The organism is Rhodococcus sp. IEGM 1379 (assembly GCF_030056815.1).
Taxonomy (GTDB): domain Bacteria; phylum Actinomycetota; class Actinomycetes; order Mycobacteriales; family Mycobacteriaceae; genus Rhodococcus_F.
Genome location: NZ_JASHKR010000042.1, coordinates 1 through 42,562 on the forward strand (window position 1 = coordinate 1; position 42,562 = coordinate 42,562).

32 protein-coding genes, 1 tRNA gene and 1 pseudogene are annotated in these 42,562 nt (G+C 62.6%); 15 read left to right on the forward strand and 19 right to left on the reverse strand.

What is annotated here, in order from left to right:
* On the reverse strand, positions 1 to 1,185 hold a 1,185-nt coding region (locus QM600_RS19725; protein WP_283263243.1), incomplete at its 3' end, for a dipeptidase.
* Positions 1,186 to 1,420: 235 nt separating this feature from the next.
* On the opposite strand from QM600_RS19725, the gene QM600_RS19730 reads away from it, so the two are divergent.
* Positions 1,421 to 2,137, forward strand: coding sequence for a TetR/AcrR family transcriptional regulator (locus QM600_RS19730; protein WP_283263286.1), 717 nt, complete (start codon positions 1,421 to 1,423; stop codon positions 2,135 to 2,137).
* A gap of 8 nt (positions 2,138 to 2,145) precedes the next feature.
* On the opposite strand, the gene acpS is transcribed toward QM600_RS19730, so the two are convergent.
* Entirely contained in the window at positions 2,146 to 2,538 is a 393-nt protein-coding gene (gene acpS / locus QM600_RS19735; protein WP_283263244.1) for a holo-ACP synthase AcpS, read from the reverse strand.
* 11 nt (positions 2,539 to 2,549) lie between these two features.
* Positions 2,550 to 11,855 (reverse strand): type I polyketide synthase, encoded by a 9,306-nt coding sequence (locus QM600_RS19740; protein WP_283263245.1) that lies wholly within the window; start codon positions 11,853 to 11,855, stop codon positions 2,550 to 2,552.
* 420 nt (positions 11,856 to 12,275) lie between these two features.
* Between QM600_RS19740 and QM600_RS19745 the strand changes: the two genes are divergently transcribed.
* The gene (locus QM600_RS19745) at positions 12,276 to 12,977 is read left to right on the forward strand and encodes a DUF8548 family protein (protein WP_283263246.1); all 702 of its coding nucleotides are present in this window, start codon (positions 12,276 to 12,278) and stop codon (positions 12,975 to 12,977) included.
* A 92-nt stretch (positions 12,978 to 13,069) separates the two neighbouring features.
* Positions 13,070 to 13,151 (forward strand) — tRNA-Leu (locus QM600_RS19750).
* Positions 13,152 to 13,207: 56 nt separating this feature from the next.
* Here QM600_RS19750 and ctaD read toward each other — a convergent pair.
* Positions 13,208 to 14,911, reverse strand: a complete 1,704-nt coding sequence (gene ctaD, locus QM600_RS19755) for an aa3-type cytochrome oxidase subunit I (protein WP_283263248.1) — start codon at positions 14,909 to 14,911, stop codon at positions 13,208 to 13,210.
* 163 nt (positions 14,912 to 15,074) lie between these two features.
* Here ctaD and QM600_RS19760 point away from each other — a divergent pair, with 163 nt between their 5' ends.
* On the forward strand, positions 15,075 to 15,482 hold the full coding sequence (locus QM600_RS19760; protein ID WP_283263249.1) for a transcriptional regulator: 408 nt from the start codon (positions 15,075 to 15,077) through the stop codon (positions 15,480 to 15,482).
* Positions 15,479 to 15,844, forward strand: coding sequence for a DUF3817 domain-containing protein (locus tag QM600_RS19765; protein ID WP_283263251.1), 366 nt, complete (start codon positions 15,479 to 15,481; stop codon positions 15,842 to 15,844). Before QM600_RS19760 ends, QM600_RS19765 begins: the two co-directional genes overlap by 4 nt.
* A 52-nt stretch (positions 15,845 to 15,896) precedes the next feature.
* On the opposite strand, the gene rdgB is transcribed toward QM600_RS19765, so the two are convergent.
* The 7 genes from rdgB to clpS all read right to left on the reverse strand — a co-directional run bounded on the left by rdgB (position 15,897) and on the right by clpS (position 20,939).
* Positions 15,897 to 16,511, reverse strand: coding sequence for an RdgB/HAM1 family non-canonical purine NTP pyrophosphatase (gene rdgB / locus QM600_RS19770; RefSeq protein WP_283263252.1), 615 nt, complete (start codon positions 16,509 to 16,511; stop codon positions 15,897 to 15,899).
* Positions 16,512 to 16,514: 3 nt separating this feature from the next.
* Positions 16,515 to 17,300, reverse strand: a complete 786-nt coding sequence (gene rph / locus QM600_RS19775) for a ribonuclease PH (RefSeq protein WP_283263253.1) — start codon at positions 17,298 to 17,300, stop codon at positions 16,515 to 16,517.
* 34 nt (positions 17,301 to 17,334) lie between these two features.
* A complete protein-coding gene (locus QM600_RS19780; protein ID WP_283263287.1) occupies positions 17,335 to 18,093 on the reverse strand; it encodes a cyclic nucleotide-degrading phosphodiesterase in 759 nt (252 codons plus the stop codon).
* A gap of 112 nt (positions 18,094 to 18,205) precedes the next feature.
* A complete protein-coding gene (locus tag QM600_RS19785) occupies positions 18,206 to 18,850 on the reverse strand; it encodes a rhomboid family intramembrane serine protease (RefSeq protein ID WP_283263254.1) in 645 nt (214 codons plus the stop codon).
* Between the two features lie 69 nt (positions 18,851 to 18,919).
* A complete protein-coding gene (locus QM600_RS19790; RefSeq protein ID WP_283263255.1) occupies positions 18,920 to 19,987 on the reverse strand; it encodes a P1 family peptidase in 1,068 nt (355 codons plus the stop codon).
* Positions 19,984 to 20,574: an oxidative stress transcriptional regulator AosR gene (gene aosR, locus QM600_RS19795; RefSeq protein ID WP_283263256.1), complete on the reverse strand. Its 591-nt coding sequence runs from the start codon at positions 20,572 to 20,574 to the stop codon at positions 19,984 to 19,986. Before aosR ends, QM600_RS19790 begins: the two co-directional genes overlap by 4 nt.
* 53 nt (positions 20,575 to 20,627) lie before the next feature.
* Entirely contained in the window at positions 20,628 to 20,939 is a 312-nt protein-coding gene (gene clpS / locus QM600_RS19800; protein ID WP_243619220.1) for an ATP-dependent Clp protease adapter ClpS, read from the reverse strand.
* Positions 20,940 to 21,060: 121 nt separating this feature from the next.
* Here clpS and QM600_RS19805 point away from each other — a divergent pair, with 121 nt between their 5' ends.
* From QM600_RS19805 to QM600_RS19815, 3 genes are read left to right on the forward strand one after another with little or no spacing between them, the layout of a single operon-like run.
* A complete protein-coding gene (locus tag QM600_RS19805; protein ID WP_283263258.1) occupies positions 21,061 to 22,395 on the forward strand; it encodes a nicotinate phosphoribosyltransferase in 1,335 nt (444 codons plus the stop codon).
* Positions 22,395 to 23,009 carry an isochorismatase family protein gene (locus tag QM600_RS19810; RefSeq protein WP_283263260.1) on the forward strand — a complete coding sequence of 205 codons (615 nt, stop codon included), beginning with the start codon at positions 22,395 to 22,397 and terminating at the stop codon, positions 23,007 to 23,009. The genes QM600_RS19805 and QM600_RS19810 overlap by 1 nt, the downstream gene beginning before the upstream one ends.
* A gap of 9 nt (positions 23,010 to 23,018) precedes the next feature.
* Entirely contained in the window at positions 23,019 to 25,067 is a 2,049-nt protein-coding gene (locus QM600_RS19815) for an ATP-dependent DNA helicase (protein ID WP_283263262.1), read from the forward strand.
* Positions 25,068 to 25,086: 19 nt separating this feature from the next.
* Here the strand turns inward: QM600_RS19815 and QM600_RS19820 are convergent, their stop codons facing one another.
* From QM600_RS19820 to glgP, 3 genes are all read right to left on the reverse strand, one after another.
* Positions 25,087 to 25,428, reverse strand: a complete 342-nt coding sequence (locus QM600_RS19820; protein ID WP_283263264.1) for a GNAT family N-acetyltransferase — start codon at positions 25,426 to 25,428, stop codon at positions 25,087 to 25,089.
* On the reverse strand, positions 25,425 to 25,553 hold the full coding sequence (locus tag QM600_RS19825; RefSeq protein WP_283263266.1) for a hypothetical protein: 129 nt from the start codon (positions 25,551 to 25,553) through the stop codon (positions 25,425 to 25,427). Before QM600_RS19825 ends, QM600_RS19820 begins: the two co-directional genes overlap by 4 nt.
* A 111-nt stretch (positions 25,554 to 25,664) precedes the next feature.
* On the reverse strand, positions 25,665 to 28,265 hold the full coding sequence (gene glgP / locus QM600_RS19830) for an alpha-glucan family phosphorylase (protein ID WP_283263267.1): 2,601 nt from the start codon (positions 28,263 to 28,265) through the stop codon (positions 25,665 to 25,667).
* Positions 28,266 to 28,404: 139 nt separating this feature from the next.
* On the opposite strand from glgP, the gene QM600_RS19835 reads away from it, so the two are divergent.
* Genes QM600_RS19835 through QM600_RS19845 form a run of 3 tightly spaced genes read left to right on the forward strand, consistent with a single transcriptional unit; the run spans position 28,405 to position 34,054 of the window.
* Complete coding sequence (locus QM600_RS19835) at positions 28,405 to 30,405, forward strand: alpha-1,4-glucan--maltose-1-phosphate maltosyltransferase (protein WP_283263269.1); 2,001 nt, start codon at positions 28,405 to 28,407, stop codon at positions 30,403 to 30,405.
* Entirely contained in the window at positions 30,405 to 32,606 is a 2,202-nt protein-coding gene (glgB, locus tag QM600_RS19840; protein WP_283263271.1) for a 1,4-alpha-glucan branching protein GlgB, read from the forward strand. Before QM600_RS19835 ends, glgB begins: the two co-directional genes overlap by 1 nt.
* Entirely contained in the window at positions 32,606 to 34,054 is a 1,449-nt protein-coding gene (locus tag QM600_RS19845) for a neutral zinc metallopeptidase (protein ID WP_283263273.1), read from the forward strand. The genes glgB and QM600_RS19845 overlap by 1 nt, the downstream gene beginning before the upstream one ends.
* Positions 34,055 to 34,122: 68 nt before the next feature.
* Here the strand turns inward: QM600_RS19845 and QM600_RS19850 are convergent, their stop codons facing one another.
* From QM600_RS19850 to QM600_RS19860, 3 genes are all read right to left on the reverse strand, one after another.
* Positions 34,123 to 35,019: a tetratricopeptide repeat protein gene (locus QM600_RS19850; RefSeq protein WP_283263275.1), complete on the reverse strand. Its 897-nt coding sequence runs from the start codon at positions 35,017 to 35,019 to the stop codon at positions 34,123 to 34,125.
* Between the two features lie 84 nt (positions 35,020 to 35,103).
* A complete protein-coding gene (locus QM600_RS19855; protein ID WP_283263277.1) occupies positions 35,104 to 35,487 on the reverse strand; it encodes a DUF3817 domain-containing protein in 384 nt (127 codons plus the stop codon).
* 93 nt (positions 35,488 to 35,580) lie between these two features.
* Positions 35,581 to 36,774, reverse strand: coding sequence for an acetyl-CoA C-acetyltransferase (locus tag QM600_RS19860; RefSeq protein ID WP_283263279.1), 1,194 nt, complete (start codon positions 36,772 to 36,774; stop codon positions 35,581 to 35,583).
* Positions 36,775 to 36,881: 107 nt separating this feature from the next.
* On the opposite strand from QM600_RS19860, the gene mce reads away from it, so the two are divergent.
* Positions 36,882 to 37,355: a methylmalonyl-CoA epimerase gene (gene mce / locus QM600_RS19865; RefSeq protein ID WP_243618989.1), complete on the forward strand. Its 474-nt coding sequence runs from the start codon at positions 36,882 to 36,884 to the stop codon at positions 37,353 to 37,355.
* Between the two features lie 40 nt (positions 37,356 to 37,395).
* Positions 37,396 to 38,418, forward strand: a complete 1,023-nt coding sequence (locus tag QM600_RS19870) for a hypothetical protein (protein ID WP_283263280.1) — start codon at positions 37,396 to 37,398, stop codon at positions 38,416 to 38,418.
* Between the two features lie 3 nt (positions 38,419 to 38,421).
* Here the strand turns inward: QM600_RS19870 and QM600_RS19875 are convergent, their stop codons facing one another.
* Entirely contained in the window at positions 38,422 to 38,754 is a 333-nt protein-coding gene (locus tag QM600_RS19875; protein WP_283263282.1) for an Rv1322 family protein, read from the reverse strand.
* A 19-nt stretch (positions 38,755 to 38,773) separates the two neighbouring features.
* Positions 38,774 to 39,448, reverse strand: a complete 675-nt coding sequence (gene nucS, locus QM600_RS19880; protein WP_283263284.1) for an endonuclease NucS — start codon at positions 39,446 to 39,448, stop codon at positions 38,774 to 38,776.
* Between the two features lie 42 nt (positions 39,449 to 39,490).
* Here nucS and QM600_RS19885 point away from each other — a divergent pair, with 42 nt between their 5' ends.
* Positions 39,491 to 41,062, forward strand: coding sequence for an adenylate/guanylate cyclase domain-containing protein (locus QM600_RS19885; protein ID WP_283263285.1), 1,572 nt, complete (start codon positions 39,491 to 39,493; stop codon positions 41,060 to 41,062).
* A 242-nt stretch (positions 41,063 to 41,304) separates the two neighbouring features.
* Positions 41,305 to 42,297: pseudogene (locus tag QM600_RS19890) on the forward strand (alpha/beta hydrolase).
* Positions 42,298 to 42,562: the final 265 nt, after the last annotated feature.

The following is a 42,562-nucleotide window of genomic DNA, read 5'->3' on the forward strand; positions in this document are numbered from 1 at the left end:
GGGAATCGATCCTCCCTGTCCGGCAAACCCGACTTCAGCCCGGTACGCCTCGCTCAGCGCCGTGCTGAGCTGCTTGTATCCCGGCCCGCCCGTCGACGCACTGAACGGCATACCCGTCGACTCGGGTTCGACCGAAACACGGACATCCCACGGCGCCGCAGCCAGCAGATGTCCGATCAGTAGGTCCTGCGCGCCGACGGGATCGATGCCGGGCGGGACGCGCAGGTTGAGTCGCGCAGACGCCCGGGGCGCGATCGCTGCGGCCGAACCGACTACCGGCGGGCAGTCGATCCCCAGAATCGTGAGTGCTGGGCGAGCCCACACTTGTTCGGCCACGGAACCTGAACCGCTCAGGCCGACACCGTCGAGCACGCCGGCATCAGCACGAAACCGACCCTCGGCATATTCGACGCCATCCCAGCGCTGATCGTTCGTCAATCCGTCGACGGTGGTGTTGCCGTACTCGTCGTGGAGGGTCGAGAGCATCTGCACCAACGCGGTAAGGGCATCAGGCGCGGCGCCCCCGTACGCACCGGAATGGACCTCACCCTCCAGCGTCGACACGTGCACCACGACGTTGGCCATGCCGCGCAGGGATGTCGTGATTGTCGGCGCCCCGACCTCGATGTTGCCCGTATCCCCGATCAACATCACGTCTGCAGCAAAAAGTTCCGGCCGATCCCGGAGTAAATCCTCGAGACCGCCGGTGCCCATCTCTTCCGAGCCTTCGGCGACGATTCTCACACCGACAGTTGGTTCGAGACCGGTTGCGGCCAGTGCGCGCAGGGCCGTCAGATGCATCACGACATTGCCTTTGCAGTCCGCTGCCCCTCGCCCATACCAGCGCCCTGCTTTCTCGGTAAGGCTGAAAGGTGGCGATTCCCAAAGTTCTTCGCTTCCCGGCGGCTGAACGTCGTAGTGGCAGTAGAGGAGCACCATCGGGGCATCTGTCGGGCCTGGTCGAAAGCCGATGATCGCAGCGGAACCGTCCGAGGTCTCGACCGATTCGACGTCGTCAAATCCTTGCTCTCGGAAAGCTTCCAGAATCCACTGCGCCGCACTCGCACATTCTTCCGGCGGGAACTGTCGCGCATCAGCGACGGATCGCAAAGCCACCAAAGTTGTGAGGTCCTCTCGGGCACGAGGCATGAGCGTGGACACCGTAGCGCGTAGTTGATCGGTCATTTTCATCCTCTCCGTCATCGCACTTCTAAGTGTGCCCGAATCACCGATCAGCAACCCTCTCATCAGTTGGACACTTGGTCACCTAGAATCGGAGTGTGGCAACGTCGTGGGATTTCGAGCACTCGCAGCGACGCAGCGCAATTCTCGCGTCTGCCGTCGGACAGGTGATCACTCGATGACCTCGGATATTCCTCAAGTACCAAATTCTGCGGCCAATGCCGATAGCCTCGAAGCCGTGCAGTCATCCACCCGCAATCGCGTACGTCGACGGCCGGACCCTGCTCTCGAGAATTCACACCATGAGGAACCGCAGGAACTGCTTCCGCGTAAGCGTCCGACGCAGGAACGAAGCCAACGCAAATTCGACGCACTTCTTGCCGCGTCGCGGGATCTGCTCACCGATGTCGGTTTCGAATCGTTCACGTGCGAAGAGGTCGCGGCGCGCGCCGACGTCCCCATCGGAACGCTGTATCAGTTCTTTGCCAACAAGTACGTCATCGTGTGCGAATTGAACCGTCAGGACCTTGTCGGAGTCCAACACGAACTAGCTCAGTTCGGCGGCGAAGTACCGTCACTGGATTGGCTGCGTTTCCTCAACAGCTTCGTCGATCACATGGCCGGTCTCTGGACGTCGGATCCCTCGCGCCGTGAGGTGTGGCTGGCAATGCAGTCGACGCCGTCTACCCGGGCAACGGGAGTCATCCACGAGAAGCAGTTCGCGGAGACCGTCGCAAAAATGCTCGGGCCGCTGACACCGCGCTCCCCTCGCGACCGCCGCATGATGATGGCGGAAGTTCTTGTGCACGTGGTGTATTCGATGCTGAACTTCTCGGTCCAGGACGGCCAGAGCCATGCGGACGCGGTAGTGGAACTCAAGCGACTGATGGGCGCTTACCTTCTGGTGGCGGAGAAAGAATCCCGTTCGAAGGGCCTCGGAACCTACGAAGGCTAGTCCGCTCGTCAGAGCGATTCTATGACGGCGAATGCGCCGGCCATGTCTCCATCGTGAGTCAGCGAGATGTGAATCTTCACGTCGGTGAGGTGCTTCGCGACGTCGCCGCGCAACCTGATGGCGGGGCGCCCCCACGCATCCGAGATCACTTCGATCTGATTGTGGATCATCTCCCCCAGCACCGGTGGGCTGGCAAAGAGAGCAGTGGACCACGCTTTGATCACTGCTTCCTTCGCCGCCCACCGGGCCGCGAAATGTCTTGCGGGATCGGAACTCCGAGTATTGGCATCCCGACGCTCACCCGGTGTGAAGTTGTCGAGCATAGCCGTTCCCGGCCGTTTCAGTTGCTCGGCGAACTCCGACACCGTGACGAGGTCGAAACCGATACCCAGAACTCCCATCCTGCGATTATCTACTTGCAGCCAGGCAGATTCGAGCGGTACACCTGATCTGCACCGAGTCGGGCATCCTCGCTCAGGAGCATGTCTACTTCGAGCTGACGCGAGACCTTCGCGGGCGTTCCGTCGGCGCCGAGGCGACGATCTGCGGGACGCTCGTACAGGCTGTCGCCACCGCACATCGCCTTCGCGAGGCGACGCTGACCGTCGACGGTGCGCTGCTGTGCGGCTGCGATGTACGCCTCACGCTTGGCTGCGGGGACCGACTCGACAAATGCCTGCGGGTGGACAACCGCAATCAGTCCGGTGACGTGACCGAAGCCGAGGCTGGTCAGCAGGCCGGCGCGCAGCGGGAGCTGCTCACCGAACTTGAGCGGCTGACGTGCCCACACGAGGTGTTCGAACTCGGCCATCTTGTCGTCGACGCAGTCGAGGCTACGGTTCGGCGGGATGACGCCCTGGCTGAGCACCTGGCAGAGACCGATCAGCTGGAAGGCTGCGGCACCACCCTTCGCGTGGCCGGTCAGGCTCTTCTGCGAGACCACGAACAGCGGTGCACCGTCGCTGCGTCCCAGTGCCCCGGCGAGGCGCTCGTGCAGCTCGGCCTCGTTGGGGTCGTTGGCCGCAGTCGAGGTGTCGTGCTTGGAGATCACCGTGATGTCGTCGGCACTCACCCCGAGTGCATTGAGCGAAAGTGCAAGCTGCGAATCCGGTCCCCCACGTCCGGCGCCCAGCGCCCCGATACCCGGAGCCGGGATGGAGGTGTTGACGCCGTCGGAGAACGATCCAGCCCAGGCAACCACACCGAGAACGGGCAAGCCCATTTCCAGTGCCAGGTCACCGCGAGCGAGCAGGATCGTGCCACCACCGGCGGACCCGACGAAGCCGCCGCGACGACGATCGTTGGCCCGCGAGAAGCGGCGATCCTCGATGCCCTTGGCACGCATGTCGTCCGTCTTGGCCGTGGCAGACATGTCACCGAAACCGATGATTTCTTCCGCACTCAAGTCGTCGTAGCCACCGGCAACCACCAGCGTGGCCTTACCCAACCGGATCTTGTCGACGCCTTCTTCGACCGACACTGCCACGGTTGCGCACGCTGCGACGGGGTGAACCATCGCGCCGTAACCGCCAACGTACGACTGAACGACGTGCGCCGCAATAACATTCGGCAGAGCTTCCTGCAGGATGTCGTTGGGACGGTTCTCGCCGAGCAGCGTATCGATGTACAGGCTCCGCATGGAGGACATGCCGCCCATGCCGGTGCCCTGCGTGTTCGCAACCAGGCTCGGGTGAACCCAACGCAGCAGTTCGCTCGGTGTGAACCCGCCGGTGAGGAACGCATCCACGGTAGCGACGATGTTCCACAATCCGACGCGGTCGACCGAATCAGCCATGTCGGCGGGGATTCCCCACTTGGTGACGTCGAAGTTGGTCGGAATCTGGCCGCCAACACTGCGGGTCAGCTTCATCTTGCGCGGGACGCGGATCTCGGTACCAGCGCGGCGTGTGACCGTCCAGTCGCCGGACTCTGCCGATACCGACGCCACGGTGTTCTCGGGATCGGATTCGACGAAGGCCTGCGCCTCTGCCTCACTGCCGACGACGAAGCTCAGATCCTTGTCCAGGAACACCGAGGTGAGCAGCGGCGCGGTGTTGTCGATCATCGGGCCTTCGTCGACGAATCGACGGATGCCGCAACGCTCGACGACTGCATCGTTGTACTTGTCGGCGATTTCCGCCTCGGGCACCAGATCGCCTGATTCGACGTCGTACCACCCCGGCTTGGGGTCGTTCTCCCAGACGATCAGTCCGGTGTTCCACGCGAGCTCCAGAACGCCGGCGGCAGACAGTTGCTCGTCGACCTCCATCTCGAAGCGAGTACGCGAGGAACCGTAGGGGCCAAGCTCGCCCGCGCCCACGATGACCACGAGGTCCGAAGGATTGGTGTCGAGTTCGGGCCAGCTCGGAGCCTTGATCGTGCCATCGATTCGAGCCGGCGCCGGCAGTGCCAGGATGCTGCTCTCATCGATGGCTTCGTCCACTGCCTCCGCCAGTTCTGCAACCTCGGCGGCTTCGCGAGCCAGTGCACCCAGATCGAGGTTCGCCTCGGAAAGTCCACCGGTCAAGTCGATTTCGAGCGGTGCCTTCGCAGCGCTACGACGCGACTCGGCGGTAGCCGTCTTCAGCAGTTCGGTCGCCATTTCCTGGGTGGACCAGGTACGGACACCGGCAGCTTCGACAGCGTCGACGATCGGGTCGTTGTGGCCCATCAGGCCGGTTCCGCGAACCCAGCCGATGATGGCGTGCGCCAACGTGACTCGCTCGGCCCAGTTGCGCTCGGCCTTCCAACGGTTGACCACAGCGATCAGCGAAGCCTTGGCCTCACCGTAAGCGCCGTCGCCACCGAACGTTCCGCGGTTCGGTGAACCGGGCAGAACTACGTGCAGGTGCGTGTCGACATCGCTGTCGTAACCGATCTTCGACAGACCACCGATCAGGCGCTCCACCGACCATAGGAGTACACGCATTTCCATTTCGGCGCGAGCACCGGCGTCGGAAAGCTCGCCGCCGACGCGAGGAGCCGCGAACGGGAACAGCATCGTCGGCGTCATAGCCGGCTTGATCAGCTTCTTTGCGCCACTGGCATTTTCGGTGGCCTCGTTACCGATCCAGTCGATCAGTGCGTCGACGTCCGTGTACGACGCCATGTTCGCAGGAACCACCCAGAGAGCGGCACCGGCGCGAGCATTTTCGCGGTACAGGTCGCGGTAGAAGCCGAGACGCTTGCCGTCCAAACGCGAGGTCGTGACGAATACCGTTGCGCCGCCGGCCAAGAGCTTGCCCGTGACACTTGCGGCGATGGAACCCTGGCTGGCGCCGGTCACGACTGCGACCTCGCCGGCCCACTCCGGCGCGTCCGATTCAGCAGTGACAGCTGCGCCGGCGATGCGGGTGTAGACCTCGGCCAGCGTTGTGCGGCCTTCGTCGGAAGCGCGGGTGGACCACCACTTTGCCTGCGCGGCAACGGTGGAACCGGCTCCAATGAAGTTCTCAACCGACAACGTTTCGGATCCGAGCCAAATACGTGCGAGATCCTCACGCGCACTTGCCCAACGGTCGTCGAGCAAGACTGCCTTCTGGGCGTCGAATGCCGGAGCAACCAGACGCGGCCAGTCGGAGCCCAGCTCAGCCGAAACAAGATCGACCAGTTCGGTGTCTTCGACCGTCGCGACCGGAGCGTCTTCGCTCAGGCCGAGCTGCTCGAGCACGAGACGAGCGGCCGAAGCCAGAACGCCGTTGCGACCGGTGATGTTCTCGGTGAACTCGCCCAGAGCTGCAGCGTCGACGGTTCCGCCGCTGCCACCGCCGGTGGCAGGCAGAGCAACACTGACACCGCGAGCAGAACCGACCGAAGCCACAGCACTGTCGATGACAGCGTCAACAGCTGCTGCGTCGGCGAGTGCGCCGGAGCTCAGTCCACCAAGTTCGCCGCCGCGGATGCTGGCGCCGTCACGGGTACCGAGAGCAACCGCTGCGGTGACGTGATGTGCCCAGCCGTCGCCCAGCTCCCAGACCTTCTTGACACGGTCGGCGATGTAGCCGGGGCGCTTGCCCGAAGGTCCGAAGACCTTGCGGAGGTGATCGTTGATCGAATCGGAAAGAACCGGCCCGAAAGGCCTGTACGTACGAGCCAACTTGTCGACGGTGGCGCCGAGCGAGCCCATGTCTGCATCTGCCGCACCGTCGATGGCGCCGAGAGAAAGCTCGGAACCGAGGTCGACGAGGAGCTGGTTACGACGTGAGGAGACGCCGTCGCACAGTGCCTCGATCGTGTCGGCGGGGCCGACCTGATCGGGACGCAGCTTGGTCCACAGGCTGATCAGAACCTTGGTGGCGTCGGGTGCCTTGAAGGTGAGATCGTCCGGACGCGGTCCACTGGACGTGGCGACCGGTGCAGCAGCGGCCGCAGGGGCAGCAGCAACCGGAGCGGCCTGCGGCGCAGCGGTTTCGACGTCGTCATCGTCGTCGGCAGCCGGATCGATGTCCGTGCCGTAGACGATTCCGGCTTCGCGTTCGATGTTCAGAACCTCGACGGGGTAACCGAAGCGACCCGGCAGCTTGAGCGTCTGCGACGCGAGGTTCGCGACTGTCGGGGCAGACCCGAGGCCGACCTCGACGAAACGCTCCACACCGAGTCCACCGTCGGACTCGTCGGCGAAGAGCAGGTCCTGGGTCTCGATCCAGCGAACCGGGCTGGCGAACTGCCAGGCCAGAAGCTCGATCAGGATGATCCGGGACAGTTCGTGAGTACGGGTTGCGTAGCTGTCGAAGTCTGCGAGAACTGCATCCAGTGGCTCCGACGGAACCAGATCGGCGATTTCCTGAACGAAGCTGCGATCCAACGTGAACAGCTTCGGAACGAGGTTCGGGATGTAGCGACCGATGAGGATGTCCGGATCGATGTCGTGCGGGAGCAAGTCCTGCAGGCAACGGCGGAAGTCCGCGACGCCGCCGCGAAGAACGGTGGAGTGGAACGGCACATCGATGCCGGGAACCTGGATGTAGGCGCGCTTGCCGCCGAATTCTGCTCGGAGACGATCGATTTCGATCTCGAGTGCGTCGAGACCGGCAACCGAGCCGGCAATGGCGTACTGGCTGCCACGCAGGTTCAGGTTCACGATTTCGAGGAACTCACCGGAAGCCTCGGCAACACCGGCGACAAAGCCCTGCACGTCGTCGTCGGACACACCGATCTGCGACGGGCGAATAGCTGCCATGCGGTAGTCGGAGCGGCCCGATGCGTCACGAGGAACGAGCTGGTGCATCGCGGAACCGCGCTGGAAGACAACCTCGAGGAGCGCTTCGAGCGGGAAGACCTCGGCAACAGCGGCGAGGGCGTTGTACTCGCCGACCGAGTGACCAGCCAGGTAGGAGCCCTCGATGAAGGTGCCCGACTCACGGAGTTCGGCAACCTGGGCGACACCGAGAACGGCCATCGCAACCTGCGTGAACTGCGTCAGGTGCAGGACACCGTCCGGGTGCTTGTGCTCGACTCCGCGAGCCTTGACGGTGACCGGGTTGTCGCGCACCACAGCGAGAATCGAGAATCCGAGCGCCTTCCGGGTGTGCTTGTCGGCACGCTCCCAGACGTCGCGCGCAGCCTTCGAGCGAGCGCGGGCGTCGAGGCCCATGCCCGGACGCTGGATGCCCTGGCCGGGGAACGCGTAGACGGTCGTCGGCGCGGCGGTGCGTCCGGTGGCGACCATGACCAGTTCACCATCGATACGGCAACCGACCTCGACGATTTCGGCGCCCTGATCGATGCCGACACGATCGACACGAACATCGATCTCGGCACCGGGGCGAACCATGCCGAGGAAACGAGCGGTCCATGCGGTCAGACGACGCGGCGGTGTGCGGGTTTCGCTGGGATCGACTGCGGTGACAACCTGCTGGGCTGCAGCGGACAGCCACATGCCGTGCACGATCGGGCTTCCGAGACCGGCCAACAGTGCGGCGTTGTCGGACGTGTGGATCGGGTTGTGGTCACCGGAGACCTGGGCGAAAGCGCCCATGCTGACCGGAGCCAGGATCTTGGCGTCACGGCGACGGCGACGCGGGGTGTCGATGGCAGCGTCGGTGATCGATCCGCCGGCGCGTGCCGGGTCGGCGAGTTCGCCGGCGCCGGTGCGTCCACGGATGGCGAAACGCTCGGTCATGGTGACCACGGCGGGGGCGTCGAGGCCCTCACCGAGCATGGCACCGACCTCGACCTTGACCTCGACAACACGACCGAGGTCGGTATCGAGAACCGAGGCAACCTCGGCGTTGATCACGAGAATGCTTGTCTCGGAGGGCAGCTCACCGACGAAATCGACCGTGTGATCCAGGTGGACCAGGTCGAGCATGCCTTCGATAACCGAAAGACTGTCCAGCTTGGCTGCGCCGAGGACGGCAAAGACAGCAGGCCAGCAAGCTCCGACGACGACGTCCGGGACAGCCTTACCGCTCACACTCAGCGTGGTGGGCAGACCGGAACCGGTGACACCGGCGTGATCGGCGATACGATCGGGAACCCACGCGACGTTGACGCGCGCCTTGCCGTTCTTGACGGTCGGAAGTTCCTGTCCTGCAGCAACTGCCAGGAGAGCGGACATCGCAGCTTCGGCGTCGGCCTCGGTGACAACCGGAGCGCCACCGTCGACGACGGATACCGGGATGGTGATGGTGATGTCAACGGACTTGTCTGCCACCAACGGAACAGAAAGCAGAACGTGCGACTCGTCGACGACGGTCAGGCTCGCACCCGTAGTGCCGTGAACAGCCTTTTCTGCCGACTGAGCGGACCACTGATCGAGGTCGCCGAGGCGACGGACGGGGTTCTGGGTCAGACGACCGGCCCACTGGAGATCCGGTGCCGAGAGAACAGCGTCGAGCAATCCGGGAGCGGCATCCTGATGACGACGGCTTGCGAGGGTCACCGGAGTTGTTCCGGCAGCGACCAACTCGTCGTACGTGGCCTTCTCGAAGCGATCGAGCAGGGCACCGACGGGCTCGTCGACCTCGGTGATGCCGGCAACGGCAACGGTGCCGGGGATGACGCAGACTTGATCGGCGGTGTACCGCGGATCGTGCGCCTGCCAGAGGGAATCGCTACGCCACCAACGACGTACGTCGCCGTCGACAACCGGTACGAAGTTGACGGGCTTACCCGGCGTCTTGCACAGGGAGATGAAGAACGAGATGTCGGCCGGGTGCAGAACCGTGGTGTCGTAGTCCGGGTACGACGCCTGCAGAGCGCAGATCGCAGCCTCGGGACGCTCGAGAGTTGCAGCGTCGGCAAACAGGGTCGGGATGGGACCACGGTCGACCGGGTGCAGACGAGCCTCGGCGCGCTGCAGCATTTCGCCGAAGCGTGCGCGCCAGCTGATATCGAGCCACGTGCTCGACGTTGCCTCGGTAATTGCGTCCTGCAGGTCTGCGCCGCAGTCGAATTCCTTGGCAGCGTCGATACCGACGGTCAGCTCGAGGTAACGACGCAACCACTGTGCGTACGTAATCGTCTCGACGTCACCGAAGTACGGCTTGGCCGTGACGTTGAGCGCGGCGATGATTTCGTCACGACGCTCGGCAACGGCGTCGGAATCACCGGCGACCTCGTCGAGGAGGCGTCCGGTGCGCGAAGCGGCATTGTCTATCTCGTGGATGTCGGCACCGAGTTGGCTACGCCCCGAAGCCATTCCGCCTTCGGCAGTGCCGGCGCCGACCCAGTCCGGAGTACCCGGTGTGTCGACGAGAAGCTGCTTGACCTCGGGTGAGGTGGTGGCCTCGAGCGTTGCCATGGCAGCGGTTCCGACGAGGATGCCGTCGACGGGCATTGCCGGGAAGCCGGCTGCAACCGACCAACGGCCAGTCAGGTAATCAGCTGCGCGCTCGGGTGTTCCGATGCCGCCGCCGACGCAGATGACCAGGTTCGGACGCGCACGCAGTTCGGCGTAGGTGTCGATAAGCAGGTCGTCGAGGTCTTCCCACGAGTGGTGTCCGCCGGCACGGCCGCCTTCGATGTGGACGATGACCGGGAAGTTCGGAACCTCGTTGGCAATGCGGATCACGGAGCGGATCTGCGCCACGGTGCCGGGCTTGAACGCGATGTTGGTGATGCCGATCTCGGAGAGCTCGTCGATAAGGGCAACGGCCTCTTCGAGTTCCGGGATACCGGCGGTGACGATGACACCGTCGATGGGCGCACCGGCGGTGCGGGCGCGCTGCACGAGGCGCTTGCCACCGAGCTGGAGCTTCCACAGGTACGGGTCGAGGAAGAGAGAGTTGAACTGGATCGCGCGGCCCGGTTCGAGCAGCATCTTCAGTTCTGCGACACGGTCTTCGAAGATTTCTTCGGTGACCTGGCCACCACCGGCGAGCTCGGCCCAGTGGCCGGCGTTTGCCGCGGCGGCAACGATCTTGGCGTCGACCGTCGTCGGCGTCATGCCGGCGAGGAGGATCGGCGAGCGGCCGGTCAGCTTCGTGAAAGCCGTCTCGACGCCGATGCGTCCGCCGGGCAACGTAACCGGCTTGGGCGCGAATTCGGTCCACGAACGTGAGACCTCAGGCGTAGCACCGGGAGTCAGAAGGTTGCGGTGTCCGCCGCGAGTGGCAGCAGCGATGATGCCGATGCCCTGTCCGCGCAGCGACGACGCCGTCATGCGGGTCAGCTGGTCACTCGGTCCGAGATCGAGGATCCACTGTGCGCCGGCCTTGATGGCGCCATCAACTTCCTGTACCCAGTCGACCGGATCGACGAGCACTGCCTGCGCGAGTGCGCGGGCGCGATCTGCGTCCAGGCCGCAGCGGATTGCCCAGCTAGCGACCAGGTCCACGGCGTCGGCAAGCGCCGGGTGATGGAAGCCGATCTCGGTGTCGAGCGGGTCGAAGGACGGCGCGAATACCGAACCGCCACGCTTCTTGCCTTCGCGTTCACGTGCTTCTTCAGCTTCGATCTGCTCGCAGCGTTCCTGAACTCGCGCAAGCTGAGCGGGAGGTCCGGCGAGGACAACGCGGCGGCGGCCGTTGCGGATAGCGAGAACAGCGGCGCACTCGGGCGTCGTGGTCTCGGCCAGTTCGGCGACAACGGCGGCCAGTCGTTCGGGATCGACGTTGGATACGGCAACCATCGGCTTGCCGGCAGCGCTCGCGATGATTCCGCGGCGACGTCCGACCAGGCTGGCTGCAGCACCGACGAGCTGTGCGACTGCCAGAAGTTCCCCGTCGTCGTTGCCGCGGGCGGCAACGGCAGCGGTCGCCAGAACGCCCTGCGAATGGCCGATGACAGAAACGGGCGCATGAGCGGCGGTATCGAGACCCTGCGCAGAGAGCGCACGCAGCGCCGCAAGCTGCGTGAGAAACACACCGGGAAGTGAAACTGGTGCTGCGGTGAGTGCTGCAGCAGACGGTCCTGCCGGCTTCTCACCTTCTTCTTCGTCCACGATCTCGGCTTCGAGCATCCACGCGATCGGGTCGAAACCGATCGGGCGCACAACCACGAGATCCTGAGCAACGGGAGCGAGGCGTGCAGCGGCATCGTTGACCAGATCAGTCAGAACCGGCTCGAGGCCGTTGTCGCGGCTGAGTTCTTCGAGCGTGCTGAGCCACGGAGCACCCTGCCCACCGAACGCAACCGCGTACGGGAGTCCGTTGTTCAGTGAATCGACGAGGGCACCTTTGCTGGTCGTGCGAGAAACTCCCCCGTCGACGCCAACGCGGCGTCCGTCCTTCGAGTCGCGTCCGTTTCCTGTAGGTGTCGTGTCATCGATCGTCACGCGTACGTCCTCTCCTGGTCACCTCTGCGGCGAGGTGGGATTTGCAGTGTCCTGCCCGGCTGAATTGCTCGCGTATCCACCGAAAAAATCGGCATGATCAAGGCCTCCGTGCACAACAAGGTTTGCACAGGATCATGAGGATTTCCTCACGTTTGCGGGCGGCGTCGAGTACATGACTTCCCTGGCGGTGATCTTCCTCACCGAACATCAAGAAAGTGACTCGCGAGTAGGTCGCAAAGCCGCTGCCAGGGACTGTTACTTGCATTTCCACAAACCTGAGGAACCCCTCATATTTATTGTTACCAATTCGTGACCCTCTTGACGGTTGGCGCGTCCCATGCGTACTACGGCAAAACCTGTCGGACCCACTCGCTACGTTGAGCGCGTCCATTCGGACCACATTCTCTGGGGGGAGAAATCATGGGTATCACCAACGCACAAACGGCCGTCGGCTTCATCGAAGGCGAGCTACCACTCGCCGCCTGGCCACATTGGAACGACGGTTGGCAGCAGGAAGCGGAAGCCGCAATTCTCGACGCCATCTTCTCGGCTCGCGCCGCGTACGGAACGCCGTCCACTGGCGTCCGGGCCGTCATTGCCAAGTGGCGCGACTACCGCCAGTCGAGTGAACCGCTCGACGATCTGGCCGCGCTCGCGGCCTTCGCTGATCGCGGAGACGAACTGGCGATCATCCTCGGCAACCGTCAGCGAGTGCCGGGCAATTACTCCACCAAAGCCGAGGCCGCCGCACTGGCCGCTGCCGCACTGATCGCAACCGGATGCACCGGCAGTCATGACATCAGCGACACCGACGCACATCGTGACGCCGTCATTTCCGTTCCCGGACTGGGAGCGCGCACCTTCGAACTGCTGCTGTTCCTTTCCGGCACACTCACAGCGGGCTCTGCGGATTTACTGACGCGCTTCGCCGCCGAGGCCGTCGGGAATGAGGAACCACTGAGCACCGTTGACGCGACGGCGATTCTGACGGCCGCAGCCCAAGAACTGGGCGTATCCATCGCAACCCTGACCCACGCGGCCTGGCGGTATCAACGCACCGCCGAGCGACCTCGACGGCAATCGAAACCTGTCGTGGCGGACAGCCTCGCCGACTCGGCTTGATCTGGGGTTTCGAGTGCCAACTGAGCGCTGAGTCCGCTCTGCAAGGGCGGTGCCGACAAGGGGTATGCCGTCGCGTATCCTTTGAATTCCGCGCGCGAGTGGCGGAATTGGCAGACGCGCTGGATTTAGGTTCCAGTGTCTCAGGACGTGGGGGTTCAAGTCCCCCCTCGCGCACAAGTAAGAGTTCGATTCAAGAACTCATAGCAGGTGGGCCCGCCGAAAGGTTGGGCTCACCTGCTTTTTGTTGCGCCCTGCCTTCTACCGGCGTGCTCTTCCGCTCTCATCCGTTCGACCATATGTGGATAGTGCAGTTCGAACGCCGGTCGTTCGCTGCGAATTCGGGGTAGTTCGATGAAGTTGTGCCGCGGCGGCGGGCAGGTAGTTGCCCATTCGAGTGAGTTTCCGAACCCCCACGGGTCGTCGACCGTCACGACTTCCCCGTATCGATAGGACGTGAAAACGTTCCAGACGAACGGCAACAGTGACACGCCGAGGACAAACGAACCGATCGTGGAGATCGAGTTCAGGGTGGTAAATCCGTCCGACGGCAGGTAATCCGCATACCGGCGCGGCATACCTTCGGCGCCGAGCCAATGTTGGACCAGAAACGTCATATGGAAACCGACGAAGGTCGTCCAGAAATGCCATCTGCCGAGACGTTCGTTCATGAATCGTCCGGTCATTTTCGGGAACCAGAAGTAGATCCCGGCGTAGCTCGCGAAGACGATGGTTCCGAAGAGCACGTAGTGGAAGTGCGCGACGAGAAAATATGAATCGGTGACATGGAAGTCGAGTGGTGGACTCGCCAGAATCACCCCGGACAGACCTCCGAAAAGGAAGGTGATCAGAAAGCCGATCGAGAACAACATCGGCGATTCGAAGGTCAACTGTCCCTTCCACATCGTGCCGATCCAGTTGAAGAATTTCACCCCGGTCGGCACCGCGATGAGGAAACTCATCATCGAAAAGAACGGCAGCAAAACAGCTCCCGTGGCAAACATGTGATGGGCCCAGACCGCCGCCGAGAGAGCGGTAATCGCGATGGTCGCGTAGACCAGCCCGAGGTATCCGAAGATCGGTTTGCGGGAGAAGACCGGAAATATCTCTGACACGATGCCGAAGAACGGTATCGCCACGATGTATACCTCGGGATGACCGAAGAACCAGAACAAGTGCTGCCACAAGATCGCGCCACCGTTTGCGGGATCGAAGATATGACCGCCGAGATGGCGATCCACCAACAAACCCATCAGCGCTGCGGTCAGAATCGGGAACGCGAGCAATACCAGGATCATGGTCATGAACACATTCCAGGTGAAGATCGGCATCCGGAACATCGTCATTCCCGGCGCGCGCAGGCAAACGACCGTAGTGATCATGTTGACCCCACCGAGGATGGTCCCGACGCCGGCCAACACCAACCCCATAATCCACAGATCGGCACCGACACCCGGTGAATGCAGCGCGTCGGTCAGTGGGGAATATCCGGTCCAGCCGAAATCGGCGGCCCCGCCCGGCGTGAGAAAACCCGAGACGGTGATGAGCGCACCGAACAGATAGAGCCAGTAACTCAACGCGTTCAGTCGCGGAAACGCCACGTCCGGCGCACCGATTTGCAACGGCAGAATGTAGTTCGCGAAACCGAAGACGATCGGCGTCGCGTACAGCAGCAGCATGATCGTGCCGTGCATGGTGAAGAGCTGGTTGTACTGCTCATTCGAGAGAAACTGGAGCCCGGGAACGGCGAGTTCGGTCCGGATCAACAGGGCCATCAATCCGCCCAACATGAAGAAGGCGAACGACGTGACCAGGTACATCACGCCCAACTGCTTGGGGTCGGTGGTGGTGGCAGCGGAATAGAGGAACGAACCCTTGATCCCGTGCCGCTTCGGATACGGCCGCGAGGGAACAAGCTCTGTAACAACTGGGGTCACTGCGCACCATCACTGTGTAGGGGTGATGTGGGGCTTCCCGTTGCTCCGAAGCCGGAAACCTGCGCCCCGCGGCACGCCTCTACGACACGGCGTGGCACGCCTCTACGACACAGTGTCGGAGATCGCAGAGCGAGGCACTATAGCTCTCAGGTACCGTCTTAGTGTGTCCAAGAAAGCTACGAAACGCCGACCTGCGCTTATTCTGCTGGTCCTTGTCTCAGCCGCGGGCTGCTTGGCGCTCGGTTGGTGGCAGTGGGAGCGTTTCGAGGCTGTGGGCGGTACAGGCCAGAACCTCGGTTACGCGTTCCAGTGGCCACTCTTTGCAGCGTTTGTGGTGTACGCATACCGCAAGTTCGTGCAGCTCGAGGATGCCGACCCCGAAGTTGTAGCTGCCGAGCACGCTACCTCCGCACCCCGCGAGATTCCTGCGGACCTGCTTCCGCAGCGCCCGAAGGCTGAGCTCGACGACGTCGAACGTGACGTCGATGATACTGAGGCTCGCCAAATGCTCGAATACAACGACTACCTTGCGCAGCTCGCCGCTCGCGAGCCCGATAGGAGCACTACGTGAGTACCGGTCAGGAAGCGAACATCGCTGTCCCTGCAGTCGATGAAGCCAAGCGGACGAAGGTTCGTTCCGCACTCTTGCGGTACCGCGTCCTCGCATACGCGACAGGCATCTGGTTGTTGGTGCTTACCGCTGAGGTTGTCGCGAAGTACATCTTCAGCGTCGACAACCTTCCGACGTGGATCGCAGTTGTCCACGGCTGGGTGTACTTCGTCTATCTGATCGTCACGCTCGATCTTGCAGTCAAGGTTCGGTGGCCTGCGGCGCGCACGGTTGGCACACTACTTGCCGGCACGATTCCGTTCCTCTCGTTCTACGTCGAGCACAAGCGGACGGTTCAGGTCAAGAACGACTACAAGCTCTGACCTAGCGAAAAACGAAGGCCCTGAACGCAATTGCGTTCAGGGCCTTCGTTTTTCACTCTTGGACCGCGAGCGCCGCCAGCGCCGGGACCAACTGAACGAGGGCCCTCCCCCGGTGTGAAGCCGCGTCCTTCTCGGCCGGCGTCAATTCCGCAGCGGCACGGGTATCTCCGTCGGGCCGGAAGATCGGGTCGTAGCCGAACCCGCCGTCGCCGGCCGGTTCGCGACCGATAACTCCGCGCCATTCGCCGCGAACCACCGTCTCGTCGCCACCGGGAATCACGAGCGCACAGGCGGAAACGAATGCCGCTCCCCGACGCTCATCCGGTACGTCGCCCAATTGCGCGAGGACGAGCGCCGTGTTGGCGCCGTCGTTGCCGTGGGTTCCCGACCATCGGGCCGACAACACTCCCGGCATAGCGTTGAGCGCGTCGATCTCGACACCGGAATCATCTGCAATGCAAGGCATTCCGGTAGCGGCAGCACCATCGCGAGCCTTCGCGAGTGCGTTCACTTCGAACGTCGCACCTGTCTCCGGGGCTTCCGGGAACGGCGGCACTTCGTCGAGTCCGACGAGGTCGATGCCGCTTACTCCAGCGGCATCGAGCACGCGGTGGAGTTCCTTCAATTTCTTTGCGTTTCGGCTGGCAACCAGCACTCGGACAGTCACAGCTCAGGCACCGAATTTCTTCTTGGGTTCCGGGTTCTTGGGTTCGGGCAGTACACCCGGGTAGGGCTCGGCCAACGCGAGCTTCTGAATTTCGAATATCTGCTCGCATCCGGCCAGTGCAGAGTCCAGCAGTTTGTCGAGAGTCGAGCGCGGGAAGGTCGCACCCTCACCGGTGCCCTGGATCTCGACCAGAGTTCCGGTGTCGGTCGCGACGACATTCATATCGACCTCGGCACGCGAATCCTCCTCGTAGGGCAGATCCAACCGCACGCGCCCGTCGACAACACCGACGCTGACAGCCGCGATGCCGCACGAGATCGGCTGCGGATCGCTCAACAGGTCGGCGGCACGCAGGTAGGTGACCGCGTCGACCAATGCGACGTACGCGCCCGTGATTGCGGCGGTACGTGTTCCGCCGTCTGCCTGCAGAACGTCGCAGTCCAAAGCGATGGTGTTCTCACCGATTGCCGCAAGGTCGATGCACGCGCGCAGTGATCGACCGATGAGTCGGCTGATCTCCTGGGTGCGGCCGCCGACCTTGCCTTTGACGGATTCACGTCCACTGCGTGTATGTGTCGCAGCGGGGAGCATTGCATATTCCGCGGTGAGCCAGCCGAGCCCAGACCCCTTGCGCCACCCCGGAACATCTTCTTCAACGCTGGCGGTACACATCACACGGGTGTTCCCGAACTCGACCAATACCGAGCCTGCCGGATGGCTGGTGAACCCGCGGGTGATCTTGATCGTGCGGAGTTCGTCGTCCGCCCTGCCGTCTTCTCGTGTAGTCACCTTCGTGAGCCTAGCGTCCCGCTCAGGTGAGCTGTCAGATGTCGTACACACTTCCCGCGGAGACCGCGTGTACCGGTCCCGAGAATTCGGATTTCGCTTCGGCGATGACGTCCTCGCGGGACGTCCACGGCGGGATGTGTGTCAGGAGCAGTTCCTTCACGCCGGCCAGGGCGGCGACACGGCCGGCTTCCTTGCCCGACAGATGAATGCCCTCGGGTCGATCAGGACTGTCCGTCCACGACGCCTCGGACAGCAACACGTCGGCACCTCGGGCAAGCTCGACGACGTTGTCGCACATACCGGTGTCTCCGGTGTAGACGAGTACCTTCCCGGCAACGTCTGTGACTCGGAATCCGTAGGCCTCGGGCGGATGGTTCATCCGACTCGGAACTACGGTCAGTTCGCCGAAGGTGACGGGCTCGTTGTCGGTCCACAATTTCAAGTCGATGGTGTCGGAGATGTCATCGATTTCTCCGGCACATTCTGCGGACGACGTCCCGATCCGGCAGGCGGTGTCACTCGGGCCGTAAACCAGTGCGCGACCTTCGGGGCGATTGGGATGGTAGCGACGCCACACGAGCAGGCTCGGCATGTCGAGACAATGATCGGCGTGCAGATGCGAGAGCAGGATCGTCGCCTCGCCGGGGTCTGCGTAACGCTGCAGAGCACCCAGTACTCCGGGGCCGAAATCTATGACGAGCGGCGGGGTACCCGGCGCCGTGAGCAAGTAGCCCGAAGCCGGTGAATCCGGCCCCGAGACGCTGCCGGAACACCCCAGGACGGTCATGCGCATACGGGTCATGCTGCCACGTCTACCCACGAACAAAAAAGCTCCCGTCCGTTTTTGCGAGTCGAAGTCACACCCGCCGACGGGTGTGACCCACGTCCGTATCGAAAGTGCCTGGTCAGGCCGAAGTTACAGCGCCTGCCCGCTTGGTCCGATCACCCGACGCAAGTGCCCAGGCAGCCACCACGCCGCCGATCGCGCCGAATAGGTGCCCCTGCCACGAAACCTGCGGATCGCTGGGGAGCACGCCCCACAGGACTCCGCCATAGATCACGAAGACAACAACCCCGATCAGAATCTGAGTGAAACTTCGTGTGAAGAATCCTCGAACCAAGAGATACGTGACCCAACCGAAGATGAGTACGGATGCCCCGACGTGATTCGAATTTGCCCCGGCAAAGAGCCACGTTCCGACGCCACCGACAACCCAGATGATCCCGGTTGCCTCCAGCCCCCGGGAAATCCCCGAGACGAGTACGAGATAGCCGAGAATCAGCACCGGAATTGTGTTCGCAATCAGATGCGCCCAGTCGTCGTGAAGCACCGGCGCAAAGAGAATGCCCCACAGTCCGTCCAACGTGCGAGGTGTGACTCCGGCATTTTGGATGTGCTGCCCGGAAATGGCGTCCGCAACTTCGATGACATACAACGCCAGGACAAATCCGCCGATCAGCACTGCCGACTGCTTCCACACCGACGGTGGTTTCGGTGCCGGAACCGGCACTGGTGAACCGAAACCAGAACCGTTGAAATCCATCGTCATCTCGGGCGTCCTCACGGTAGTTGTGTCTACCTCGAGATTACCGTCGCGGGCGTGGAGCGTACGGAGGAACTAGACGAACGCGGACGGGAACAAGTCTCGATAGCTGGGAATGCCCGCAACCGAGGTCGCGTCCAGAATTGCCTTGACGATCGCCCGTTCCACAACCTGAGCGGCAGCCGCGCACACCGCGTCGAGGACGGGCAGATCCGCCGGAAAAGCTGCCGGTACCGCGATCTCGAATTCCGGGACGTGTGTTCCGGTCGCGAGGGCAAAAATCGTGTCACCGTCGAGTGGTGAGTGGGCCGGCCGGATTGCCCGTGCCAAACCATCGTGTCCGGCGACTGCGACGCGTCGGCAACCGGCTTTTGTCAGCGCCGCGTCCGTTGCCACAACCCCGATGGTGGTGTTGAGAACTGTCCCCTTGGCCGCGACGGCATTCGCGGCATCAAGTTCGGACGGCACCGGCAGACGCAGTCCGAAAGACTCGGCACCGTCGGATCCCACGCCCCACGGCAAGCCGGTTCGCGGATCGAACACCGACCCCACCGGGTTCGCGACGATCAGCGCCGAGACCGTTGTCCCCTGAGCTGGTCCGTCGGCAATCATTACGCTGGCAGTGCCGACTCCACCTTTGATCGCGCCGGCGCGAGCCCCGACACCGGCGCCCACCGTGCCGGTCGCACATTCCTTCGACGCCCTATCCGCGGCCAGGAAGCCGAAATCGGAGTCGGGCCGAATCGTCCAGTCCCCCACCGGAAGATCGAAGATCACAGCACCCGGGACGATGGGAACCACTTGACCCGGTGCACCCATCGCGATTCCGTGGCCGTGTTCTTCGAGCCACCGCATCACGCCGTCGGCGGCCGCCAAACCGTAGGCACTTCCGCCGGTCAGCAACACCGCGTTGACTTGCTGAACCGAATGGCTCGGATCCAGCAGATCCGTTTCCCGGGTTCCGGGTCCGCCGCCGCGAACATCAACTCCCGCAACCACTCCCGCCGGCGCAAGGATCACCGTGCAGCCCGTCGCGGAACCGGTTCCCAGAGTTGCATTGTCATCGAGCCGGTGATGATGACCAACCGAGATCCCGACGACGTCGGTCAATGAATCCGTGGGGCCGATGGTCGTCGCGGTCACGGCATGAGCGCCTGAACGAGCGAGTCCTGCATCCACGTCAACCAGTGATACACGTCCAGATGAGGCGCCCGGGGGTCGTCCGGATCCAAGCTTTCCGGCGTATCCGCGTCGATCCCCAGATTGGTTCCGAGAGCCAGGCGTACATCGTTGAGCGCCGACAACCACGCATCAGCTTGTTCCTGCGTCAACAAGATCTTGCCGCCGCTTTCAGGGAGCGAAGCCAACAACACCCGACCCGACGCTTTCTTGGCGTCGATGATCTCGGGCTCGTGCAAACTCCGCAACGCGCCGTTGACGTTGGCGCCGGCGTCGTCGAGATCATCGGGATCGGGCGAGACCTTGTCGGGGTCTGTCCGATGAAAATCGGGGAGCAACCTTGCCAGCACCGGATTATCCGGAGTCTCCGAATTACCGGTTCGCAGTCCGGTGAGCGCGGCAAGCTCGTCCTGCGGAGCCGACGATTCGCGTTCGTCCAACAGTCCGATCACCGACTCGACCAGCGAACGAAGGACCGCTGCTTCGTGAGCGTCCATCTCGGATCTGAACTTCACTCCGGAAAGTGAATTCTTCCTGCTCCACGTCCGCACGCGTCGGACTCCCCTCTGTCATCGGGTCGAGATTTATTGAAGGTAAACGAGATTTACGTGTCTTCGCGTTGCATCGTGGCCCAGAGACCAGCCGCGTGCAGGCGCCTAACATCGGCTTCCATCTTGTCGCGTGAACCACTGGAAACGACGGCCTTGCCCTCCGAATGGACCTTCATCATCAGATCGTTGGCCTTGGCCTTGCTGTATCCGAACAGCTTCTGAAAAATATAAGCGACGTAGTGCATCAGATTGACCGGATCGTCCCAGACAATGGTCACCCAGGGGCGATCGACGGCTTCGATAGTCGCGACAGCCTCCGACTGCTCGGGCACCGCACGCGGTGAAGACACCGTCGCACCCTTCATCGAGACGCGCGCCGAGGCGGTCGTGGGAACTGTTGCGCCGCCGGAAACCATGTCTCCAGGGTACGACGCGATACCGGGTGACAACACCCACCCATGCACTCTCCCGCTTAGAGTTGTGTGCGTGCCTACGCAAAATTCCGACATCCGTGACACTGATGCGAGTACCGCATTGCTCACCGACCAGTACGAGCTCACCATGCTCTCGGCCGCGCTTGCCGACGGATCTGCATTCCGTACCTCCAGCTTCGAGGTTTTTGCCCGCAGACTCCCCGACGGTCGCCGCTACGGTGTCGTTGCCGGTACCGAGCGTGTCCTCGACGCGCTGGAGCATTTCCGCTTCGGTGAACCCGAACTGGCGATCGTCTCGAAGTTCCTGGACGACGCGACGGTCGAGTGGCTGCGCAACTACCGATTCTCGGGAGACATCGACGGCTACCGCGAAGGCGACTTCTACTTCCCCGGCTCGCCTATTCTCTCGGTCCGCGGAACGTTTGCGGAATGCGTATTGCTCGAAACACTGATCCTCTCGATCCTCAACCACGACAGCGCCATCGCGTCGGCAGCGGCACGCATGGTCAGTGCCGCCGACAATCGCCGGATGATAGAGATGGGTTCACGGCGCACCCATGAGCAGGCTGCCGTCGCAGCGTCCCGCGCCGCCTACCTGGCCGGGTTCGACGCCACCTCCAACCTCGAGGCCGTCCGCCGCCATGGCGTTCCCGGCGCCGGCACCAGCGCGCACGCGTTCACCCTCCTGCACACCACCGAGAACGGAACCGACGAGGCCGCGGCCTTCCGTGCTCAGGTCAATGCGCTCGGTGTCTCGACCACCCTGCTGGTCGATACCTACGACATCACCGAAGGCGTGAAGACCGCTATCGCCGTTGCCGGCACCGAACTCGGCGGAGTGCGCATCGACTCCGGCGACCTCGGAGTGATCACCCGTCAAGTACGTCGCCAACTCGACGACCTCGGTGCTACCACAACCCGCATCGTCGTCTCGGGTGATCTCGACGAGTACGCCATCGCTGCCCTGCGCGCCGAACCCGTCGACGTCTACGGCGTCGGCACCTCCCTCGTTGTCGGCTCGGGCGCTCCCACTGCGGGCATGGTCTACAAGCTCGTCGAGGTCGAGGGAATCCCCGTCGAGAAGCGCAGCACCAACAAGGCGTCGCGTGGCGGAGCAAAGAAGGCCCTGCGCGTCGCCCGTCCGACCGGAACGATCATCGAAGAAGTCATCTACCCCGCCGACGCTCCGCCTCCCGTGTCCGCTGCCGAGGGCGCTACGGAACTGATGATTCCGCTTGTCCGCGGTGGCAAGACCGTCGACGGAGTTCCGACCCTCGAAGACAGTCGAGCGGTCGTGAAGGCCGGACTCGTCAGCCTCCCGTGGGAGGGTTTGAAGCTCTCTCGCGGAGACTCCGCGGTACCCGTCCGATTTGTCGGGGGTCAGTGATGTCTGCGCGTGCATTGATCGTCGTCGACGTGCAGAACGATTTCTGTGAAGGCGGGACACTCGCAGTCGACGGCGGCGCTGCGGTTGCCGCTGCGATCAACGATTTTGTCGGCTCTCACGAGTACGACGCCGTCGCCGCGACCAGGGATTTCCACATCGATCCGGGCGCTCATTTCTCCGAGGATCCCGATTACGTCGACACGTGGCCTGCGCACTGCGTGGTGGGTACCGACGGCGCAGAGTTCCACCCCGCGTTCGATGCGACGGTGGCGGGTTCTGCCGTGTTCTCCAAGGGCGCCTACAGCGCGGCTTACTCGGGGTTCGAAGGTTTTGCCGAGGACGGCACCACGTTGGAGCAGTGGTTGCGCGCCCACGACATCACCGACGTCGACGTCATCGGTATCGCGACAGATCATTGTGTGAAGGCCACCGCACTCGATTCGGTGCGCGCCGGCTTCGGCACCACAGTGCTCCTTCCCCTGACCGCCGGTGTAGCAACCGCCACGGTCGAGGCCGCGATAACGCAGATGCAGGCCGCCGGAGTGCAGCTCACAGGCCGCGACGAGAATGCTCCTTCCCACAGCGTCGGAATTTCTGACGTAGGGATCCACTAACCTGCTTGGGTGGCCGATCAACTTCCGAATGTCCCCGAACTGCTCCGAGCGGCGGTGCAGTCTCTGGGCGGCGCCGAGCGGACCAGCCAGCTCACTATGGCGTCGGCGGTAGCGCATTCGATCGATACTGGCGAGCATCTGGCCGTCCAGGCCGGCACGGGCACGGGTAAGTCACTGGCTTACCTTGTGCCGAGCCTGCGTCACGCCGTCGAGTCCGGGCGCACCGTCGTTGTCTCGACGGCCACCATCGCGCTGCAGCGGCAGTTGGTGGATCGTGATCTCCCCCGCCTTGCCGACGCCCTCAAGAAGCCGCTCGGACGACGCGCCGAGTTCGCAATTCTCAAGGGCCGCAACAACTACCTCTGCATGAACAAAATTCACACCGGAGCTTCCGAGCAGCCACCCGAGGACGAATTGTTCGATCCGTTCACCGTCTCCCGTCTGGGCCGTGAAGTGGTTCGCCTCACCGAGTGGTCCTCCGACACCGACACCGGTGACCGCGACGAACTGGTTCCTGGTGTCTCCGATCAGGCCTGGCGACAGGTCAGTGTGACGTCCCGCGAGTGCATCGGAAAGAACCAGTGCCCGGTGGGCGAAGACTGCTTTGCCGAACGCGCCCGTGCCGAAGCCTCCAAGGCCGATGTCGTGGTCACCAACCACGCACTGCTCGCCATCGACGCCATCACCGGCATTCAGATCCTGCCCGAACATGATGTCGTCGTCATCGACGAGGCCCACGAATTGGTCGACCGCGTCACAGGCGTCGCGACAGCTGAACTCACGGCATCGGCAATCAGTGCTGCCGCGCGTCGTTGCGGAAAGATCGTCGAGGAACAGGATGCCGATCGCCTCGAAGCTGCCGGCGAAGGCTGGGCCGGACTCCTCGAGGAGCTTCGCCCCGGGCGCTGGGAGTCGCTGCCCGACGGCGCCGCTCCGGCACTGGCCGCAATCCGCGATGCAGCCTGGTCGCTTCGCACTGCCATCGGTCCGGCCAAGCCCGGCATGATGGCCGCTGATCCCGAAGCCGCTGCTGCCCGCAATGCAGCCCTCTCTTCGGTGGACGATATTCACGACAGCGCCGTCCGCGTCCTCACAGCCTTCGACGAACCCGATCCGGCCAAACGTAAAGACGTTGTCTGGCTGTCCTCCGACGAGTTCCGGGGCAATGTCCGCCGATCGGTCCGGATGGCTCCCCTCTCGGTGGGCGGCCTACTCCGCCAGCGCTTGTTCGCCGAGTCCACGGTGGTCTTGACGTCGGCGACACTCACAGTCGGCGGCTCGTTCGACGGACTCGCCGTCAACTGGGGCCTTCCCTCACAGTCGTCGGTTCGCCCCGACTCCGGGACCGCCGTCGGCACCGAAGCACCCTCGGACGCTTCAGCTTTCCGCTGGAACTCCCTCGATGTCGGTTCACCGTTCGACCACGCCAAGGCCGGAATCATCTACATCGCCCGGCACCTCCCGACGCCCGGACGCGACGGCTTGGCTCCGGTTTACCTCGACGAGATCGCCGAACTCGTCGAAGCTGCGGGTGGGCGCACCCTCGGACTGTTCTCCTCGATGCGGGCCGCAAAAGCTGCGTCCGAAGCGATGCGTGAGCGACTCGACACCCCGATCCTGTGCCAGGGCGACGACTCCACCGGCACTCTCGTGAAGGCATTTGCCAAAGATGAAGCGACGTCACTGTTCGGCACGCTGTCCCTGTGGCAGGGCGTCGACGTACCCGGCCCGTCACTGAGCCTGGTCATCCTGGACCGCATCCCCTTCCCGCGCCCCGACGACCCACTACTGATGGCCCGTCAGCAAGCCATCGAGTCCCACGGCGGCAACGGCTTTCTCAGTGTCTCCGCCAATCATGCGGCACTGCTCCTGGCCCAGGGCGTGGGTCGACTGCTCCGCAGTGTCGACGACAAAGGTGTTGTGGCCGTACTCGATCCGCGTCTCGCGACGGCTCGCTATGCGGGATACCTGCGGGCGTCGTTGCCTCCGTTCTGGGAGACGACCAAGCCGGAGGTTGTCCGCAAGGCGCTTACGCGTATCCGCGATTCGCGCTCTTGACCTAGTTCTGCAAGCGACGCTAAGCCCGCCCCGCGAACATAGCCGGCTCGAAGGTGAAGACCACGTACTCACGCTCGCCCAGAGTGAACCGCGCCAGTTCTGCCATACCGTAGTGCCGGTGCACTGCAAGTGATTTCTGGTTCGCGGCCTCCACGAACAATGCACCGAGGTCATAGCTAGCCAAGTGCACAGTCGAGAGCCCGGTCAGGAGCTTGCTCAGCACGCCGCGCCCTTGGAAGTTCTCGTCGACTGCAACCGGCCCGTACATGAACCATCGAGTCCCCTCCTGCACGACGGCGGTCACCGCCGCGACAGTCGCCTTGGCCGGGCCGGCGTTCACCAGTCCGGGCTCCCAGGTCATCGCAAAGTCGGCCAGCGCGCCGTCTCCTCCGCGACAAATACCCCGGGTACAGCCTGGAAACGCGCAATCGTCTCCTCGTCCATTGCGCCCTGGGCGAATCCCCGCTCAGCCCGCTGCTGGGCCATCAGGTGCTCACCTGTCGACGCCTGCATCAGCGCGCGAATGGCCGCACGGTGGGAGGAGTCGGACTTTCGAATCGTGATCGCTATTCCGACATCCTCCCAGATTTCGCTCGGCTACCCCGCTGGCGTCGTCACCAGTCCAAACTCGGAAGCATTCACCAGCAACCGGTGATGCGGGAGAACCCTCACGGTGTAGCCGACGGAACCCGAAACCGGAAGCGCTACTTCAGCTTCGAATATTTCGGTACCGTCCTCGGAACCGAAATGTGTCATCGGGAACGTCACAACGTCGGTGAGTTCCTCCCCGGGACTGACCCGACCGATCACAGCCTGTACCTCGACGTCCGAGACCGACAAGCCACCGAGACGAACCTTTGCCTTCAGCGAGATGGTCGCGCCGATCTCCGGGGTGTCCGGCAATCCGGATCCGTCAACCTGCTCGATACTCACCGACGGCCACTGCGATTCGATCCGTCGACGGAATTCCGCAACCTCGCGGGCCCCGGCAAAATTGTCGGCCACCACAGCCCTCGCAGATTCCGCCGACGGGGCGTAGTACTGAACCGCGTAATCGCGAACCATGCGTGATGCCAATACCTTCGGCCCCAGATTCTCGAGCGTGTGCCGGACCTTCTCGACCCAACGCGTCGGGAGATCCTGGGTGTCACGATCGTAGAACGTAGGCAGGACTGCATGTTCGAGCAGTTCGTAGAGTGCGCTGGCTTCGAGGTCGTCTCGGCGAACGTCGTCCAGAACTCCGTCGGCGGTCGGTATTGCCCAGCCGTTCTCGCCGTCATACATCTCGTCCCACCACCCGTCGCGGATCGACAGGTTGAGTCCGCCATTGAGGGCGGACTTCATGCCCGACGTTCCGCACGCTTCGAGCGGGCGCAGCGGATTGTTCAGCCACACATCGCAACCCCAGTAAAGGTAGCGGGCCATCGACATGTCGTAATCCGGCAGGAACACGATGCGGTGACGCACGTCTGCCTCGTCCGCAAAACGAACAACCTGCTGGATGAGCGCCTTGCCACCATCGTCGGCGGGATGCGATTTACCGGCCACCACCAACTGCACGGGACGCTTCTCGTCGAGCAGCATCGCGCGCAGACGATCAGGATCACGCAGCATCAGCGTCAGACGCTTGTAGGTCGGCACACGCCGTGCAAATCCGACCGTCAACACGTTGGGATCAAAAACTCCACCGACCCAACCAAGTTCGGCTTCGGTAGCGCCGCGCTCGATCCACGACGCCCGGACGCGTCGACGTACCTCGTCGACCAACTTGCCGCGCAACGCATTACGCGTGCTCCACAATTCGGTTGACGAAAGCTCCTGCAGACGCTCCCAGCCGCGAGCCTCTTCGAGTTGTTCCTGTCCGACGATCCGTCTCGCGACGTCCATCCACTCCGGTGCCGCCCAGGTCGGTGCATGGACGCCATTTGTCACCGAGCCGATCGGAACCTCATCGGCGTCGAATCCTGGCCAGAGTCCGTTGAACATGTCGCGGCTGACGATGCCGTGCAATTGGGAGACACCGTTGGCCCGCTGGCCCAGACGAAGCCCCATGTGCGCCATATTGAAGATCGACGGGTCCGATTCCCGGCCCATACCCACGATGCGATCGACCGTCAGCCCGGGTAGCAGCGTCGATTCGTTCTCGCCGTTGCTACCGCCGAAGTAATGGCGAACCAGATCGGCGGGAAAGCGGTCGATCCCAGCAGGCACGGGAGTGTGCGTAGTAAAGACAGTGGCGGCGCGCACCGCCGCCAATGCGGAATCGAAGTCGAGACCACTGGCGGTGACAAGTTCACGGATTCGTTCGATACCGAGGAACCCGGCGTGGCCCTCGTTCATATGAAAGACCTCGGGATCCGGCAATCCGTATGCCGCGGTGTACGCCCGAACCGCACGCACGCCGCCGATACCGGCCAGGATCTCCTGCTTGATGCGGTGGTCCTGATCGCCGCCGTACAGACGATCGGTGACGCCCCGAAGTTCTGCGTCGTTCTCCGCAATATCGGAATCGAGAAGCAGCAGCGGCACACGGCCTACCTGGGCGATCCACACCCGCGACCGCAGCACCCGCCCGCCCGGCATCGCGACGTGAATGATGACCGGAGACCCGTCACCTGATGTCGGGCCGGCGTCGGTCAGCAAACGAAGCGGCAAACCCTGAGGATCATGAGGCGGGTAGTGCTCGGCCTGCCACCCGTCCGCCGTCAAGGACTGACGGAAATACCCGGACCGATAGAGCAGACCGACACCGATCAGCGGCAGTCCGAGATCCGACGCAGCCTTGAGATGGTCGCCGGCCAGAATGCCGAGACCACCGGAATAGTTGGGCAGGACTTCGCTGACGCCGAACTCCATCGAGAAATACGCAATTCCACCGGCCAGCGAAACTCCCTTGGCCTGCTGCGCCTGGTACCAGCGCGGAGTGCTCAGGTAACTGTCGAGATCAGCTGCCGCAGTGTCGAGGTCACGAAGGAAATCGGCGTCGCCACTCAGTTCGTCGAGTCGCGCCGGGTCCACTTCACCCAGCATTCGAACGGGATCGAACTGAACCGCTTGCCAGAGTCGCGGGTCGAGGCGCGAGAACAAATCCTGTGTCTCGGGATGCCAGGACCAACGCAAGTTGGTGGACAGGGGGCCGAGCGCGGCAAGGCGCTCCGGCAGGTGGGCTCGGACAGTGAACCGACGCAAGGCTTTCACCCCGCGAACCCTAGTCGAGTTGGACGGGCTGTGTCCTTACAAGCACCGTGACCGCTGGAAGCGACGACATGCCGGTACACCCACTACGGTTGAACTCGGCAACACCAGTAACACTCCACCATCAGAAATGGAGCTTCCCGTGACAGGACGCCTCGGTATCGACGACGCGATACCCGCGATCTCGGGTAACTATCCAGCCAAGGCTGTAGTCGGTGAAGTGATTCCCGTACATGCGACGGTCTGGCGAGAGGGCCACGACGCCGTCGCCGCGACCCTCGTCGTACGGGGTCCTCGCGGAACCAAATTGTTGCGAATCACGATGGATCCCGGCGGTGAGCCAGACACTGTCGACGCCGTGTTTGTCCCTTCCGTAGACGGACTCTGGACATTTCGGATCGAGGCTTGGAGCGATCCTGTCGCAACCTGGAAGCATGCCGTCGAAGCCAAATTGTCCGTAGGACAGGGACCGGCAGAACTTGCCAACGATCTCGAAATCGGTGCTCGACTCTTCGAACGAGCCGCCCAGGAACTTCCCCGGGCCAATCGCTCGAGGCTGGAGGCGGTGACGGCATCGCTGCGCAGCGATCAGACCCTGACCGCCCGGGTCGCGCCCGCATTTGCCTCGGACGTCACGGAATTGCTCCGCGCCAATCCACTCCGAGAATTGGTGACCAAGGGCGAGTCGCATCCCGTTCTCGTGGACCGCCATCGGGCCTTGTTCGGATCGTGGTACGAGTTCTTCCCGCGCTCCACCGGCGGCTGGGACGAGGACGGAATTCCGAAGCACGGGACGTTCAAGACTTCCGCAGAAGATCTTCCACGCATTGCCGCAATGGGTTTCGACGTCGTCTACCTTCCTCCGATTCACCCGATCGGCGAGATCAACCGCAAGGGCCGCAACAACTCTCTCACCACACAGCCCGGCGACGTCGGTTCTCCGTGGGCCATCGGATCTGCCGAGGGCGGGCACGACGCGGTCCACCCCGAGCTCGGCACCCTCGAGGATTTCAAAGCATTTGTGGCGCAGGCCCGCAAGCTCGACCTCGAAGTGGCACTCGACCTCGCTCTCCAATGCGCCCCCGATCACCCCTGGGCCGCAAAGCATCCCGAGTGGTTCACAGTGCTCCCGGACGGCACCATCGCCTACGCGGAGAACCCGCCCAAGAAGTACCAGGATATCTATCCGATCAACTTCGACATCGACCCCGACGGCCTGGACAAGGAAATTCTGCGCGTCGTCCGACACTGGATCAAGGCCGGGGTCAAGATCTTTCGGGTCGACAACCCCCATACCAAGCCGCCCAATTTCTGGGAGACGCTCATCTCGGAGGTCAAGAAGTCCGACCCCGATGTCCTCTTCCTTGCCGAGGCATTCACCCGGCCGGCCCGGATGTACGGCCTTGCCCGACGAGGTTTCACGCAGTCGTACACGTACTTCACGTGGCGCGTTGCGAAGTGGGAATTGACGGAGTTCGGAAACGAGCTGGCCGCAAAAGCCGACGAGGCCAGGCCCAACCTCTTTGTCAATACTCCCGATATCCTGCACGAGTCGCTCCAACACGGCGGACCCGGAATGTTCGCGCTCCGAGCAGCTCTCGCTGCAACCCTGGCACCGACGTGGGGCGTCTACTCGGGGTACGAGCTCTTCGAGCACCAAGCAGTCCGGCCGGGTAGCGAAGAATACCTGGACTCGGAGAAGTACGAACTTCGTCCGCGTCGATTCGCCGAAGCCGCAGCGCGGGGTGAATCGCTCGAGCCGTGGATCACCGCACTCAATCGCATTCGCCGCGCCCACCCCGCCTTGCAGCAGTTGCGCAACCTGCACTTTCACCACATCGACAACGACGCACTGATCGCGTATTCGAAGTTCGATCCGATCACCGGCGATGCCGTTCTCACGATCGTCAACCTCAATCCCTATGCCGCCGAAGACGGCACGGTGTGGCTGGACATGCCGGCACTCGGGCGCGAATGGCAGGACCAGATGACAGTTCTCGACGAAGTGACCGGCGAGCAATACCACTGGGGGCAAGCCAATTTCGTCCGCCTCGAGCCCTGGCGGGCCGTTGCGCACATCCTCGCACTACCGCCTGTTCCCTACTCTGCCAGAACGTCGTTGGCATACCGCGGAGGAAATTGATGGCCGCCGACAAATTGCCCGCCGGAATCGCGCCGGCCGCCCACGATCTGGATCTTCTGGCCCGCGGTGAACACCACGATCCGCACAGCTTCCTCGGAGCGCACCCCCACGCGGGCGGCACAGTTCTGCGGGCACTTCGTCCACACGCCGACGCCGTCAGCGCCGTCATCGGCGGGAAAACATATCCACTCCAACATATTTCGGGTGGGGTTTTCGCAGCACTGGTCCCCTACGCGGAACTGATCGACTACCGGTACTCGGTCACGTACCCCGGCGGACATACCGTCGTCGTGGCCGATCCGTACCGATTCCTGCCCACTCTCGGCGATCTCGATCTCCACCTGTTCGGCGAAGGTCGACACGAACGCCTCTGGGACGTCCTCGGCGCGCACCCCCGCACCTACGAAACACCCGACGGAACTGTCACGGGAACATCGTTTGCCGTGTGGGCTCCGGCCGCCCGCGGCGTCACCGTTATCGGCGACTTCGACGGCTGGGGTGGACAATTCGCTCCCATGCGCGTTCTCGGGTCGACGGGAGTATGGGAACTGTTCCTACCCGAGATCGCAGCCGGAGAACTGTACAAGTTTCGCGTTCACGGACATGACGGGTCTGTGAAGGACAAAGCCGACCCCATGGCCTTCGGAACCGAAGTACCGCCGGCGACGGCGTCGCGGGTCACGACGAGTTCGTACGTCTGGGAAGATCAGGACTGGCTCGACGCCCGAGCGGGTGTCGACCCAGCACAATCACCGATGAGCGTGTACGAGGTGCACCTCGGTTCGTGGCGTCCCGGCCTCGACTATCGGCAGATGGCCGAGCAACTCGCGCAGTACGTAACCCAGACCGGATTCACACACGTCGAATTGCTGCCCGTCGCCGAGCATCCTTACGGCGGTTCCTGGGGATATCAGGTGACGTCGTACTACGCCCCGACCGCTCGATTCGGGACACCCGACGACTTCCGCTGGTTCGTCGACCGTCTGCACGCCGCCGGGATCGGCGTACTGGTCGACTGGGTTCCCGCACACTTCCCCAAGGACGACTGGGCCCTGGCCCGTTTCGACGGCACGCCACTCTACGAACACGCCGACCCTCAACGAGGGGAGCAACTCGACTGGGGAACATACGTTTTCGATTTCGGCCGTCGGGAAGTCCGTAATTTCCTCGTCGCGAATGCATTGTTCTGGCTCGAGGAATTCCACATCGACGGCCTGCGCGTCGACGCCGTCGCGTCCATGTTGTACCTCGACTACTCACGGCCTGTCGGCGGCTGGACACCCAACATTCATGGTGGTCGTGAGAACCTCGAAGCCGTTGCGTTCCTTCAGGAAATGAATGCAACGGTCCACAAGAACCATCGCGGAGTCGTCACCATCGCCGAGGAATCGACCGCGTGGCCGGGAGTCACGCGCGCGACCAATGTCGGCGGGCTCGGGTTCAACATGAAATGGAACATGGGGTGGATGCACGACACCCTCGGCTTCCTCGGCCACGACCCGGTACATCGGACCTACCACCACCACGAGATCACATTCTCGCTGATGTATGCGTGGAGTGAGAACTATCTACTCCCCGTCAGCCATGACGAAGTCGTGCACGGCAAGGGCACCTTGTGGACTCGTATGCCCGGCGACGATTTCGCCAAGGCCGCTGGCCTCCGTTCACTGCTCGCCTACATGTGGGCACACCCGGGTAAGCAACTTCTGTTCATGGGTCAGGAATTCGGCCAAACCGCGGAGTGGTCGGAGGAGCGAGGCCTCGACTGGTGGCAACTCGACGACGCGCACACCGGCACCCTCCACCGCGGTGTCACTCAGCTCGTCAGCGACCTCAACTCCGCCTACCGACAACATCCGGCAATGTGGACACTCGATACATCGCCCGGAGGCTACTCCTGGATCGACGCCAACGACACCGAGAACAACGTCCTGAGTTTTCTGCGTTACGGTACTGACGGTTCGATTGTCGCGTGCTTGTTCAACTTCTCGGGCAGCGAACATTCGAGCTACCGCGTCGGGCTACCTGAGCCCGGCCGATGGGTCGAAATCCTCAACACCGATGCCGAGTCCTACGGCGGCTCCGGTGTGGGGAACCTCGGTGCGGTCACAGCGACGTCGCAGTCGTGGCACGGTCGGCCGGCGTCAGCATCGGTCGCCCTCCCCGCCAACGGCGCGATATGGATCAGTCTGGAGCGTTGATGTTTGGCCGGCGAGCAGTAATAGTCACTTCGTCATTGATGGCAACTGCCGCCTTGCTTGTCAGCTGTTCGCAGGGCTCGACCGGTCACGCGGTCTCGATTTATCACGACCCCTTTCGAGTGGCCGGTCTCGACGCATCGTCGGGTCCCAGTGGACTCCGCCCCGGGGCACCCGACGCCGAACGTGACATCGTCGGAACGGACGGTGGCCCGATCGACGCGCTTGCAGCCAACGCCATTACCGACATCGAGACGTTTTGGAAAACCCAGTATCCGGCACTGTTCAACGAGCCGTTCCAACCTGTCGACACACTGATCTCGTGGGATCCCACCAAGCCCGGTGGTCCGGAATTCTGCGAAGAGTCCACCAAAGATCTCATCAACGCCGGATATTGCAGTCTCGATCACACCATCGGCTGGGATCGGGAACTTCTCTTGCCTGAGGTTCAGGAAAAGTTCGGCGACGTTGCTGTCGCATTCATTTTCGCCCATGAGTACGGCCACGCCATTCAACGAAAAGCCGGCATTGTCGAAGGCGGATCCGACGCGGCTCTAGTGCGTGAGCAACAAGCCGACTGCTTCGGCGGTGCCTTCCTCCGTCATGTCGCCGAAGACAAAGCAACTCACTTCACGATGAATACCTCCGACGGACTGAACAAGGTCCTCGCTTCTGCCGTAGCCATCCGCGACGACGACCCGAACGACCCCGATTCACACCACGGGTCCGCATTCGAGCGGGTAACCGCAACCCAAATCGGATTCACCGACGGTCCCGGTGCGTGCGCCAAGATGGACGACGCCGAAATCGAATCCCGGCGCGCGGATCTCCCGCAACAGTTCAGCGAACAGAGCGAGTCCGGTGAGCTTCCCGTCACCACAGCCACACTTCAGGAGTTCTTGAAGACTTTTCAGTCGATCTTCGAACTGCAAAATCCTCCGACTGTGACCTTCGACGGCGCGGACACCGACTGCACGGATGCCAAGACCACCGAGCCGGTCTCCTTCTGCCCCGCCACCAACACCATTGGAATCAGCGTCGACGAGTTGGCGGATCGCGGAACTCCCGGACGGGTCGGCCGACGCGAGTTGATGCCGACCACCATCACCGGCGACTACAACGCGTATGTTTTGCTCGCGTCGAGGTACACCCTTGCGATGCAGAAGGAACGCGGCCAGTCACTCGACACCCCGCAGACTGCATTGCGCGCCGCCTGCCTGTCCGGAGTGATCACTGCGGCCCTGAGCCCCACCAATGCCGCAACATCGGGAGCTCAGGTCACGCTGTCACCCGGAGACCTCGACGAAGCTGTCTCCGGCCTACTCACCGACGGTCTCGCAGCCAGTGACGTCAACGGCGACACCGTCCCGAGCGGCTTTGCGCGTGTCGACGCTTTCCGTACCGGTGTGCTCGGTGGTCAGGTTGCGTGCGATAGCCGCTATACGGAGTAGCGGCCGTAGGACGCCTACGACATTTTGTACGGAGTAGCGGCTATCGCAGTTGTACTTAGCGGCCAGACTCAGTAGAGGGCTGCAGCCAGCTTGCGACGCGCTGCCATCACCATCGGCTCGGCGGGATCGAACAGCTCGAACAGTTCCAGAAGGCGAGTCCGGGCTGCGGCCTTGTCGTCGCCTGCCGTGCGCGCGACAACACCGATGAGACGAGCAAAAGCTGTCTCCGGTTTCTGCGCGTACATCTCCCTGTCTGCGGCGGCGAACTGCAGTTCGAGATTCGACGGATCTGCATCGGCGGCGGCGACAGAATCGGGATCCGTGTTCTCGACGCGAGCCATGAACTTCACTTGACGAACCGCGTTGAGCGCTTCGGCATTGGTGGGCTCGTCGTCGAGGATGACCTGGTATGCCGCAATCGCACCATCAAGATCACCCGCGTCGAGTGCCGTTTCAGCAGCAACGAACCGAGGATCCTCGACCTCAGGCTCGTCCGCGTCACCAGCGGCCGGTACCGGACCGCTGAGCTTGCCCGCAGTCGCTTGCAGAACAGCGGCAAACCACTGACTGAGCTGTTCTTCGGGCTGCGCACCTTCGAAATCGGCCAAAGGCTGACCGGCCGCGACGGCAACAACGGTGGGTACCGACTTGATGCCGAATGCCTGTGCGATCTGCGGGCTCACATCGACGTCGACGTTAGCCAGAATCCACTGGCCACCGGCTTCCGCAGCAAAGCGCTCCAGCACCTCGGTGAATACGACGGACGGCTCGTAGGCGCGACCGCCGAGGTTGACGATCACGGGGACCTGGCTCGACTTGACCAGAACTTCCGACTCGAAATTCACTTCGTTTACGTCGATGACAGTCCCCGGGAGCGCAGAAACGGCCCCATCGCCGCTGGGCTTACGCGGGGGTGGAGCCGTCGCCCGCTCTTTGAGAGCGGATAAGTCGACTGCGCCGCTCATGGCGGCTGCTACTGCTGACGAACGCGCGGGGGGCCTGGATCCTGGTCGAGTCACGCGTTCCAGTTTGTCACGAGTTGACCGAACCTACGAAGAGGCCTGGTTCGCATCAACGCGTGCGACCGTACCTTGTGCAGCTTCGAACTCGGTAGACAGCTCGCCGAGCTTGCCGTTCCGAACCGCCCAGCGCTCGAAAACGATGGTCCCGAAAGGCGGGACGCTGGAGACCAGCGCCAGGATGGTTGTCTTGATGTCCCACTTGAGCGACCAAGCAGTCAGCAGAGCGATGACGATGAAGACCATGAATCCCGCGATTCCGTGCAACATGCCGGGGATGCGAATCGCTTCTTCGTGTCCGAGGACCCACTTGAAGAACATCGCCACCAACAAGGCAGCCCACGTCACAGCTTCCCACCAGGCAACCAGACGGAAGCGCTTGGCCGGAGTGGATACGTCAAAGATATTCGCCATGAGGCCCATTGTGCCCGAACCACTACGACGCCCCGTAGTGGTGTGAGGAAAACCACGGGGCGTCGCAGAGCAGAACTGAAGTGTCAGGTGTATTTAGACCTTCGGCACGCGCACGATCAGTGCGTCGCCCTGTCCGCCACCACCACAGAGTGCGGCTGCACCGATTCCGCCGCCGCGGCGCTGCAATTCCAGTGCCAAGTGCAGAGCAATACGGGCACCGGACATTCCGAGCGGGTGCCCGACGGCAATTGCGCCGCCGTTGACATTCACCTTGGCGGGATCGAGCCCGAGCTCACGCGTCGACGCAATGCCGACTGCTGCGAAGGCTTCGTTGATCTCGACGAGGTCGAGGTCCTTGGGGTCGATGCCTTCCTTTTCGCAGGCCTTGGCGATGGCACGCGCGGGCTGCGACTGCAACGTGGAGTCCGGTCCGGCGACAACGCCGTGGGCACCGATTTCGGCGATCCACGTCAATCCGAGTTCTTCGGCCTTGGCCTTGCTCATCACGACAACAGCGGCAGCGCCGTCGGAGATCGGCGACGCCGAACCCGCGGTGATGGTGCCGTCCTTGCTGAAGGCGGGACGCAGCTTGCCGAGCGATTCGGCCGTCGTATCGGCACGGATGCCCTCGTCCTGCGCGAACACAATGGGATCACCCTTACGCTGCGGGATCGAGACCGGAACAACCTCGTTGTCGAAGAGTCCGTCCTTCCACGCGCGAGCCGCGTTCTGATGTGAGGCCGCGGCAAACGCGTCCTGCTCCGCGCGGGTGATGTGGCTGTCGTCCTTCTGGTTGACCTGCTCGGTCAACAAACCCATCGCCTGATCGGTGAAGATGTCGTGCAGGCCGTCGTAGGCCATGTGGTCGCGCATCGTGACGTCGCCGTATTTGAAGCCTTCACGGCTCTTCTCGAGCATGTGCGGTGCACGGCTCATCGATTCCTGACCACCGGCGACGACGACCTCGAACTCACCGGCGCGGATCAGCTGATCGGCCAGGGCGATGGCGTCGACACCCGAGAGGCACACCTTGTTGATGCTCAGTGCCGGAACACTCATCGGGATTCCGGCTGCGACGGCAGCCTGACGGGCCGGCATCTGGCCGGCACCTGCGGTCAGAACCTGACCCATGATGACGTACTCGACCTGCTCGGGAGCAACGCCTGACTTCTCGAGCGCACCCTTGATGGCGATTCCGCCCAGATCGGACCCGGAAAGGTCCTTCAAGGAACCCATGAGTCGACCCATCGGGGTACGGGCTCCGGCAACAATCACAGAACTGGTCACGATTTCCTCCGGCTACAAAAGAGACATAGGCATCACGCGCACGCGGCATACGAGTCAAGTCACATCCCGACGTGTACTACTCAAACGGTAGCGCTACCGTGAAAGGTATGACACAGACGTCCCCCAGTCCTGCCCTTGCACCTTTGTCCTCCGACCTCGTCGTAGCGATCGACCACGTCGGAATTGCTGTTCCGGATCTCGATGTAGCAATCGCTTGGTACACCCAGCACCTGGGCATGGTCTCCACTCACGAAGAAGTCAACGAAGCTCAGGGCGTCCGTGAAGCCATGCTCTCCGTCATCGGTGCACCGGCCGGCTCACCGGCCGTCCAGTTGCTCGCACCCCTCGACGAGAACTCGACCATCGCCAAGTTCATCGACCGCAGTGGCCCCGGTTTGCAGCAGTTGGCTTACCGCGTCACCGATATCGAAGCCATCTCCGAGGAGCTCCGCGCACGCGGCGTTCGGTTGCTGTACGACGCACCGCGACGTGGCACCGCCAACTCACGAATCAACTTCATTCATCCCAAGGACGCCGGCGGGGTGCTCGTCGAACTGGTCGAACCGGCCGCGCATCACTAGCAGCCCAAACTCCTGCACGTCTGCCAGGTAGATTATCGCCATGGCATACGAGCAGGACCGCGGTTCCATCCAACTTCCGTTCCAGATCGCCCGGAAGGGATACGACCGCGACGAGGTACGAAACTACTTCGAGCGGTTCGACGCCGAATTGCGGGTCACTGCGGCAGACCGCGATGCTGCGGCGTCGCAGGCCCGCGACCTTGCAAAACAGTTGGATGACGCCCGCGATGACATCGACGACCTCCGCAAGGATGTCGACCGGTTGTCCGTCCCGCCCACCACAGCGGAGGGCATGAGCGACCGCATCAGCCGCATGCTCCGTCTTGCATCCGACGAGGCGTCCGAGGTTCGCGCCAAGGCCGAGGCCGACGCAGCGGAGATGACCTCGATCGCCGAGCAGGACGGCGTGCGGTTGCGCAGCCACTACGAAACCTTGATCGCGGAACTCGACGACCGTCGCAATGCCATGGAAACGATGCACGAGCAGACCATGCTCCAAGCACGAACCGAGGCTGCGCGAATCGTCGAGGCCGCGCAAGCAGAACGTGATCGGCTCGCCGCCGAATCCGAGGCGAAGCGCACCCAGATCCGTGAAGATTTCGATATTTCGATGTCGGAACGACGTGCGAAGGTCGTCGCCGCGGTCAACGACCTCGAGGCTTCCAGCAAGGCCGAAGCGGAACGTCGTTTGACGGATGCCACGCGTGAAGCGCAGCGCCGACTACAGGCTGCAACCGATCAGTCCGAGCGAAAGATTGCGCACGCCAAGGAACTTGCCGAAGAACTGCGAGTTCTGCGTGGCCGAATCCTCGCGCAACTCCTCGGAATTCGCGGTCAACTCGATTCCGTGCCGGCGATGCTAGCCTCGGTCAATCGAGAGAGCGAACTGCTCGACGCTCCCTCGGCACCGGCTGCACCGGCCGCTCCTACTTACGACGAAGACGAATACAACGAGCCGGATTCGACGGACGAAGAACTCGATGACCGGGGCGACGCGGAAGAAACCAATACTGCCGAGATCGACACCCGTGCGGTCGAGCAGCGAGCCCAGTCCCGCAACTGAACTTCAGGACCACCTTCTGGTCAGGCCGCGAGTCCCGCGACCTGACCAGCATCCGGTGTGCCAGTGCCGACGTTCCGTCGCGCCACCGGGTTCCGACGGCCAGGTCACGACATGCGCAACACCGGGACTGATGTCATGGTCACAGCCAGGGCACCGGTAGAACTTCGTAGCGTTGGCGCCGGGAATTGGCCGCACCATGAATGATTCGCCGCCCGGACCTGGTTCTTCGCGAACCACTGATCCGCCGAAGAGAACACCCCTCGGCTCGTCCGAATCCTGGCCACGTCGATTATCCGTTCGACGGGTCTGTTTCGGAATAGGTTTGCGGCGCGGCATGACGAGAAGTCTAACGGCCTCAGAAAAGCCGGAACTCAGTGCTTTCCGTACCTCGCAACGCCTCGTAGTCGAGGACCAGGCAACGAATACCGCGATCATTGGCAAGTGTCTTGGCTTGCGGCTTGATCTGTTGCGCTGCAAACACTCCCGTTACCGGAGCGAGCAACGGATCGCGGTTGAGCAGTTCCAGATAGCGCGTCAACTGTTCGACGCCGTCGATCTCGCCGCGACGTTTGATCTCGACGGCCACCGACGCACCGTCCGCATCACGAACAAGAAGGTCGACCGGGCCGATTGCCGTCATGTACTCGCGTCGCACCAAGGTGTAACCGGATCCGAGGGTTTCGACATGCTCGGCAAGAAGTTCCTGCAGGTGCGCTTCGACGCCGTCCTTGATCAATCCTGGATCGATACCGAGTTCGTACGACGAGTCATGCTCGATCTCCTCGAGGGTGATCCGCAGTTCCTCGCCGGCCTTGTTGGTGACGATCCACAAGATGTCGTCGCTGTCCCCCGTGGTCTCGACCAACCAGCAGGGAGGACTCATCCAGTTGAGCGGTTTGTACGCCCGGTCATCGGCATGGATGCTCACCGAACCGTCAGCCTTGACCAACAACAGGCGTCGGGCGGTCGGGAGGTGGGAGGTCAAGCGACCTACGTAATCAACACGGCAACGAGCAATAACTAAGCGCACAGCACCACCCTAAGGGATCACCTCGACTACTCTCGACACACTATGCAGCGAAGCGATGTCCCGAGCGCACCCTTGGGGTCGTGGTTGCTCGGATCCACAGACGAGAGTCCCCTCCGACGACGGATTCGCGTCCAACTACTCCTGACCGCTCCACTCCTGATCACGAACCTGATCGGTGCCGGTCTGGCCATCATTTTAATCGGAATCGTTGTCCCCGGCCCGAGCATCATGCGGTCCGAGTTCGCATTGATCAACTTCATTGCCGTTCCGGTCTTCATCGTGTGCGTTTTTCTCGTCGGACTGCTCTGGGGTACCAAACGCCTCATGCATGATCTTCGATGGGCAACAGAGGACACCCCTCCCAGTGAGGAAAACCAACGTGCTGCGCTGCGTGGACCGTGGCGTCTCACCCGCGTTCAACTCGTACTCTGGACGGTTGCTCTCGCGACTTTCACGACCCTCTACGGAATCGTCGACGCCGACACCATTCCGAAAGTGTTGTTCACCATAGCTTTCAGCGGAATCACGACGTGTGCATTCTGCTATCTCCTCAGCGAGTTCGCGCTGCGACCCATCGCGGCCCGCGCCCTCGAATCCGGTGCACCACGCAAGTCTGCCGTTCTCGGACTCACCGGTCGGACCATCCTGATTTGGGTGCTCGGCAGCGGCGTCCCCGTCACCGGCCTGATGATCGTCGCAATCTTCAGCTACATCCGCCCGCCACAGTGGCAAGATCTGGCGATCTCGATTCTGGTAATCGGCGGCATCACCCTCTGCGTCGGGCTCGGGCTGACCTACATCAACATTCGATCCGCTGCCGCACCCATCCGATCCGTCCGGCGAGGGATGGAGCAAGTCACACGTGGAGACTTCAGCGCCCAGGTAGTCGTCTACGACGGCACCGAATTGGGTTTGCTCCAAACCGGTTTCAATCGGATGGCCGAAGGGCTCCGCGAGCGCGAACGGATCCGTGATCTGTTCGGACGTCACGTCGGGTACGACGTTGCCGCGAACGCGATGCGACGCAACCCTGAACTCGGCGGCGAGGAACGTGACGTATCAGTCCTTTTTGTCGACGTGATCGGTTCCACCACGATCGCCGCCACCAACTCCCCCACCGACGTCGTCACACTGCTCAACAGATTCTTCGACGTCATTGTCGACGAGGTCGACGCCCACGGTGGTTTCGTGAACAAATTCGAGGGTGACGCGGCTCTGGCCGTCTTCGGCGCGCCCACTCGGATCGACGATCACGCCGGCTGCGCGCTCGCTGCCGCCCGGAAGATCCAAGTTCGGCTGTGCGCCGAGGTCCCCGAGATCAGCGCCGGCATCGGCGTCGCTTCAGGCGTCGCAGTAGCCGGAAACGTCGGTGCGCGTGAACGATTCGAGTACACCGTAATCGGTGATCCCGTTAACGAAGCGGCACGCCTGTCGGAAGTGGCAAAGAATGTTCCGGGCAACTTGGCAGCATCTGGTCGGGCACTTGCCACTGCCTCGGAATCCGAACGTACTCATTGGGTCACCGCAGATTCGATAGTCCTTCGAGGCCGCACCCAGCAAACAGTTCTCGCCGTCCCCGTGACGTCTGTGGAAGCCCCGAACACCTCCGCATAACCCACTCGGCCCTTTCACCTGGCCGGTGAGCAAGCCAGAGAATCTTCTGAATTACGTTTTGCAACAATTTGATTCGTCCGGATTATCAGAATTCATAATGCTGCGATGACCTCGACTTTGTAACGCTGCAGGCCCCACGAAGAGACAAACATATCGACAGTAGAACCGACGATGCACTTACCGCGGCGAGTCTGCAGACGCCGATTCGGGGAAAGACAATCTTGCAGAGAATCAAATACACGTTGTCCGAGCGCAATACACGACGGGCACGAGTGATTGCCGCGGCGTTGTTGTCGACGCTCCTTCTCTGCGGCACATTCGAGCCCACCGTGGCGTCCGCTAATCCGGTGTGCGCTGCGTCGCCGGCGCATTCGGCGCCGTGGGGTGGGTACGACGAGTTGTGGGTGCCGTCTTCGATGGGAAGTATCAAGGTTCAGGTGCAGTGGGCGGCGCGGGGTGGCAATGCCGCGCTCTACCTCCTCGACGGCCTCCGTGCGAGAAACGACAGAAATGCTTGGAGTTTCGAGACCAATACGTTCGATCAGTATCGAAACGACAACATCACTTTGGTGATGCCGGTGGGCGGAGAGTCGAGTTTCCACACTGACTGGTACGCACCGTCAAACTTCAATGCTCAGCCGATCACCTACAAATGGGAAACGTTCCTCACGCAAGAACTTCCCAAATCCCTTGCCTGGTAGGGTGTTTCGCCGAACAACAATGCCATAGTCGGCTTGTCGATGGGTGGCAGCGCCGCATTGAACCTAGCGGGACATCATCGCGATTAGTTCAAGTTCGCGGGTTCATGGTCCGGGTACATCAACATCTCCGGGCCGGGGATGCGCGAAGCGATCCGCTTGGCGAGGCTCGACGCCGGCCGATACAACGTCGACTCGAGGTGAGGTCCACCATGGTCATCTGGCTGGATTCGCAACGATCCTTTCGTCAATGCCGAGTTGCTTCGCTGATTGCCGATGTACATTTCGGCATCCAACGGTATTCCGGGTCCGTACGAGCAACCCTCGGCGCCGATCGAGTACTGGAACACGGCGACGGGAATGGGCCTGGAACTACTCGCGTTGGTTCATACCCGTTCATTCGAACTGCGTCTGAACACACTGGGAATCCCGGCGACGTACAGCTTTCCACCCTCAGGGATCCATTCGTGGGCAAACTGGTCGGCTGAACTGTGGATGGCTCGCGGTCAGATCCTCGACACCATGAATGCCTGGTGAGAGCAGCCCTTCGATCCGACGCTCCGTGCGCCCACACCTAGGCGACGCCGGCGCCTCACCCAGGTTCTAGAGACAACCACTGGGAGAGAGCCCGCTGACGGTTATGCGTACGCGGATCGTCAGCACCGGGATGATCCCGTAGCGCAGCGAGAGAATCGCTCATCACGGTGGCAATCCACCCTGGTCTCGGAGCGAACGGTACGCCCGACGCCCCCGACCGAGACAACCACACCGTGCGCACCACCCCCGCCGGCCGGAAACCGGG

Coding starts and splice junctions, on each gene's coding strand:
- QM600_RS19745 (WP_283263246.1), top strand. CDS start 12,276: ATGGGTATCACCAACGCACAAACGGCCGTCGGCTTCATCGAAGGCGAG.
- QM600_RS19785 (WP_283263254.1), bottom strand. CDS start 18,850: ATGACGATGGATTTCAACGGTTCTGGTTTCGGTTCACCAGTGCCGGTT.
- QM600_RS19855 (WP_283263277.1), bottom strand. CDS start 35,487: ATGGCGAATATCTTTGACGTATCCACTCCGGCCAAGCGCTTCCGTCTG.
- QM600_RS19820 (WP_283263264.1), bottom strand. CDS start 25,428: ATGACCTGGGAGCCCGGACTGGTGAACGCCGGCCCGGCCAAGGCGACT.
- clpS (WP_243619220.1), bottom strand. CDS start 20,939: ATGAAGGGTGCGACGGTGTCTTCACCGCGTGCGGTGCCCGAGCAGTCG.
- QM600_RS19780 (WP_283263287.1), bottom strand. CDS start 18,093: ATGCGCATGACCGTCCTGGGGTGTTCCGGCAGCGTCTCGGGGCCGGAT.
- QM600_RS19845 (WP_283263273.1), top strand. CDS start 32,606: ATGTTTGGCCGGCGAGCAGTAATAGTCACTTCGTCATTGATGGCAACT.
- glgB (WP_283263271.1), top strand. CDS start 30,405: ATGGCCGCCGACAAATTGCCCGCCGGAATCGCGCCGGCCGCCCACGAT.
- QM600_RS19875 (WP_283263282.1), bottom strand. CDS start 38,754: ATGCCGCGCCGCAAACCTATTCCGAAACAGACCCGTCGAACGGATAAT.
- mce (WP_243618989.1), top strand. CDS start 36,882: ATGACACAGACGTCCCCCAGTCCTGCCCTTGCACCTTTGTCCTCCGAC.
- QM600_RS19885 (WP_283263285.1), top strand. CDS start 39,491: ATGCAGCGAAGCGATGTCCCGAGCGCACCCTTGGGGTCGTGGTTGCTC.
- QM600_RS19850 (WP_283263275.1), bottom strand. CDS start 35,019: ATGAGCGGCGCAGTCGACTTATCCGCTCTCAAAGAGCGGGCGACGGCT.
- QM600_RS19825 (WP_283263266.1), bottom strand. CDS start 25,553: ATGGCCCAGCAGCGGGCTGAGCGGGGATTCGCCCAGGGCGCAATGGAC.
- QM600_RS19810 (WP_283263260.1), top strand. CDS start 22,395: ATGTCTGCGCGTGCATTGATCGTCGTCGACGTGCAGAACGATTTCTGT.
- acpS (WP_283263244.1), bottom strand. CDS start 2,538: ATGGGAGTTCTGGGTATCGGTTTCGACCTCGTCACGGTGTCGGAGTTC.
- QM600_RS19870 (WP_283263280.1), top strand. CDS start 37,396: ATGGCATACGAGCAGGACCGCGGTTCCATCCAACTTCCGTTCCAGATC.